Annotated in this window: 53 protein-coding genes and 2 riboswitches (1 of these 55 only partly in view); of the genes, 18 read left to right on the top strand and 35 right to left on the bottom strand. The window is 71.7% G+C overall.

Features of this window, described 5'->3' with window-relative positions; all coding sequences use genetic code 11:
• Window positions 1-121, top strand: partial view of an AraC family transcriptional regulator gene (locus ACIRS1_RS26340; RefSeq protein ID WP_402844103.1) — the 3' end only. 683 nt of this gene lie to the left of the window's left edge; only the last 121 of its 804 coding nucleotides appear in the window; the start codon falls outside the window, past its left edge; its stop codon occupies window positions 119-121.
• On the opposite strand, the gene ACIRS1_RS26335 is transcribed toward ACIRS1_RS26340, so the two are convergent.
• The 8 genes from ACIRS1_RS26335 to ACIRS1_RS26300 form a co-directional block, all read right to left on the bottom strand.
• Entirely contained in the window at window positions 81-557 is a 477-nt protein-coding gene (locus ACIRS1_RS26335) for a hypothetical protein (protein ID WP_402844101.1), read from the bottom strand. The two genes, ACIRS1_RS26340 and ACIRS1_RS26335, sit on opposite strands and share 41 nt — an antisense overlap.
• Before the next feature lie 74 nt (window positions 558-631).
• A complete protein-coding gene (locus ACIRS1_RS26330) occupies window positions 632-868 on the bottom strand; it encodes a DUF397 domain-containing protein (RefSeq protein WP_402844098.1) in 237 nt (78 codons plus the stop codon).
• Window positions 869-955: 87 nt separating this feature from the next.
• The gene (locus ACIRS1_RS26325; protein ID WP_402844095.1) at window positions 956-1,198 is read right to left on the bottom strand and encodes a hypothetical protein; all 243 of its coding nucleotides are present in this window, start codon (window positions 1,196-1,198) and stop codon (window positions 956-958) included.
• Window positions 1,199-1,437: 239 nt separating this feature from the next.
• On the bottom strand, window positions 1,438-1,965 hold the full coding sequence (locus tag ACIRS1_RS26320; RefSeq protein ID WP_402844093.1) for a DUF6879 family protein: 528 nt from the start codon (window positions 1,963-1,965) through the stop codon (window positions 1,438-1,440).
• A 143-nt stretch (window positions 1,966-2,108) separates the two neighbouring features.
• Window positions 2,109-2,954 (bottom strand): helix-turn-helix domain-containing protein, encoded by an 846-nt coding sequence (locus tag ACIRS1_RS26315; protein ID WP_402844090.1) that lies wholly within the window; start codon window positions 2,952-2,954, stop codon window positions 2,109-2,111.
• Window positions 2,951-3,454 (bottom strand): DUF6879 family protein, encoded by a 504-nt coding sequence (locus ACIRS1_RS26310; protein WP_402844087.1) that lies wholly within the window; start codon window positions 3,452-3,454, stop codon window positions 2,951-2,953. Before ACIRS1_RS26310 ends, ACIRS1_RS26315 begins: the two co-directional genes overlap by 4 nt.
• Window positions 3,455-3,788: 334 nt before the next feature.
• Window positions 3,789-4,061 (bottom strand): hypothetical protein, encoded by a 273-nt coding sequence (locus ACIRS1_RS26305; protein WP_402844085.1) that lies wholly within the window; start codon window positions 4,059-4,061, stop codon window positions 3,789-3,791.
• A complete protein-coding gene (locus tag ACIRS1_RS26300) occupies window positions 4,058-4,492 on the bottom strand; it encodes an ATP-binding protein (protein ID WP_402844082.1) in 435 nt (144 codons plus the stop codon). Before ACIRS1_RS26300 ends, ACIRS1_RS26305 begins: the two co-directional genes overlap by 4 nt.
• A 216-nt stretch (window positions 4,493-4,708) precedes the next feature.
• Here ACIRS1_RS26300 and ACIRS1_RS26295 point away from each other — a divergent pair, with 216 nt between their 5' ends.
• Both ACIRS1_RS26295 and ACIRS1_RS26290 read left to right on the top strand, forming a co-directional pair.
• The gene (locus tag ACIRS1_RS26295; protein ID WP_402844080.1) at window positions 4,709-5,560 is read left to right on the top strand and encodes a helix-turn-helix domain-containing protein; all 852 of its coding nucleotides are present in this window, start codon (window positions 4,709-4,711) and stop codon (window positions 5,558-5,560) included.
• A gap of 25 nt (window positions 5,561-5,585) precedes the next feature.
• Window positions 5,586-5,774 (top strand): DUF397 domain-containing protein, encoded by a 189-nt coding sequence (locus ACIRS1_RS26290; RefSeq protein WP_402844078.1) that lies wholly within the window; start codon window positions 5,586-5,588, stop codon window positions 5,772-5,774.
• 73 nt (window positions 5,775-5,847) lie between these two features.
• Here ACIRS1_RS26290 and ACIRS1_RS26285 read toward each other — a convergent pair whose 3' ends face one another.
• From ACIRS1_RS26285 to ACIRS1_RS26265, 5 genes are all read right to left on the bottom strand, one after another.
• Window positions 5,848-6,864, bottom strand: coding sequence for a ribonucleotide-diphosphate reductase subunit beta (locus tag ACIRS1_RS26285; protein ID WP_360204383.1), 1,017 nt, complete (start codon window positions 6,862-6,864; stop codon window positions 5,848-5,850).
• Window positions 6,864-9,266, bottom strand: coding sequence for a ribonucleoside-diphosphate reductase subunit alpha (locus ACIRS1_RS26280; RefSeq protein WP_402844233.1), 2,403 nt, complete (start codon window positions 9,264-9,266; stop codon window positions 6,864-6,866). Before ACIRS1_RS26280 ends, ACIRS1_RS26285 begins: the two co-directional genes overlap by 1 nt.
• 188 nt (window positions 9,267-9,454) lie before the next feature.
• A riboswitch (cobalamin riboswitch) is annotated at window positions 9,455-9,619 on the bottom strand.
• Between the two features lie 41 nt (window positions 9,620-9,660).
• Window positions 9,661-11,709 carry a glycosyltransferase family 39 protein gene (locus ACIRS1_RS26275; protein WP_402844075.1) on the bottom strand — a complete coding sequence of 683 codons (2,049 nt, stop codon included), beginning with the start codon at window positions 11,707-11,709 and terminating at the stop codon, window positions 9,661-9,663.
• On the bottom strand, window positions 11,709-12,830 hold the full coding sequence (locus tag ACIRS1_RS26270) for a glycoside hydrolase family 26 protein (protein WP_402844230.1): 1,122 nt from the start codon (window positions 12,828-12,830) through the stop codon (window positions 11,709-11,711). Before ACIRS1_RS26270 ends, ACIRS1_RS26275 begins: the two co-directional genes overlap by 1 nt.
• Before the next feature lie 5 nt (window positions 12,831-12,835).
• Window positions 12,836-14,254, bottom strand: coding sequence for a glycosyltransferase family 2 protein (locus ACIRS1_RS26265; protein ID WP_402844227.1), 1,419 nt, complete (start codon window positions 14,252-14,254; stop codon window positions 12,836-12,838).
• Window positions 14,255-14,691: 437 nt separating this feature from the next.
• Between ACIRS1_RS26265 and ACIRS1_RS26260 the strand changes: the two genes are divergently transcribed.
• The 3 genes from ACIRS1_RS26260 (at window position 14,692) to ACIRS1_RS26250 (ending at window position 19,440) form a co-directional block, all read left to right on the top strand.
• Entirely contained in the window at window positions 14,692-15,915 is a 1,224-nt protein-coding gene (locus tag ACIRS1_RS26260) for a ricin-type beta-trefoil lectin domain protein (RefSeq protein WP_402844072.1), read from the top strand.
• Window positions 15,916-15,998: 83 nt separating this feature from the next.
• The gene (locus ACIRS1_RS26255) at window positions 15,999-17,417 is read left to right on the top strand and encodes a LamG-like jellyroll fold domain-containing protein (protein WP_402844069.1); all 1,419 of its coding nucleotides are present in this window, start codon (window positions 15,999-16,001) and stop codon (window positions 17,415-17,417) included.
• Window positions 17,418-17,571: 154 nt separating this feature from the next.
• Complete coding sequence (locus ACIRS1_RS26250; RefSeq protein WP_402844066.1) at window positions 17,572-19,440, top strand: hypothetical protein; 1,869 nt, start codon at window positions 17,572-17,574, stop codon at window positions 19,438-19,440.
• A 34-nt stretch (window positions 19,441-19,474) separates the two neighbouring features.
• Here ACIRS1_RS26250 and ACIRS1_RS26245 read toward each other — a convergent pair whose 3' ends face one another.
• Window positions 19,475-19,969 carry a GNAT family N-acetyltransferase gene (locus ACIRS1_RS26245; protein WP_402844064.1) on the bottom strand — a complete coding sequence of 165 codons (495 nt, stop codon included), beginning with the start codon at window positions 19,967-19,969 and terminating at the stop codon, window positions 19,475-19,477.
• A gap of 492 nt (window positions 19,970-20,461) precedes the next feature.
• Between ACIRS1_RS26245 and ACIRS1_RS26240 the strand changes: the two genes are divergently transcribed.
• On the top strand, window positions 20,462-21,424 hold the full coding sequence (locus ACIRS1_RS26240) for a helix-turn-helix domain-containing protein (protein ID WP_360204400.1): 963 nt from the start codon (window positions 20,462-20,464) through the stop codon (window positions 21,422-21,424).
• Window positions 21,425-21,491: 67 nt separating this feature from the next.
• Here ACIRS1_RS26240 and ACIRS1_RS26235 read toward each other — a convergent pair whose 3' ends face one another.
• From ACIRS1_RS26235 to ACIRS1_RS26220, 4 genes are all read right to left on the bottom strand, one after another.
• Entirely contained in the window at window positions 21,492-22,277 is a 786-nt protein-coding gene (locus ACIRS1_RS26235; protein ID WP_402844061.1) for a histidine phosphatase family protein, read from the bottom strand.
• A 155-nt stretch (window positions 22,278-22,432) separates the two neighbouring features.
• A complete protein-coding gene (gene mctP / locus ACIRS1_RS26230) occupies window positions 22,433-24,046 on the bottom strand; it encodes a monocarboxylate uptake permease MctP (RefSeq protein ID WP_402844058.1) in 1,614 nt (537 codons plus the stop codon).
• Window positions 24,043-24,309 carry a DUF3311 domain-containing protein gene (locus ACIRS1_RS26225; protein WP_402844055.1) on the bottom strand — a complete coding sequence of 89 codons (267 nt, stop codon included), beginning with the start codon at window positions 24,307-24,309 and terminating at the stop codon, window positions 24,043-24,045. The genes mctP and ACIRS1_RS26225 overlap by 4 nt, the downstream gene beginning before the upstream one ends.
• A gap of 313 nt (window positions 24,310-24,622) precedes the next feature.
• Window positions 24,623-25,414 (bottom strand): GntR family transcriptional regulator, encoded by a 792-nt coding sequence (locus ACIRS1_RS26220; RefSeq protein WP_360204409.1) that lies wholly within the window; start codon window positions 25,412-25,414, stop codon window positions 24,623-24,625.
• 337 nt (window positions 25,415-25,751) lie between these two features.
• On the opposite strand from ACIRS1_RS26220, the gene ACIRS1_RS26215 reads away from it, so the two are divergent.
• From ACIRS1_RS26215 to ACIRS1_RS26185, 7 genes are all read left to right on the top strand, one after another.
• Window positions 25,752-27,047 carry an extracellular solute-binding protein gene (locus ACIRS1_RS26215; RefSeq protein ID WP_360204412.1) on the top strand — a complete coding sequence of 432 codons (1,296 nt, stop codon included), beginning with the start codon at window positions 25,752-25,754 and terminating at the stop codon, window positions 27,045-27,047.
• Between the two features lie 90 nt (window positions 27,048-27,137).
• The gene (locus ACIRS1_RS26210) at window positions 27,138-28,163 is read left to right on the top strand and encodes a carbohydrate ABC transporter permease (protein WP_387907333.1); all 1,026 of its coding nucleotides are present in this window, start codon (window positions 27,138-27,140) and stop codon (window positions 28,161-28,163) included.
• Window positions 28,160-28,987, top strand: coding sequence for a carbohydrate ABC transporter permease (locus tag ACIRS1_RS26205; protein ID WP_396317219.1), 828 nt, complete (start codon window positions 28,160-28,162; stop codon window positions 28,985-28,987). Before ACIRS1_RS26210 ends, ACIRS1_RS26205 begins: the two co-directional genes overlap by 4 nt.
• Window positions 28,988-29,046: 59 nt before the next feature.
• Window positions 29,047-30,546, top strand: coding sequence for a glycoside hydrolase family 3 protein (locus ACIRS1_RS26200; protein ID WP_402844225.1), 1,500 nt, complete (start codon window positions 29,047-29,049; stop codon window positions 30,544-30,546).
• Window positions 30,547-30,977: 431 nt separating this feature from the next.
• On the top strand, window positions 30,978-32,273 hold the full coding sequence (locus tag ACIRS1_RS26195; protein WP_360204854.1) for an extracellular solute-binding protein: 1,296 nt from the start codon (window positions 30,978-30,980) through the stop codon (window positions 32,271-32,273).
• A gap of 195 nt (window positions 32,274-32,468) precedes the next feature.
• Entirely contained in the window at window positions 32,469-33,521 is a 1,053-nt protein-coding gene (locus ACIRS1_RS26190; protein ID WP_402844050.1) for an SIS domain-containing protein, read from the top strand.
• A 503-nt stretch (window positions 33,522-34,024) separates the two neighbouring features.
• A complete protein-coding gene (locus tag ACIRS1_RS26185; RefSeq protein ID WP_360204422.1) occupies window positions 34,025-35,545 on the top strand; it encodes a PAS domain-containing sensor histidine kinase in 1,521 nt (506 codons plus the stop codon).
• Between the two features lie 543 nt (window positions 35,546-36,088).
• Here ACIRS1_RS26185 and ACIRS1_RS26180 read toward each other — a convergent pair.
• Window positions 36,089-36,340: a WhiB family transcriptional regulator gene (locus ACIRS1_RS26180; protein WP_014138019.1), complete on the bottom strand. Its 252-nt coding sequence runs from the start codon at window positions 36,338-36,340 to the stop codon at window positions 36,089-36,091.
• 370 nt (window positions 36,341-36,710) lie between these two features.
• Window positions 36,711-37,682, bottom strand: a complete 972-nt coding sequence (locus ACIRS1_RS26175; protein WP_360204425.1) for a diacylglycerol kinase family protein — start codon at window positions 37,680-37,682, stop codon at window positions 36,711-36,713.
• Window positions 37,683-37,732: 50 nt separating this feature from the next.
• Between ACIRS1_RS26175 and ACIRS1_RS26170 the strand changes: the two genes are divergently transcribed.
• The gene (locus ACIRS1_RS26170; RefSeq protein WP_360204428.1) at window positions 37,733-38,161 is read left to right on the top strand and encodes a hypothetical protein; all 429 of its coding nucleotides are present in this window, start codon (window positions 37,733-37,735) and stop codon (window positions 38,159-38,161) included.
• Window positions 38,162-38,219: 58 nt separating this feature from the next.
• On the opposite strand, the gene ACIRS1_RS26165 is transcribed toward ACIRS1_RS26170, so the two are convergent.
• The 8 genes from ACIRS1_RS26165 to sodN all read right to left on the bottom strand — a co-directional run bounded on the left by ACIRS1_RS26165 (window position 38,220) and on the right by sodN (window position 44,651).
• Window positions 38,220-39,212 (bottom strand): RNA polymerase sigma factor SigF, encoded by a 993-nt coding sequence (locus ACIRS1_RS26165; RefSeq protein WP_360204431.1) that lies wholly within the window; start codon window positions 39,210-39,212, stop codon window positions 38,220-38,222.
• 157 nt (window positions 39,213-39,369) lie between these two features.
• Entirely contained in the window at window positions 39,370-39,780 is a 411-nt protein-coding gene (locus ACIRS1_RS26160) for an anti-sigma regulatory factor (protein ID WP_360204433.1), read from the bottom strand.
• Window positions 39,781-40,029: 249 nt separating this feature from the next.
• Window positions 40,030-40,506, bottom strand: coding sequence for a GNAT family N-acetyltransferase (locus ACIRS1_RS26155; RefSeq protein WP_360204436.1), 477 nt, complete (start codon window positions 40,504-40,506; stop codon window positions 40,030-40,032).
• A 10-nt stretch (window positions 40,507-40,516) separates the two neighbouring features.
• Window positions 40,517-40,900 carry a nuclear transport factor 2 family protein gene (locus tag ACIRS1_RS26150; RefSeq protein WP_402844043.1) on the bottom strand — a complete coding sequence of 128 codons (384 nt, stop codon included), beginning with the start codon at window positions 40,898-40,900 and terminating at the stop codon, window positions 40,517-40,519.
• Between the two features lie 99 nt (window positions 40,901-40,999).
• Window positions 41,000-41,992, bottom strand: a complete 993-nt coding sequence (locus ACIRS1_RS26145) for an ABC transporter substrate-binding protein (protein ID WP_402844041.1) — start codon at window positions 41,990-41,992, stop codon at window positions 41,000-41,002.
• An 8-nt stretch (window positions 41,993-42,000) separates the two neighbouring features.
• Entirely contained in the window at window positions 42,001-42,777 is a 777-nt protein-coding gene (locus tag ACIRS1_RS26140) for an ABC transporter ATP-binding protein (protein WP_402844038.1), read from the bottom strand.
• A complete protein-coding gene (locus ACIRS1_RS26135; protein WP_360204445.1) occupies window positions 42,777-43,841 on the bottom strand; it encodes an iron ABC transporter permease in 1,065 nt (354 codons plus the stop codon). Before ACIRS1_RS26135 ends, ACIRS1_RS26140 begins: the two co-directional genes overlap by 1 nt.
• A 176-nt stretch (window positions 43,842-44,017) precedes the next feature.
• A riboswitch (cobalamin riboswitch) is annotated at window positions 44,018-44,157 on the bottom strand.
• A 98-nt stretch (window positions 44,158-44,255) separates the two neighbouring features.
• Window positions 44,256-44,651 (bottom strand): superoxide dismutase, Ni, encoded by a 396-nt coding sequence (sodN, locus tag ACIRS1_RS26130; RefSeq protein WP_360204447.1) that lies wholly within the window; start codon window positions 44,649-44,651, stop codon window positions 44,256-44,258.
• 261 nt (window positions 44,652-44,912) lie between these two features.
• On the opposite strand from sodN, the gene sodX reads away from it, so the two are divergent.
• A complete protein-coding gene (gene sodX / locus ACIRS1_RS26125; protein ID WP_402844222.1) occupies window positions 44,913-45,293 on the top strand; it encodes a nickel-type superoxide dismutase maturation protease in 381 nt (126 codons plus the stop codon).
• On the opposite strand, the gene ACIRS1_RS26120 is transcribed toward sodX, so the two are convergent.
• From ACIRS1_RS26120 to ACIRS1_RS26100, 5 genes are all read right to left on the bottom strand, one after another.
• On the bottom strand, window positions 45,290-45,880 hold the full coding sequence (locus tag ACIRS1_RS26120) for a CGNR zinc finger domain-containing protein (RefSeq protein ID WP_402844035.1): 591 nt from the start codon (window positions 45,878-45,880) through the stop codon (window positions 45,290-45,292). The two genes, sodX and ACIRS1_RS26120, sit on opposite strands and share 4 nt — an antisense overlap.
• A 113-nt stretch (window positions 45,881-45,993) precedes the next feature.
• Window positions 45,994-46,746, bottom strand: a complete 753-nt coding sequence (locus ACIRS1_RS26115) for an amino acid ABC transporter ATP-binding protein (protein ID WP_360204856.1) — start codon at window positions 46,744-46,746, stop codon at window positions 45,994-45,996.
• A gap of 44 nt (window positions 46,747-46,790) precedes the next feature.
• Window positions 46,791-47,765 (bottom strand): amino acid ABC transporter permease, encoded by a 975-nt coding sequence (locus ACIRS1_RS26110; protein ID WP_360204454.1) that lies wholly within the window; start codon window positions 47,763-47,765, stop codon window positions 46,791-46,793.
• 34 nt (window positions 47,766-47,799) lie between these two features.
• Complete coding sequence (locus ACIRS1_RS26105) at window positions 47,800-48,735, bottom strand: ABC transporter substrate-binding protein (protein ID WP_402844032.1); 936 nt, start codon at window positions 48,733-48,735, stop codon at window positions 47,800-47,802.
• Between the two features lie 415 nt (window positions 48,736-49,150).
• Window positions 49,151-50,083: an ABC transporter substrate-binding protein gene (locus tag ACIRS1_RS26100; RefSeq protein ID WP_360204461.1), complete on the bottom strand. Its 933-nt coding sequence runs from the start codon at window positions 50,081-50,083 to the stop codon at window positions 49,151-49,153.
• Between the two features lie 579 nt (window positions 50,084-50,662).
• On the opposite strand from ACIRS1_RS26100, the gene ACIRS1_RS26095 reads away from it, so the two are divergent.
• Both ACIRS1_RS26095 and ACIRS1_RS26090 read left to right on the top strand, forming a co-directional pair.
• Window positions 50,663-51,859, top strand: coding sequence for an NADP-dependent malic enzyme (locus ACIRS1_RS26095; protein ID WP_360204464.1), 1,197 nt, complete (start codon window positions 50,663-50,665; stop codon window positions 51,857-51,859).
• A gap of 131 nt (window positions 51,860-51,990) precedes the next feature.
• The gene (locus ACIRS1_RS26090; RefSeq protein ID WP_360204467.1) at window positions 51,991-52,953 is read left to right on the top strand and encodes a zinc-binding dehydrogenase; all 963 of its coding nucleotides are present in this window, start codon (window positions 51,991-51,993) and stop codon (window positions 52,951-52,953) included.
• A gap of 152 nt (window positions 52,954-53,105) precedes the next feature.
• On the opposite strand, the gene ACIRS1_RS26085 is transcribed toward ACIRS1_RS26090, so the two are convergent.
• Entirely contained in the window at window positions 53,106-54,143 is a 1,038-nt protein-coding gene (locus tag ACIRS1_RS26085) for a helix-turn-helix transcriptional regulator (RefSeq protein ID WP_402844028.1), read from the bottom strand.
• A 1-nt stretch (window position 54,144) separates the two neighbouring features.
• The gene (locus ACIRS1_RS26080) at window positions 54,145-55,053 is read right to left on the bottom strand and encodes a DUF4097 family beta strand repeat-containing protein (RefSeq protein WP_402844025.1); all 909 of its coding nucleotides are present in this window, start codon (window positions 55,051-55,053) and stop codon (window positions 54,145-54,147) included.
• Window positions 55,054-55,272: the final 219 nt, after the last annotated feature.

Genomic DNA, 55,272 nt, shown 5'->3' with positions numbered 1-55,272 from the left:
GCCGCCCGGCGAGGTGGCGACCGCGGCGGGCTTCTACGACCAGTCGCACCTGACCAGGCACTTCAAGCGGGTCTGCGGCGTCACCCCGGGCCGGTACGCCCGGACGGCGCGGGGCGGCTGAGCGGCACCGCGGGGGCGCTGGCGGGCTTCGTTGCCGGCGCGGGCCGGCCGGTCGGGCAGGGGAGGTCCGGCCGGAGCCGGGGCGGGCAGACGATCACGTAGTGGCCCGACCAGCGGGTGTCGGAGATCCAGCGGGACCACAGCACGTCGCAGGCGCCGGCCAGTTGGGTCAGGGCGTACCGGCGTCGGGCGTCGAGCGGAAGCCAGGGATCGCCGCCGGGGGTGTGCTCGGTGTAGCGAGCGGTGAGCCAGTGTACGGCGGCTTCCGGGGTGTCCCAGGTGCCCCGGACCTGGGAGGCCGGGCGGCGCAGCCACCAGCCGGTCATCATCGGCGGGAGGTCCGAGGCGCCGAAGCGGATGATGTCGACCGGCCGCCGCTCGGCCTCTCTGGTCAACAGTCGGCCGTCACCGGCCCACTCGTAGCCGTGGAAGTGCAACGGTGCTTCTCCTCGGGGGTTTTGATCCCCTCCCGCCCGCGCGGGACCGCGGGCGGGAGGGGCTTTCAGGAGGCTCAGACGGACAGGCCGAACCGAGCCGGGTCGATCCCGGCGCCGGCGAGCTCCTCGGCGGTGAAGAGGAGGGGCGCGCGGTCGGGCCGCTTGCTGTCGCCGAGGGCGTAGACGCCGTGCTCGACCAGGCCGAGGGTCACGCACGACTCGCCGTCGTCACCCCCGCCCTGGTTGCCGCCGCACGCGCGGTTGAGCGTGAGCTGCGAGAGGTCGAGTTCGTAGAGGCTGCGATCGGTCATCGCCGACACCACCTTCCGGTGTGGTTCCGGGGCGCGCACGGAACGGCCCCGCCCCGCCCAGGAGTTGGGCGGAAGATTCGAGGGCGGTCAGCCCCAGAGGCTGATGCGCGTGGTGAGCTGGTCGACGGGCACCTGCCGCGGTGGGGCGTCCGGCGCGAACAGCGGCCGGACCAGGGCCCGGCCGTCCTGGGCGCCGACGATCTCGACGAGGCCCCCGGTGGTGAGGTCCTTCCGGACGGGGTTGTCGTCGACCCGCGCCATGAACTCCGCATGCGTCCGGTGGCGGTGGCGGCGGGCCTTGGTCGGCTGTGCAGAATTCCCGGCGGACATGGCGGACTCCCCGTGATTCGCGGATCGATTCGGTGAGCCACCAAGGTAGGGGCGGGTGTGGGTTGTTTCCGTGCGCTTTCCCGTTCCCGAAAGAATCCGCTCCGGGTTTCTGGCGGCAGTTCGGAGATCGGGTTGTGCGCGTAGGAAGTCGGTCAGGCCGACTTCCTACGCGAGCGGTGGGGAGCGGGTCGGCTATGCCTGCCGAAGTTCCCGCAGCTCCGCTCCGAGCTGTGTCCTTTTCACTCGCCGTGCTCTGCCCACCATTGCGTGAACGGGACGGAGTGCGCCATTGCGATGTCACGGTATGCCCTGAACTGGGCGATCTCGTCACCGGTGAGGAACTCGGCTCCGAGGTACTTCCCGTTGCCGTCATAGCTCATCTCGGCAACGGTCTCGTCATCGAAGAGCCAGAAATCCGTCGCCTCGGGTAGGGGGTTCGCCTGGGCCGTGGTGTCGAGGATGAAGAACTCCTCTCCGGCCGCCATGTTCCGGTGGTACCCCCAAGCGAGTTCGAACCGGAGGTACTCCGTGAGCGGGCGCGCCAGGACGTGCACCCGATACATGCGCCTACCGGATCGAGTGGCAGCGGACACGGTCTCGACCCAGGCGGCGGTCCTGAAGCTTTCTGGTTGACCCTCGCCTGCGAGGAACGCGCGGTACGCGTCGACCCCGCCGGACTGGCTGTAGTCGGCCAGCGTTTCCAGTGGGAACGCCTCTCGGTCGAACTCCGAGAACCAGTCCCCGAGGGTCCTAGATGAGGTTGTCAAGGATGGCCTTTCGAATGGGTCGGGCGGCGATTGTGCTCGAGTCATGTCTCTTCCGCAGCGCCAGTGAATCTTCTCCGGTGGCCCCTTGCGTTGAGCAAGGGGCCATGGGGAAAGGCGGCCTGGTGCGGCGTGGACGCGAGGCGCTACGGCGTATCTACGCTCTCTTGCAGGAACTCATCTCGGATTTCCTCAACCAGTGCTCGCATATCTTCTCCATGGAGCGCGGCAGCATCAAACCTAGAAAATGTCGAAAGGTAGAGGGTGACGTCTCTTGGGTCGCGAGTGGTGATCTCCGAATGGAATGTCTCCACAATGACCAGGCGGTCGTCGTGCATGCTGAAGCATGTCATCGGGAAGTCCGGCATCAGTCCGGACAGGGGAAGAACTCCGATAGTCACGTTAGGGAGCCTGGAAAGTGAGACCAAGCGATCCAACTGCGTCGCCATGACGGCGGGAGGGCAGATCCGCCACCTCAGCACGTGCTCGCAGATGACGAATCTAAACTCGCGGTGCCGGTCGTACAGAACGGACTGGCGTTCCAGTCGGGCTGAGATCGTCCTTGCCTTGGAGTCCGCCGGAAGCTCTGGGGGTAATGAGAATACGGCTGATACGTACTCGGCGCTCTGGAGCAGCCCGGGAATCAGTTGTCCCTGAAACAGACGGAGGAGCGTCGTCTGGGCTTCGATGGCCTTGATCGCATGCTGGTGCTTCCAGTGACCCGTGCGGCGGAGTTCCCGCCAGGCCGTTTCCTCGGTGGCCGCACCGCGGGCCGCCTCCAGGAACTCAGCCTTGGCCTCGTCCGATATGCCGAGCGCGGTCAGGATGAGGTCCACATCCTGCACGCTGGGCAAGGTCTTGCCGTTCTCGATCTTCGAAAGCTTGGCTGGAGACATGGAAGCCCTGCGGGCGATGGTCTCGGCTGTCTTGTCCGAGGCGATCCGCAACGCCCGCAGGGCCTTACCCAAGTCGTTGGGCCGCTCCCCGCTCAAGCCGCCGTGTACTCCCTGAAGGGCACCGCGTGCGCCACAGCGATGTCCCGGTACTGCTGGTACTCGGCCAGACGGTCATCCGACAGCAGCTCGGCGCCGATGAACTGCCCCGAGTCGGTGTAGTGCATCCGGTAGACCCGGGTGTCGTCGAACAGCCAGAAGTCGTGGTCGGGTAGACCCGTCGCCTCCTGCAGAGCCGTGTCGATGATGCCGATCGACTCGCCGGCCTTGATGTTTCCGGGGTAGGCCGCCAGCTCGTACCGGAGGTAGTCCGACAGGGGAGACCGGAGGACGTGCACCCGGGCCACCCGCTTGCCCAGATCCGTCATCGAGCGGACCCACGGGTTGTCGGCACAGTCGGGCGGCAGCCCTTTGCCCGCGAGGAAGTCGGCGAACTCCTCCCGTTCCTCGTCCACGTCGTAGACGGCCAGTGTTTCGAGTCGGAAGGCCGTTCGTTCGAAGGTCTCGAAGAGGCGGCCGAAGTCTTCACCCTTGAGCACGGAAGAATCCCTCCAGGACTGCAGCTGGGACCACGATCGCCGACTCGCCGTCCGGCAGACTCAGCTCCGCCAGGCGGTGAGGATCGGTGATCACGTATCCCTGGACCACGTAGTCCCCGTTCTCGGTGCCCCACAGAGTGGGGCAGTTCCCGTTCTTACAGGACCCGTCCCCGGCTAGCCAACGCAGCATCATATGCCTCCAGTCGCCAGTGGTTCGTGTCTTGGTAAATGTTCCCGACCCATCAGGCGGAGGGTCAAGGATGCGATCTTTCCAAGACGGGAAATCGGTTCGGCCGTCCCCGCCCGGCGTGGGAGCCGGGCGGGGACGGGGAGTTCAGGGCTGGTGGGTGGTGATGGTGATGGGGTGGGCGGTCCAGCGGGTCAGCTCGCCGACGTAGAGGGTGGTGCTCCACCGGCCGCCGCGGGCGAGGCAGTAGGCGACGCCCTCGCCGCCGCCCGGGCCGATGCAGAGCCGGACGAAGTCCCGGTGGGCCTCGCGGACGGGCAGCCCGCGCACCCGCTCCCACAGCACGGGCAGCGCGTGGTCGAGGCTCGGGAAGACGGTGGGCAGCATGATGCCGACGATTCCGGCCCGGACAGCACTCATGCGGCGGCCTGCTCGGGGGAGATCTGGCACCAGACGACCTTGCCGATCCCGCCCCGGCGCGGGCAGCAGCCCCAGCTCTGCGCCAACTCGTGGACGAGGAGCAGGCCGCGGCCGGCCTCCTCGGAGTCGGCGGCGTCGCGGAGTTCCGGCTTCTCGCTGTCGGCGTCGTGCACCTCGATGCGGAGGAGGCCGTCGGCGAGGGTGAAGCGGACCTGGATCAGGCGGTCCCGGGGCGTACGGGCGTGCTGGACGGCGTTGGTGACCAGCTCGCTGACCAGCAACTCCCCGGTGGGGAGCAGGTGTTCGCCGGAGGGCTGGGGGAGGAGGAACTCGCGGAGCTCCCGGCGCGCAGCGCGGGGCGACGTGCGGTGCCGGGGCAGCCAGCAGGTCTGCTCGGCGGGGGAGGGGGAGAGGGGAGCGGCTTCGGGCATGGCGGGGCCACCTCTGGAGTGTGCAGGTGAGAGCGGCTGAAGGGGCATGGGGATGCCCGTGGGTGAGTCCGCGGCGGTCACTCTGGGTGGCATGGCGGACTACAGCAAGTAGCATGTAGTGGAAATGAGTCCATGTGCAACTTGCCCGATGGAAATTTTCCAAGATCTTTTTCCAGGGCGTATGATCTGGACCTAACCGGTGTGATGGAGCATCAGATGAGCCAAGCGCGAACCACAGTGCGCCGTAGGCGATTGGCGGCTGCTTTGGTCAGGCTGCGAGAGGAAGCCGGCAAGTCGCCCGAAGCAGCGGCGGAGCGTATCGGTTGTCACCGTTCGAAGATCAGCCGGATAGAGAACGCGCGTCTGGGCATCTCGCTCGGCGAGCTGCGAGATCTGCTGACCTTCTACGGTGTGGAAGACCACGGCCGTGTCGAGGAGTTGGTCGCTCTTGCTCGTCGGGGCCGAGAGCCCGGGTGGGTGCAGCGGGCGAGCTTGGCTCGGCCGTCCTACTCGGACTTCATCGATTACGAGGAGACGGCTGACTACATCAGGTCGTTCGAGAACATGCTGATCTCTGGCCTGCTGCAGACTCCCGACTACGCTCGCGCGGTGATGCAGGCCAAACCGTCCGGGCTGGCCGCCGAACAAGTGGATGCCTTGGTGACTGCTCGGATGGAGCGACAGGAGGTGCTCACCAGGCCGAACCCGCCGCGCTTGTGCGTGATCGAGGGCGAATCGGCGTTGCGCGTTGAGGTGGGTGGCGCGAAGGTGATGGCTGGGCAACTCGACAAGCTGCTCGAGATGGCTGGGCATCCCTACGTGGAGCTCCAGGTCTTGCCGGACCGCGCCGGTGCCCATGCTGGTTTGATGGGCTCATTCGTGATGTTCAGTTTCCCGTCCCCGGACTACTCGGACGTCGTCTGCGTCGAGCACCGGACAGGGACGCTCTACATGGAGACTCCAGCCGAGATCGATGAGTACACATTGATCTTCGACTCGCTCCGCTCAATCGCCTTGAGTCCGGCTGACAGTCTCGACATGATCGCTCGGGTACGACAGGGGTTCTGAACTCCGGGCAAGAGATGGGTGAGTTATGACCGGCGAGTGGCACAAGAGCACCTACAGCGGGCAGGGCGGGAACTGCATCGAGGCACAGGCCAGGCCGATGACGACAGCGGTCCGGGACTCCAAGGACCCTGGTGGTCCCGTGCTGCTGTTTCCGGCTGAGGCCTGGGACTCGTTCCTCGTGGGGGTCAAGGCCGGGGAGTTTTCGGCCGACTGATCCAACAGAGAGGTGCCCCGCACGGGCTGTGGCCGTGCGGGGCACCTCTGTGTCTGTCTGCGACCGCTACCGCTTAGAAGTCGTCGTCGAAGGAGACCGAGCCCTCGACGGCGACCTGGTACGCCGACACCCGGCGCTCGAAGAAGTTGGTCAGCTCCTGGACGTTCTGCAGCTCCATGAAGCCGAACGGGTTGCTGGACCCGTAGCGGATCGGCAGGCCCAGGCGGGCGAGGCGCTGGTCCGCCACCGCCTGCAGGTACTCCCGCATCGAGGCGGTGTTCATGCCGGGCAGGCCGTCACCGCACAGGTCCTGGGCGAACTGGAGCTCGGCCTCGACGGCCTCCTCCAGCATCTCCGTGACCTGCTTCGCCATCTGCTCGTCGAAGAGGTCCGGCTCCTCCTCGCGCACGGTGTCCACCACCGAGAACGCGAAGTCCATGTGCATGGACTCGTCGCGGAACACCCAGTTGGTACCGGTCGCGAGACCGTGCAGCAGGCCCCGGCTCCGGAACCAGTACACGTACGCGAACGCGCCGTAGAAGAACAGCCCCTCGACGCACGCCGCGAAGCAGATCAGGTTGAGCAGGAACGCCCGCCTGTCCTCCTTGCTCTGCAGCGAGTCGATGTGGTCGACCGCGTTCATGTACTTGAAGCAGAACTGGGCCTTCTGGTGGATGGAGGGGATGTTCTCCACCGCGGCGAAGGCCGCGTTGCGGTCCTCCGGGTCCGGAAGGTACGTGTCCAGCAGCGTCAGGTAGAACTGGACGTGCACGGCCTCCTCGAACAGCTGACGGCTCAGGTAGAGCCGCGCCTCGGGGGAGTTGATGTGCTTGTACAGGCTCAGCACGACGTTGTTCGCGACGATCGAGTCACCGGTCGCGAAGAAGGCGACCAGCCGGCCGATCATGTGCCGCTCGCCCTCGCTCAGCTTGGCGAGGTCGGCGACGTCGGAGTGCAGGTCCACCTCCTCGACCGTCCAGGTGTTCTTGATCGCGTCCCGGTACCGGTCGTAGAACGACGGGTAGCGCATCGGGCGCAGGGTCAGCTCGAACCCGGGGTCGAGCAGCATCTTCTCGCGGTCGTCGGACATCACTGGCAGGCCTCGCAGGACTCGGGGTTCTCCAGGGAGCAGGCCAGCGCGGCCTCCTCCTCCGGCGTGAGGGTCGGCGTGTTCACCGGGACGGGCGCGGCGGCACGGGCGGTGCCGGAGGCGGCCTGGGCGATCCGGGTGGCCGGGCGCGAGCGCAGGTAGTAGGTGGTCTTCAGACCGACCTTCCACGCGTACGCGTACATCGAGCTGAGCTTGCCGATGGTCGGCGCGGCCATGAACAGGTTCAGCGACTGGCTCTGGTCGAGGTACGGCATGCGGGCCGCGGCCAGGTCGATCAGCGCGCGCTGCGGCAGCTCCCACGCGGTGCGGTACAGCGACCGCACCTCGGCGGGCAGCCAGCCGAGTTCCTGGACGGAGCCGTTGGCGTCGCGCAGGGCGTCGCGGGTCGTCTGGTCCCAGACGCCGAGCTCCTTGAGCTCGCGCACCAGGTACGGGTTGACCTGCAGGAACTCGCCGCTGAGCGTCTCGCGCTTGAACAGGTTGGACACCTGCGGCTCGATGCACTCGTACACGCCGGCGATCGAGGCGATGGTCGCGGTCGGGGCGATGGCCAGCAGCAGCGAGTTGCGCAGGCCGGTCTCGGCGATCCGGGCGCGCAGCGCGCTCCAGCGGTCGGCCCAGTGCGGCTGCACGTCGAAGTGGTCGATGTGCAGCTCGCCGCGGGCGGCGCGGGTCTCGCCGTACGCCTCGTGGCGGCCGAGCTGCTCGGCCAGGTCGGCGGAGCGCTCGTAGGCGGTGAGCATGATGCGCTCGGCGATCAGCGTGGACAGCCTCGCCGCCTCGGCCGAGTCGAAGTCGATCCGCAGCTTGAAGAAGACGTCCTGCAGGCCCATCACGCCGAGGCCGACCGGCCGCCAGCGGGAGTTGGAGGTGCCGGCCTCGACGGTCGGGTAGAAGTTGATGTCCACCACGCGGTCGAGGAAGGTGACGGCGGTGCGCACGGTGGCGTCCAGCCGCTCCCAGTCCATCGCGCCGAGCAGGTCCTCCGCCGACGCGCCCTCGGCGACGTGCGCGCCGAGGTTGACCGAGCCGAGGTTGCAGACGGCGGTCTCGGAGTCGTCCGTGACCTCCAGGATCTCGGTGCACAGGTTGGAGGAGTGCACCGTGCGGCCGGGCAGCGCGGTCTGGTTGGCGGCGCGGTTGGAGGCGTCCTTGAAGGTCATCCAGCCGTTGCCGGTCTGCGCCAGGGTGCGCATCATCCGGGCGTACAGGGTCTGCGCGGGGATGGTGCGGACGGCCTTGCCGGCCTGCTCGGCCTTGCGGTAGGCCTCGTCGAAGTCGGAGCCCCACAGGTCGACCAGCTCGGGGACGTCGGCGGGGGAGAACAGCGACCAGTCCTGGTTGGCGTTCACGCGGCGCATGAACTCGTCCGGGATCCAGTGCGCCAGGTTGAGGTTGTGGGTGCGGCGCGCCTCCTCGCCGGTGTTGTCGCGCAGCTCGAGGAACTCCTCGATGTCGGCGTGCCAGGTCTCCAGGTAGACGCAGGCGGCGCCCTTGCGACGGCCGCCCTGGTTGACCGCGGCGACGGAGGAGTCGAGGGTGCGCAGGAACGGGACGATGCCGTTGGACTTGCCGTTGGTGCCGCGGATCAGGCTGCCGCGGGAGCGGATGCGCGAGTACGACAGGCCGATGCCGCCGGCGTGCTTGGAGAGGCGGGCGATCTGCGCGTAGCGGCTGTAGATCGAGTCCAGGTTGTCCAGCGGCGAGTCGAGCAGGTAGCAGCTCGACATCTGCGGGTGGCGGGTGCCGGAGTTGAACAGGGTCGGCGAGGAGGTCAGGTACTCCAGCCGGCTCATCAGGCGGTACAGCTCGGCCACCTCGCGCACGGACTGCTCGGTGTCGCCGACCGCCAGGCCACAGGCGACGCGGAGCAGGAAGTGCTGCGGGGTCTCGACGACCTTGCGGGTGATCGGGTGGCGCAGCAGGTAGCGGGACTGCACGGTGCGCAGGCCGAAGTACTCGAAGCGGTCGTCGCCCTGCCGGTCGATCAGCGCGTCGAGCACGGCGGCGTGCTTGGCGACGAAGGCGGCGGTGGTGTCGCCGATCAGGCCCTCGGCGTGGCCGACGGCGATCGAGGCGGCGAACGAGGTCGCGCCCTGGCTGTCGGCCTCGTCGACGATCTCCAGTGCGAGCAGGCGGGCGGCCAGCTTCGAGTACTGGGGGTCCTCGGCGATCATCGACGCGGCGGCGTCCACGGCCAGCCCGCGCAGCTCGGCGAAGTCCGAGCCGGCATGGCGGCCGCGCAGCGCGGCGGCGGCGACATGGCCGGGGTCCACCTGGGGGAGATCGACACTACGGTCGGTGAGCAGCCGCAGCAGCGCGCCGCCGGGGTCGGAGACCGTCGGGGCGGCGGGGGCGGAACCGGAGCCCTGGGCGGGCAGGGTGGCTGAGGCAGCGGTGGTCAAGGCGCTCTCTCCTGGCGGCGATCGGCGGCGGTGATCGGGTCCGGGCCGAACGGGGCAGGGGAGCACGGCGCGTACGCAGGAGTGCGTCGCGCGACGGTGGCGTCCCCGGCCCGCCCGCGAGGCCCGGAAGGTACTGCTCGTGCTGGCGCGGCCTCTGCGGGAGGGCCGTGGCGCACACCGTCGGCAGGTACTCGGACTCGCGGGCGCGGCTTGTCGAGCCGCCCGCACACCGCTGCGGGGCAGTCCCGGACTCGCACCGGGTTCCCCTGCTTTGACAGCAGGAGTGAGCATACATCTAGTGGCGGCTGACTGCGGCGGCACCATATGTTGTGGCCGACGTGTCGTGGGCCACGGCGGGCCCGGTGGCCGTTCAGTGCTTCAGATAGACCTTGTAGGTGCTCGAATCGCCCGTCGGAGAGGTGAACTGGGCGATCAACCGGTAGTGCCCGCCGCTCGCCAGCGCCGTCGCCAGGACGCGGTCCGTGGCGGCCGGGGCGGTGCTGTCCAGGACCACGACGGTGAAGTAGCCGTCCTTGATCGCGGCCGCGCTGCCCTCGTCGCCGTGATGCTCGACACCCGCCGCGTCCCGGTAGTCCGTCCCGGAGCGGGCCGAGGTCCACTGCTCGGGCCGGCTGACGGCGCCGAGGTAGTACTCGGGCAGCCCGTCGACCTCGGTCAGGTAGTGGCCCTGCGGCGTGGCGTGCACCCGTAGGACGGCGAGCAGCCGACCGGAGTCGGGCCCGTTCTGGTAACGCAGCGCTGACTGCTCCAGACCGAGCGCGAGCAGGGCGACCCAGACCAGGATGCCCAGCTGCGGGTGGCGGAAGTGCGCGCCGACCAGCCGGGTGAGGCCGACCCCGGCGAGCGGGGCGGCGAGCAGCATCCCGAAGCCCAGGTGCCGGAACAGCGCCCCCGAGGTGCCCAGCGCCAGGTGGACCGCCGGGACCAGCAGGGCGGTGCAGGTCAGGGCGGTGCCCAGCAGAGCGCGCTGGGCGCGGGTGGTGGTGACGCCGTCGTTCTCCGGCGACTCGAGCAGCTGCTCGCGGCGGGCGTACGCGATCGTGCCGGCCACCGCGAGGACGGTGAACAGGCCGCCCCACTGGACGGTGTTCAGCAGGATCTCGCCGACCGGACGGGAACCCTGCCCGTGGGCCGGGGACCACCCGGCGACCTCGCCGAGCAGTCCGAACGGCAGCAGGGCGCCCACTGTGCCGGCGGCGAGCAGCAGGGCCCGCAGGGCGGCCGGGCCGAGCCGTCGTCGCGGCCAGGCGGTGGCCGCCGCCAGCGCGACCAGCGCGGGCAGCGTGAACACCGCGGAGTACGCGACGGCGCAGGCCAGGGCGGCGACCGGCGCGGCGAGCAGGACGAGGGCCACCGGGCGGCGCGCGGTGAACACCGTGACCCAGGCCGCCAGGGCGACCAGCAGGACGGCGAGCGCCTCGGGCGCGGCGTAGAAGCCGACGACGACGGTCGACTGCACCACCGCGTAGCCGGCGATCGAACAGATCGCCACCCGCTCGTTGAAGAGCCGGCGGGTCAGCGAGTACAGCAGCACCGTGGTGAGCAGGGCGAAGCAGAGGCTGAGCACCCGGGCGCCGAAGATGCCGTTGGCGTCGGCGGCGGCGCCGGCCAACGGCAGGTACAGCTGGGGCGTGCCGGGTATTCGCTCGGCCAGGTGGGTGGTCACGGGGGTGCCGTGCAGCAGGTGGTCGAGCTGCTGGCGGCCGGCCACCATGGCGGCGGCCTCGTCGGGGTGCGCGGCGGCGAGCAGGCGCAGCGAGAGCAGGGCCTGGATGACGAGGACGGCGGCGAGCACGCCGCGGGCGATCCAGCGGCGCCGGGGGCTGGGGGCCGGGTCCCAGCCGATCGCGGGGACCTGCGGGATGGTGTACGGCGCCAGCTCGACGGCCTGGTCGTCCACCGGGCCGGGGGCGCCGGTCGGGGCCACCTGCGGCGGCGCGTCGGACGCATCGGGTCCCGGAACGTCGGGCCCGGAAAGGTCGGGCCCGGGAACGGCCGGCCCGGACGGATCGGTCTCCGGGCGGCCGGGCCCGGGGACGCCGGACGCAGGGACCCCGGACGCAGGAACGCCGGGCCCGGCACCGTCGCCTCCCGCCGCACCCGGCCCGGGCGAGCGGTCGGCGCGGCGGAACAGGTCGGTCCCGGCCGCGGGCGCCGAGGGGGCGGCGTCCGCCGTGGTCGGCGGGTGCCCGCCGCCGTCACGGGTGTCCGCGTCGAGGGCGGCCCGTGCGGCCCGCAGGGCGTGGGCGGCCCGGGCGGCGCGCGCGGCCCGTGCGGCGGCCGGGGCGGGTACGGCCTCGTCCGGCACCGGTACGGGCAGGTGTGCGGGCACCGGCGCCTGTGCGGGCCCGGCGGCCGCGTCGTCCGGGGCGGGGGCGAACTCTGACTCTGCGCTCATCATGGGTTCCGGATGTCGAAGCCGAAGCGGGGGTCGGACACGCGCCGCCTGAAGGCCGCGAGGGTCTCCGGGACGGCCTCGACGCGCCAGTCGGCCCGTTTGACGATGTTGAACCAGACGAAGCCGAGGATGTCGTCGTGCGCCGCGACCCCGGAGAACAGCTGGTCGATGTCCGCGAGCTGGCGTTTGCCCTGTTCCGAGGCGGTCTCGCAGATGAAGAACGGCTTCTGGCTGAAGCCGCGGATCTCGGCCATGGTCGGCCCGTACAGGAGGTCGAAGTTCTTCGGCCCGGTGCGGGTGAAGTACCCGGTCATGCCGGCCCAGTCGACGTAGGCGTCGCCCGGGTAGTAGGGCGCGAGCCGGGTGTTGGGCGCCGGGTCGGTGATGTTCGGGTTCCAGACCCAGATGACGTTGGTCGCCCCGGCCCGGTCGAAGAGGTCGTGCACGTGCCGCCAGGCGGCCACGAACTCCTGGGCGCTGGCGGCCTGCCGGCCCCACGGGTACCAGTTGCCGTTCATCTCGTGCGCGATGCTGATCGCGATCGGCTGGTCGAGCTTGGCCACGGACTTGGCGACGCCCCGGACGTAGTCGTCGGTGTCGCCGGCGGCGATCGAGGCCAGCGAGTGGTTGTACGGCTCCCAGGCCATGTACGGCAGGGCCCCGGCCGCGTAGATGCGCTTGGCGCCCTGGGTGTCGAAGCCGCCCTCCCAGTGGGCGTAGAACTCCAGGACGTTGGGCTGCTTGCCGATCGTGGAGGTGTAGACGGGCAGCGCGTCCATCGTCTCGGGGACGCCGGGCAGTGCGGCGCCGAGGTACTTGTGGTCCGGCTTGAGCAGCGGTGTGACGTCGTACGGCACGCCGGCCGGGACGGCCTTCGGCCTGGCGGCGGCGCTCGGGGTGCCGGTGGCCGTGCCGGGGGCACCCGTGGCGCCCGGGGTGGCGGGGGCGGCGGCCGCGGGCTGGTCGGGCTCGACGGCCTCCTGCATCGCGAAGCCGGGGTCCTCGGGGCCGCAGGCGGCGGTGGCGAGCAGCAGCGCGCCGGCGAGCAGGGCGAGTGCCGGCCGCCGGCGGTACCGGTCCGGCCGTCGGGGGTGGCCGGGCCGTCGGGGGTGGGCGGGCATGGTGATCACACGGCTTCCGTCGGTCGCGGCTGGACGAGGACCCGGCCGACGATGGTGGCGTAGAACAGACCGGACGCGAGGACGAGCGTGAAGTTCAGCGGGCCCATCGTGAGCATCCGCCAGATGCCGAGGCCCACCCAGAGGACGGCCGTCCCGCCGCTCCAGACGATCATGCCGATCCAGAAGCGGCGGGTCTTGTTCCGCTTGGCGCCGGTGGAGCCGGTCGGCTGCCAGGCCATCCGGTTGCGCCGCAGGATGTCCCAGATGGCGAAGACGTGCGCCCAGCCGTACATCATCCGGGCGGCCCAGGCCTCCAGCCGGTACGGGTTGCGGTGCCAGAGCGGGAAGACGACCGTCGCGTAGAGCAGGCCGGGCAGCACCAGCAGGGTGTTCTGCCAGCGGATCAGGTCGGGTCTCGCCAGCAGCAGCACGATCGGGATGAGCGGGGAGACCAGGGTGAACAGTGCCGTGTGGATGTAGTAGAAGAACCCGGACAGGTAGCAGGCCCGGGTGACCGGCCGCAGTCTGGTCGTCCAGAACTTGCGGCTGCCCAGCAGGCTCATCGACCCGGTGCACCAGCGGTACTGTTGGTTGAAGAAGCCGCCGACGTTGTCCGGGCAGACGCCGGTCGCCAGGGCGACGGGCACGTACTGCAGGTCCCAGCCGAGCCGGCGCAGGTCGAAGCCGGTGTGCACGTCCTCGGAGTGCCCGATCAGCGTGGTGCCGCCGTTCTCCTCCAGGGCGGCCCGCCGGTAGACGGCGCAACTGCCCACGCAGATGGCGCCGTCGTTGCGCTGCCGGGACACCTGCACGGTGCGGTAGAACAGCTCCTGGACGGCGCCGGCGCCGCGCTCGATCCAGTTCTGGCTGTCCAGGATGCGGAAGAACTGCGGGGACTGGATGATGCCGAGGCGCGGGTTGGCCGCCATGTACGGGAGCATCTCGGTCAGCAGGTCCGGCCTGGGCGCGAAGTCGGCGTCCAGGATGAGGATGTACTCGCTGTCGGAGTTGCGGAAGCCGAACTGCAGGTTCCCGGCCTTCTTGAACCAGCCCAGCTTGTTGCGGGTGCCGTACACGAACTCGAAGTCGACGGCCATCTGGGCGAGTTGCGGGCTGTTGCTGTCGTCGAGCACGTAGGGCGTGACCTCGCCCGGGTACTGGTCGCGCAGCCGGGCGACGTGGGTCCAGGTGTTGTGCAGGACCTCGATCGGCTCGCCGGCCACCGGCAGGAAGACGTCCACGGTCGGGTACCGCTCCGGGGACCAGTCCCGCACCAGCGCGCGGTGCGCCGCGAGGTCGAAGGTCTCGTTGAAGCCGTGCACCCAGCGGGATATCAGGTAGTAGACGATCGTGAAGGCCAGCGGCGGCACGAACAGGAAGAACCACGGCGTCGCGCCGAGCAGGCCGACCTCACTGGCCACCATGCACGCGAAGCTGACCAGGGAGAAGCAGGTCAGGATCCACAGCCGGCTGCGGGCGTAGGAGTACTTCTCGGTGTTGTCCGGCGGCTGCGGCAGCAGGCCCCACTGGGTGCGGGCGGCCGGGTCCCGGCGCGCGCGGCGCCGCGATCCGGGTGCCTGGCGGCTGCCCGCGAGTCGGGTGCCCTCGGTGACAGTCACGTGGCTCTTCTCCCCCGGAGGCCGTAATCGATGTGAACCTGACCCGCCCGCCGGCCGTTGTCCGACGGGCCGAGCGGGGGACGGAGGGATCGTACGGGACCGGCCGCGCCGGGGCCGATCCCCCCTCGTCCGGCGGCCGTCCGGAACCGATTCCGGGTTCCGGTCGTGATCTGGACCGAGTGCGGGCGGAGCACATGTGTACGGTTTCCGCCCAGCGATCGAGGACGGTACGGGGAAGAGTGATGAGCATCGTGGACGGTATGGCCGGCCGGCCGGCGCGGGGGCTGCGGGCGGTCGTCGCGGTGTGCGCGGCCGCCGCACTCCTGGCCGGCTGCGGCGGCGGGGCCCGGGTGGCGGCGCAGCCGTCGGCCGGACCGCAGTCGTCCGCGCCCGCGCAGCCGGGCCTGTGCTCGACCGCGCAGCTCCCCTTCCCCAAGCTGCCGGTCGACGGCGGGACGAAGATCCTCGAACCCAACCCGTGGAACACCGCCGGGACGGTCTGTCTGGACGCCTCCGGGGACACCGGTTTCACGGTCACCCAGGTGCGCGACTTCGTCCCGCGCAACCCGCTGGCCCCGGGCGCCTACCCGAACATCTCCACCGCGCCCGGCGCGAGCGGACTGCCCGTCCCGGTCAGCGCGCTCGGCGACGCCACGGCCGACTGGGACGCCAACGGCCGGGTGAGCGGCTCCTTCAACCTGTCCTTCGACCTCTGGTACGGCTCCAGCCCGGACAACTGCCTGCCGGGGGAGAGCGCGGAGGTGATGGTCTGGCTGGACGCCACCGACAACGTCCGCCCGGCCGGCAGACAGGTGACGGACGCCCAGAGCATCGGCGACACCGCCTACAACGTGTTCGAGGCGCCGATCACCGGCCCGCACAGCGTCATCAGCTACGTGCGCACCGCCCCCACGCACACCACCCGCGGCCTCAACCTGCGGCTGTTCACGGCCGACGCGATGGCGCGGGGGTACGTGCCGAAGGGCTCCTACCTGTGCCGGGTGCAGGCCGGCTTCGAGATCTGGACCGGCGGCACCGGCCTGCGCAGCGAGTCCTTCGCCTTCCACAACCGGGTCGGCCTGCCGGCTGGCGAGATCCCGGCGGGGGCTCCCGGGACCTGCCTGCGGCACGGCGGCGGCGGGCCGGCGGGCAGCCCGGTGACCGTCGGGGCCTGCGGGGACCAGGCGGTGTCGACCAACTGGACGGTCGGCAACGACGGGTCGGTGCGCGGCGGGGCGGCCTGCCTGGTGCCGGGCGACCGCGGCGGCGTGACGATGGCCGAGTGCACCGGAGGGTCCGGGCAGCGCTGGGTGGCCGGGGCCGGCCAGCGCCTGCAGCACCAGGACTCGGGGCTGTGCCTGTCGACCGCGGGGGGCGTTCTCACGGACGGCACGACGGCCGCCCTCAGGCCCTGCGCCGACGCGGTGTCACAGCGCTGGCGGCTGCCGTACAACGGGCAGGCGTAGCGGTCGGCGCGGGGCCGGGTGACGGGCCGGGCCCGCGCACCCCCCATGGGCGGGAAGGGGCCGATGCCCTAGCATTCCCCACCATGAGCGATCGACCGGTACCGAGTGGCGAGCCGGGGCAGCCCGCCGGAACGCCACCGCAGCAGGCACCGGCCGGAGGGGCCCAGGCCCCCGGTCTGCCGCCGCAGTCCCCGAGTGGTGCGTTCGGCCCCGCCGACGGGTTCGGGCCGCCGGGTGGTGCGCCCCAGTACCAGCCGCAACCGCAGCCGCCGCAGGTGACGCCGCGTCCGTTCTCCCAGCCGGTGCCGCTGGTCCCGCAGCCGGGCCAGGCCGGCCCGCAGCCCGTGCAGCCGCAGGCGGTGCAGCCGGGGCCGGTCCAGCCGGGCCCGGTGGCGCCCGCCGCCGTCCAGCCGGGGCCGGCGGCCGCGCAGGCCGGTCCGCAGGCGGTGCAGCCGATACCCGTGCAGGCCGGCCCGCAGCCGGTTCAGCCGATACCCGTGCAGGCCGGCCCGGCCGGTCCGGCGTGGCCGCAGCAGACCGGCTTCCCGCCGGCGCAGCCGACCGTCGGCAGCACGCCGGACTGGGAGGCGCTGGCGGCGCGGAACGAGAAGGACGCCAAGCGCCGCCGCCGGGTCAAGCTGATCGGTGCGGTGACGGCCGTCGTGGTGGTGGCCGCGGCCGGCGCCGGGTACGTGCTGCTCACCAAGGGCTCCAAGGACGGCAACGGCCCGACGGCCTCCGGGCCGAGCACCGCCGCGGTGAGCACGTCGGCCTCCGCGCCGGCCTCCGGATCGGCCGCGCCGACCGCGTCGGCGAGCGGCCCGGTCAAGGGCATCGACAGCCCGCCGACCGTCGGCAGCCTCCCGGCGACCAAGGGCGCCGTCGCGCTGGGCCTGGGCTCCGACGCCAAGACGGGCTCGGCACCCGGCTACTCCGGGCAGGTCCTCAAGCTGCCCAGCGGCCAGAACTCCTTCGCCCAGAGCGCCTCCCAGGTCGTCGACGTCAGCAACAGCTTCACCGTCTCCGCCCGGGTCCTCGTCGACGTCCCGAACGGCAACCGCAGCGCGGTCAGCCAGGGTGACGGCCAGTACTACTCGTACTCGCTGGGCCGGGCCAACAACAACGGGCACGACCTCTGGTACTTCAAGGTCCAGGTGCCCGGCGGCGGTTCGGCGGTGGCCTGGTCCAAGGGCGACGCCACCGTCAACCAGTGGGTCGTGCTGACCGGGGTGTACGACGACCCCTCCGGCCAGATCACCCTGTACGTCAACGGCGCCCCACAGGCCTCCGCGAAGTCCCCCGGCGTGCCGCCCAGCGGCGCCAACACCCTGCAGATCGGGCGGCTGAGCTCCAACTCGCAGTGGAGCGACCCGTGGCACGGCGCCGTCGCCGACGTCCAGACCTGGGGTCAGACGCTGCCCGAGGCCGACATCGTCAAGGTCGTCGCCGGCCCGAGCTCGCCGCCGGCCACCCCGCCGGCGGCGGCCTGGCTCACCGGCTGAGCCCCCGGCCGCCGACCGCCGGGCCGAGCGGGCCCGGCACCGCCCGGCAGCCGCCCGGAACCGCCCCCGCGGCGGCGGCTGCCGCGCGCCCCGGAACACGCCGCGCCCCGCGCGCGGACCGGGCACGACAGTCCCAGACCGAGGAGCAGTACTGATGAGCGCGGACGGCCGCTGGCTCCGGCCCGAGTCCACCCGGCGGCCCGTCCTGGTGCCCGCGGGGGCCCGGCCGGCCCCGGGTGCCGGCCCGGCCGGGCGCGGGGCCGCCGCACCGGCGCAGCCGTCCCCGGCCGACCGCCGGCGCCGCAGGCCCGCCGCACCCCGGGTGCCGCACCCCCCGCGCCCCGCGCTGCGGGCGGACTGGCTGCCGTTGCTGGCCGTCCTGCTGGTCCAGGGCGCGCTGTCGTACCACCTGATCCTCAGCAACACCGCCTTCATCGACGAGGGCACCTACATCTACGCGGGCTACCAGGAGATCGCGAACCTGACGCACGGCACCCCGGTGGCGACGTACGAGACCTTCTTCTCCGGCTCCCCGCTGATCTACCCGGTCGTCGTCGCGCTGGCCGACATGGCCGGCGGGCTGACCGGCACCCGGCTGCTCAGCCTGGCCTTCATGCTCTCCGCCACCGTGGCCGTCCACCTGACCACCCGGCGGCTGCACGGCTCGCTCGCGGCCAGCGGCGCCGCGGCGGCCTTCGCCGCGCTCGGACCCACCCAGTTCCTGGGCGGGCTGGCCACCTACGACGCGATGGCCCTGGCGGTGCTCGCCTGGGCCGGCTACCTCGCGGTGCGCTCGGCCACCGGCGGCGGGTACCCGAGCCTGGTGGGCTCCGGCCTGCTGCTGGCGCTGGCCGGCTGCACCAAGTACGCGGCGCTGCTGTGGGTCCCGGTGGTGGTCGGGGCGGCGGTGCTGGCCGGCCCGGGCGGGTCGCTGCGCGCCTGGACGCGCTGGCGGCGGGGCGTGCTGGTCCTGTCCGCCTTCGTGGTGGCGGTCGCCGCGGCGGCCCTGCTGGCCGGTGAGCGCTACGTCGACGGCTTCAACCACACCACGCTGCAGCGAGCCCCGGGCCACGACGCCTACTCCTACGTGGCCGGGGAGGCCGCCCGGTGGGTCGGCCCGCTGCTGGTGGTCGCCCTGGTCGGAGTGGTGCTGCAGCTGGTGGTGGCGCGCCGGCGCGGCGGCGACGGCTGGCCGGCGTTCTGGCTGGCGGCGCTGCTGCTGGTGGCGGGGCTGCTCGCCCCGGTGAACCAGATCCGCATCCACACCTGGCTGTCGCTGCAGAAGCACGTCGACTTCGGCGCCTGGTTCGCCTGCATCGTGGTGGGCGCGGTGCTGGCCCGGGCGGTGCTCTGGCTGCGGCGGCGCCTCCACCTGGTGGCGGGGGTCGTGGCGGCCGCCCTGGTGGTCGGCCCGCTGGCCTGGGAGGGGGCGGCCCAGGGCCGGGAGATGTACGGCGAGTGGTCGAACTCGGAGTCCTTCGTCGCCGCGCTGGCGCCGTACATCGCCAAGGGCGACGCCCGGTACCTGGTGGAGAACTACAACGTCCCCGCGTACTACCTGCGCGAGCAGGCTGACTGGCAGCAGTGGCACGACCTGGTGGCGGTGTTCCGCCGGGACCCGGACACCGGCCAGCAGCAGTCCGGCGTGCCCGCCATCCAGGCCGGGATCACGGCGCACGAATGGCAGGTGGTGGTCCTGGACTTCACCCAGACCGGTGCCACCGACAAGGCGATCCAGCCCACCCTGAAGGCCGCCGGGTACCGGGTGGTCACCGTGGTGAAGAGCGGGGAGCACGGCCGGTACACGATCTACGTGGCGCCGGGGTACGACAAGCAGACCGGGGCGGACAAGAAGGCGGCGGACCCGAAGGCCGCCGACCCGAAGGCCACCGCCGATCCGAAGGCGGCGTCCGACAGGAAGCCGGCCGCGGACCCGAAGACCGCCGACCCGAAGACCGCCGACCCGAAGCCGAGTTCGGACCCGAAGCCGACGTCGACGCCGACGCCCGACAGGAAGGGGTGACCGGGCCGCCGGAGCCCCGCCGCGGCCGCGCCGCTCAGAAGGCTTTCGTGTAGACCATCAGGTCCATCCCCGGGTACGGGGCCCAGTCGCGTTCGGGGGTCCGGAGGAAGCCGGTGCGCTCGTAGACGCGGTGGGCGGCGGTCATCTCCGGGCGGGTGGAGAACGCCATGCCCGCCAGGCCGAGTTCACGGCTGCGGGCGAGGGCGGCGCGGACCAGGGCCTCGCCGACGCCCCGGCCACGGGCGGCCGCCGCGGTGGCGAGCATCCGGATCTCGCCCTCGCGCGGGGTGGCGATGTCCGCCCACTCGGTGCCGCCGACGGCGAAGGTCACGCAGCCGAGGACTCGCCCCCCGGCCAGGTCGACCGCGACGAGGAGCTCGGCCTCCCGGGCGCGCCGGGGGGCGTCGCGCAGCAGGTCGACGTAGCCGCTCTCGGGCGAGGTGTAGCCGTCGCCGACGAAGGCCTCGACGGTGATGCGGCCGGCGTCGTCGAGGTCCTCCGGGAGGGCCTGGCGGATGAGGATGTCCATCCGGCCAGTGTGCCGGAGCCGTGCGGGGTGGTGATCTCGGGGGTGGAACGGACCGGGAGGGTGGCCGGGTCCGCGGAGGGGCGCAGCGAGGCGGCCGGCATCGTGCCGTACAGCCGGTCCGCCCGGTGGTGGTCGGCCGGGTAGCCGCCCGGGCGGTGCCAGTTGTCGCGGCCGGTGGCGGCGCCGCGGGCGACGTCCCGGCCGATCAGCAGGCCGAGCAGGCCGAACCCGCCGACGGCCCCGGCCAGTCCCAGTGCGCTCGCGAGAGTGTCGGTGTCCATGGGGTCCACTCTGGTCGGGCCGTCCGGCGATCACGAGTGGCAGGAACGCCCGATTGCCTCGAAATCCTGCCACCGCCGTTTCCGGGCCCTCCGGCGGTGCGTCCCTCCGGCGGTGCGCCCCTCCCCGGTGCGCCCGGCCCTGCGCGCACCGGCCGTCCGGGGCCGGACCCGGCCTTCCCCGGGCGGTGCCCGTCGGGGCATCCTGGTCGGCATGCTGAAGAACGTGGTCGCGGTGGTGCTGGAGGAGATCCACCCCTTCGAACTCGGCGTCGCCTGCGAGGTCTTCGGCCTCGACCGCACCGCCGAGGGCCTGCCCGGGTACGACTTCGCGATCGCCGGGGTCCGCCCCGGGCCGCACGCGACCCACGCCGGCTTCGCGGTGGACGTCCCGCACGGCCCGGAACGGCTGGCCGGCGCGGACCTGGTGGTGGTCACCGCGTCGGCGATCCGCCGGGAGTACCCGGAGCCGCTGCTGGAGGGGCTCCGCTCGGTGGTCGAGTCCGGCGGCCGGGTGCTGTCGATCTGCAGCGGTGCCTTCGTGCTCGGAGCCGCCGGGCTGCTGGACGGCCGCCGCTCCACCACCCACTGGCGGTACAGCGAGGACCTGGCCCGGCGCTTCCCGCGGACCACGGTAGAACCGGACGTGCTGTACGTGGACGACGACCCGGTGATCACCTCCGCCGGGACGGCCGCCGGCATCGACGCCTGCCTGCACCTGGTGCGCAAGGCGCAGGGCGCCGAGGTGGCCCGGGGGATCGCCCGCCGGATGGTGGTGGCACCGCACCGGGAGGGCGGCCAGGCCCAGTTCGTCTGCCGGCCGCTGCCCGGGGGCGACGGGGACTCGCTGGCCCCGCTGCTCGACTGGATGCGCCACCACCTGGAGCGGGACTGCACCGTCGAACAGCTGGCCGCCCGGGCCCACATGTCCCCGCGCACCTTCGCCCGCCGCTTCCAGCAGGAGACCGGCACCACCCCGCACCGCTGGCTGACCGGGCAGCGGGTGCTGCTCGCCCAGCGGCTGCTGGAGTCCACCACCGAGCCGGTGGACGCGATCGCCGTGCGCTGCGGCTTCGGCAACGCGGCCACCCTGCGGCACCACTTCGCGCGCCGGCTGGGCACCACGCCGCTCGCCTACCGGCGCTGCTTCGCCGGGCCGGGGGAGTGGGAGGACTGACCTCCCGCGGGCCCCGGCCCCGGCCCCGGCCCCGGCCCCGGCCCCGGCCCGCGATCCGGGCGGCCGGTCAGTCGGCGGCCAGGTGGTCGACGGTGTTCCAGCGGTCCGGGCGCAGCCGCCCGTCCTGGGCGCGCCAGAGGCTGGTGGAGCAGTTGTGCACCGGCCCGAGGGCGGTGAGCTGGTCCTCGGTGAGCCGGTCCACCGCGTAGCGCAGCATCAGCACCGTGCAGTCGTGCGCGACCAGCAGGACGGGCCGTCCGGCGTCCTCCTCGCAGACGTCCCGCAGCAGGCTGCGCACCCGCAGCGCGACGTCGGCCCAGGACTCGCCGCCGGGCGGGCGGTAGTACAGCTCGCCCATCTTGCGCCGGCGGGCGGCCTCCTCGGGGTGCTTGGCCTCGATCGCGGCCCGCGGCAGCATCTCCAGGACGCCGAGCTCGCGGTCGCGCAGCCGCTCGTCGTAGCGCACGGGGAGCGCGACCGGGACGGCGCCGAGGCCGGCGGCCTGGGCGAGCGCGATCCGGGCGGTCTCGGTGGTGCGCACGTACGGCGAGCACCAGACGCTGCGCGGGCGGTCGGCGCTGGGCAGGGCGGCCCACCAGCGGCCGAGCGCCTGTGCCTGCTGCTGGCCGTGCAGCGACAGGGGGATGTCGGCGTCCCGGCAGCTGATCGGGACGCTGAGCGCTCCGGCGGCCTCGGCGAGCTGGAACTCGACGTTGGCGGTGGACTCGCCGTGCCGGGTGGCGATCAGCACGGACGGCAGCCGGGTGGCCGCCGCGGGGCGGTGGGCGGAGAGGTGGTGCGGGCTCTGGGCTGACTGGTGCTGGCCGTTGAGGGTGGTGCCGAGTTCTGCCATGGCGGCGTGCTCCCCGTGGGTCGATCAGTTGCCGGCCGGTTGCCGGTCCGGTCTGGTGGTGCCCTGCGAAGGCGGCTGTTCATACATATGATCGCGCCGCCTTCTCCAGTGTTCACGGAGAGGGCGGCGCGGTCACAGGGCGCGTGCGGCGCGAATCAGTGCGCCGCTACGGGCTCCGGCGCGTTCCTCAGCTCGTCGTCGCCGGCCTCGGCGCCGTAGTCCGAGGGACTGGTCTCGTCCGGGCCCACGGGCGCCTTGACGGCCCGCAGCACCAGGGTGAGCGCCACCGCGACGGCCAGGTTCAGCGCGAAGGCGGTCAGCCCGATGTAGCCGATCTCGCCGATGCCGGGGATCTCGGCCGCGTTGCCGCCGAAGTGCTTGGTGGCCGGGCTGGCGATCCCGTACGCCTTCCAGGTGCCGTAGGCCATGCCGGCCGCCCAGCCGGCGAACAGCGCCCAGTGGTGGAACCACCGGGTGAAGAGGCCTCCGACGATGGCCACGAAGGTCTGCAGGATCCACAGGCCGCCGAGCAGCTGCAGGTTGATCGCCGCCTGCTTGTCCATGCCGAGGACGAACACCAGGGCGCCGACCTTCACCAGCAGCGAGACCAGCTTGGCGATCCGGGTCTCGTCCGCCGGGGTGGCGGTGGGCTTCAGCCACTCCTTGTAGACGTTGCGGGTGAACAGGTTGGCCGAGGCGATGGACATGATGGCGGCCGGCACCAGGGCGCCGATCCCGATCGCGGCGAAGGCCACGCCGGTGAACCAGTCCGGGAACATGTCGGCGAACAGCTGCGGCACCGAGAGCTGGGAGTTGAACTTCTTGTCGCCCTTGCCGACGCCGGCCGCGATCGCCATGAAGCCGAGCAGCGCCAGCAGGCCCAGCATCAGCGAGTACGCGGGCATGATCGCCATGTTGCGCCGCACGGTGTTGCGGGACTTGGACGCCAGTACGCCCGTCACCGAGTGCGGGTACATGAACAGCGCCATCGCCGAGCCCAGCGCCAGCGTCGCGTACGTCCACTGCTTGTTGTCCGGGACGGTCAGCGAGCCGGCCGCCTTGGGGGCGCTGAACTTCTGCGCCGCGGCGTCGAAGATGTGCCCGTAGCCGCCGAGCCGGATCGGGATGTAGATCACCGCGACGATGATCACGATGTAGATCAGGGCGTCCTTGACGAAGGCGATCAGCGCCGGGGCGCGCAGCCCGGACGAGTAGGTGTAGGCGGCCAGCACGCCGAAGGCGATGAACAGCGGCAGGTCCTTGACGAACCAGTTGGCGTTCTCGCCGCCGCCGACGCCCAGCACGTCGAGCACCGCCTGGATGCCGACGAGCTGCAGCGCGATGTACGGCATGGTGGCCAGGATGCCGGTCAGCGCGACGACCAGGGACAGCGGCCGGGAGCCGTACCGGCCGCGCACGAAGTCGGCCGGGGTGACGTACCCGTGCACCCGGGAGACCGACCAGAGCCGGGGCAGGAAGAGGAAGACCAGCGGGTAGGCGATGATCGTGTACGGCACCGCGAAGAAGCCCGCCGCGCCGGTCGCGTAGACCGCGGCGGGGACGGCGACGAAGGTGTAGGCGGTGTAGAGGTCCCCGCCGAGCAGGAACCAGGTGACCCAGGTCCCGAAGCTGCGGCCGCCCAGGCCCCACTCGTCCAGGTGCGCCGCGTCGTCGGCCCGGCGCCAGCGCGAGGCGAGGAAGCCCATCACGGTGACCAGGGCGAAGAACAGCACGAAGACCACGAGGGCCGTCACGTTGACGTCCTTCATCGCGCGCCACCCGCCTTCCGCACGGCCTTGCGGGCCTTCTCGTCCCGGTTGATCAGCAGGTACGCCGCGACGGTGAACACCGCCGAGACCGGCACCCAGAGCAGCTGGTACCAGTAGAAGAACGGCACCCCGCCGACGCCCGGGTCGGTCTTGTCGTAGGAGGACACCCAGAGCATCGCGACGATCGGCACGAGCAGGGCGAGCGCGGCCAGCACCCGTTCGGGCGTCACGGCCGGCACCGGGGCACCGGGTGGCTCGGGCATGACAGGTTCGGTGGCATCGAGGTCAGACGGCATCTTCGGCTCCGCTCCGGAGGGTTCTCCCCGTCGGCGCCGCAGCCCCGGGGACGCCGCACACCCCCGTGAGCCCGCCGAGCAGCACCATCGGTGATCAGCAGTCAGTACGGCTGCGCAATCTAGAGCATGACGTGATCCATGTCACCGGGGTTGCCGGAACTTCCCGCCATCCGGACGGCGCGAACCCGCATTCGGCCGGAAACGGGCAGTCGGAAGCGCGAAAGGGCACCGGCGCGCGGGTCGCGCGCGCCGGTGCCCGTGGTGCGAAGGGGGAGCGCGGTTACTCCGGGCGCTTCAGGCGGGTGATGAACTTGTACCGGTCGCCGCGGTAGATCGAGCGGACCCACTCCACCGGGGCGCCGTCGGCGTCGAAGGAGTGCCGGGAGAGCTGGAGCATCGGCAGGCCGAGGTCGGAGCCGAGCAGGCCGGCCTCGCGCGGGTCGGCCAGGGTGGTCTCGATGGTCTCCTCGGCCTCGGCCACGGTGACCCCGTAGACCTCGCGCAGCGCCGCGTACAGCGAGTTGTGCTTGGCGAGGTTGCGGCGCAGCGCGGGGAAGCGCTTGGCGGAGAGGTGGGCGACCTCGATGGCCATCGGGTCGCCGTTGGCCAGGCGCAGGCGCTCGATCCGCAGCACCCGGCCGCCGGGCTTGATGTCCAGCAGCGGGGCGAGCCGGTCGTCGGCGGTGATGTAGCCGATCTCGATCAGCCGCGAGGTGGGCTCCAGGCCCTGGGCCCGCATGTCCTCGGTGTAGGAGGTGAGCTGGAGGGCCTGGGCGACCTTGGGCTTGGCGACGAAGGTGCCCTTGCCCTGGATGCGCTCCAGGCGGCCCTCGACGACCAGCTCCTGCAGGGCCTGGCGGACGGTGGTGCGCGAGGTGTCGAACTGGGCGGCCAGCGCGCGCTCCGGCGGGACGGGGGTGCCGGCCGGCTGGGTCTCGGTGAGCTGGAGGAGGTGGCGCTTCAGTCCGTAGTACTTGGGGACGCGCGCGGTCGGGTCGGTGCCGGCGTGCGCCGGGAGGTTCTTCACCTCGGGGTCGTTGACCTGGGCGGTGGATCCCCCGTCGCTGCTCATCGGACCTGTTCTCCCGCTTCTCGCGGGGCCTTTGCGGGCCCCGCCACATAGTTAACGGGTCACATCGTTGCATGTATGGCTACGGAACGAATACCTCATCACGCGATGAACGATGTGCGGTGTCGGCTTGATAACGGGTGGTCCGGATCGGTCGGAAGGCCGTTGACAGGCCCATTGGTCTAGGCCAAGCTCCAGGCATCTGGTCTACACCACTAGGCCGGACACTACGAATCCCCCCACCCGTTCGAAGGGGTCCGCGGCACCTTTCCCCCCGCTTTGTGTGGGTCTGCCGCTGCCGCCCGACGGGGGTAACCCAGGCATCCCTCAGGAGGATGGCGTGAAGCGTCAGCTCATCGCGGCGGTCGGCGTCGCAGCAATGGTCGTCGGCCTGGCGGCTTGTGGCTCGGACGGCAAGAAGGGCGGCGACAGCGCCGGTTCGAGCTCGTCGGCCGCGGCGGGTGCCAAGAACTACAGCGGCAAGACGCTGAAGGTGTGGCTGATGACCGGCTCCGCCCCGAAGGGCTGGACCGACGCGGTCAAGACCGAGTTCGAGACCACCTACCCGGGCTCCAAGGTCGACTTCCAGATCCAGGAGTGGGACGGGATCGGCCAGAAGATCACCGCCGCGCTGTCCGAGGGCTCGGTCGACGTCCTCGAGCTCGGCAACACCCAGACCGCGGGCTACGCGGCCTCGGGCGGTCTGCTCGACCTCACCAAGGACAAGGCCGCCCTGGGCGGGGCCGACTGGGCCGCCAACCAGAACGAGGCCGCCGTCCTCGAGGGCAAGCAGTACGCCGCCCCGTGGTGGGTCTCCAACCGCGTGGTCGCCTACAACAAGGACCTGTGGGCCAAGGCCGGCCTCTCCGCCGCCCCGAAGACCCTGGACGAGTTCTACGCCGACCTGGACAAGCTGAAGGCCACCGACGGCGTCGCCGACCCGATCTACCTGCCCGGCCAGGAGTGGTACACCTACTTCGGCCTGCTCACCGGTGAGGGCGGCAAGATCGCAAAGAAGGACGGCGACAAGTGGGTCGGCGGCCTGTCGTCCCCCGAGGCGCAGAAGGCCTTCGAGACCTACAAGAAGCTGCAGGGCTACTCGGTCTCCGGTCCGAAGGACAAGGACGAGGCCACCCCGCAGCAGAAGGACGTCTTCGGCAAGGGCAACGTCGGCGCCATGATCGCCCTCGGCTGGGAGCTCCCCGCCGAGAAGGACATGCCCAAGGACAAGATCGGCTTCTTCCCGCTCCCGGGCAAGACCGCCGACAAGCCCTCCGGCGTCTTCCTCGGCGGCTCGAACCTGGCGGTCGCCAACGCCAGCAAGAACTCCGACATGGCCAAGGACTTCCTGAAGGTCGCCCTTAACGACAAGAACGAGGGCCTGGTCGCCGCGGCCGGGAACATCCCGAACAAGGCCTCGCTGAACGGCCAGATCACCGGTGACTTCGCGAAGGCCGCCCAGACGGCCGCCGCGGTCGGCGCCATCACCCCGAACACCCCGAACTGGGCCAGCGTCGAGGACAAGCCGAACCCGATCAAGGAGTTCCTGACCGCCGTGCTGCAGGGCGGCGACTACGCGGCCACGGCCAAGAAGTACGACGACGAGATCGCCAAGCGGCTCAACCAGAAGCAGTAAGCACTGAGCGGCGTCGCTCACCGGCCCCCGGCGGGGGGCCGGTGGGCGGCGCCTGTCCGTCGTGGTTCGGGTTGTGAGGAAGTGAGAACGATGGCTGTGCATTCGGAGCGGGTGCAGACACGGTCCCCGGAGCCAGGGACGACCGCCGTGGCCGGGATCGGGACAGGTGCCGCGGGCGCCGGCGGCGGCACCCCGCGGAAGGGTGCCAGACCCGCGGACGGACCGGGGCTCGGTGCGCGCCTGGCGCCGTACCTGTTGCTGCTGCCGGCCACCGTGGCGACCCTCGCCCTGCTGGGCTGGCCGCTGCTCAAGACGGTCCTGCTGTCGTTCCAGAACCTCAACCGGCGCCAGCTGGTCCAGCACCTCACCGAGTGGAACGGCTTCGACAACTACAAGGAGCAGCTGACCGACCCGGACTTCTGGGCGGTCACCGGGCGCACCGTCGCCTTCACCCTGGTGAACGTCGTCCTGATCATGGGCGGCGGCACCCTGATCGGCCTGCTGCTCAACCGCCTCGGCAAGCGGATGCGGCTGGTCCTGTCGATCGGGCTGCTGATGGCCTGGGCGATGCCCGTGGTCGCCGCGACCACCGTCTACACCTGGCTGTTCGACCAGCAGTGGGGCGTCGTCAACTGGTTCCTGGACAAGCTCGGCTGGCACTCGATGGCCGACTACAACTGGATGAGCGACCAGTACTCGACCTTCTTCGTGGTCATCCTGCTGATCGTCTGGCAGTCCATCCCGTTCGTGGCGTTCAACATGTACGCCGGCCTGACGACCATCCCCAAGGAGCTCTACGAGGCCGCCCGGATGGACGGCGCCGGCCCGTTCAAGATCTTCGGTTCGGTGGTCTTCCCGAGCCTGAAGCCGTTCTTCCTGGCCACGACCTTCCTCGAGGTCATCTGGGTGTTCAAGGCCTTCACCCAGGTGTACGCGATCAACGGCGGCGGCCCCGAGAACCTGACCCGGACGCTGCCCGTGCACGCCTTCCTGGAGGGTTCCTCCGGCCAGCACTACGGGGTCGGCTCCGCGATCGCGGTGCTCACCATCCTGATGCTGGGCGTGCTGATGGCGTACTACTTCCGGATCATGATCAAGCAGGAGGACGAGCTGTGAGGCGCTCGCTCATCGGACGTACCTGGCCGAACGTGATCGCGGTCGTCCTCTTCGTCTTCTTCATCTTCCCGGTCTACTGGATGGTCGCGACGGCCTTCAAGCAGGACCGCGACATCATCAGCAAGACCCCGGTCTTCATCCCGTTCGACGGGACCCTCGACCACTTCACCACGGCGGTCGACGCGCCCAACTTCTGGACGTACGTGGGCAACAGCTTCATCGCGACGGTCGGCGCGGTGCTGATGTCGCTGGTGATCGCGACGCTCGCGGCCTTCGCCATCGCCCGGATGAGGTTCCGCGGCCGCAAGGCCTTCGTGCTGGTCGTGATGGTCGCGCAGATGGCGCCGTGGGAGGTCATGACCATCGCGGTCTACATGATCTCGCGCGACAACGAGATGCTGAACAGCCTCGTCCCGCTCACCGTCTTCTACATGATGATGGTGCTGCCCTTCACCATCTGGACGCTGCGCAGCTTCATCGCCGCGGTGCCGAAGGAGCTGGAGGAGTCCGCCATGGTGGACGGCTGCACCCGCTCCCAGGCCTTCGTGAAGGTGATCTTCCCGCTGCTGGCCCCCGGTCTGATGTCGACCTCGCTGTTCGGCTTCATCACCGCGTGGAACGAGTTCCCGCTCGTCCTGATCCTCAACAAGGAGGAGGGCAAGACCCTCCCGCTCTGGCTCTCCTCCTTCAAGACGGCGTTCGGCAACGACTGGGGCGCCACGATGGCCGCGTCGACGATGTTCGCCATCCCCGTGCTGATCCTGTTCGTCTTCCTGCAGCGCAAGGCGGTCGGCGGACTGACCGACGGCGCCGTGAAGGGCTGAGAAACGTGAGCATCCTCGTCCCCGCCGTCCCGGACAGCGACCAGCTGCACCGCGACGCCATGACCGTCCTGCAGCCCGGCTTCGTCGGCACCGAGCCGCCGAAGTGGGTGCGCCGCCACCTCGCCGCCGGGCTCGGCTCGGTGGCCCTGTTCGACCGCAACGTGGTCGACCTCGACCAGCTCGCCGCGCTCACCTCGGCGCTGCGGGCGGAGAACCCCGACCTCCTCATCGCCATCGACGAGGAGAGCGGGGACGTCACCCGCCTGGAGGCCGGCTCCGGCTCCTCGTGGCCCGGCAACCTCGCGCTCGGCGCGATCGACGACCCGGCGCTGACCCGGGACGTCGCCCGCGAGCTCGGCCGGGCGCTGGCCGCGGCCGGCGTCAACTACAACTGGGCGCCCACCGCGGACGTCAACTCCAACCCGCGCAACCCGGTGATCGGCGTCCGCTCCTTCGGCGCCGACCCGGAGCTGTGCGCCCGGCACACCGCCGCCTGGGTGGAGGGCCTGCAGTCGGCCGGCGTGGCCGCCTGCTCCAAGCACTTCCCCGGCCACGGCGACACCGCGGTCGACTCGCACCACGGCCTGCCGGTCATCGACGTCGACCTGGACGTGCTGCGGGCCCGTGACCTGATCCCGTTCCAGGCGGCGATCGCGGCCGGCACCAAGGCCGTGATGACCGCGCACATCATGATCCCGGCGCTCGACCCCGAGCTGCCGGCCACCCTGAGCCCGACCGTGCTGCGCGACCTGCTGCGCGCGGCCCCGGCCGACGGCGGCCTCGGCTACCAGGGCCTGATCGTCAGCGACGCCATCGAGATGGGCGCCATCGCCGACACCTTCGGGATGGGCCGGGGCACCGTGCTGGCGCTGGCGGCCGGTGCGGACGCGATCTGCGTCGGCGGCGGGCTGGCCGACGAGGAGACCGTGCTGATGCTGCGCGACGCCATCGTGGCGGGCGTGCGGTCCGGCGCGCTGGCCGAGGACCGGCTGGCGGACGCCGCCGCCCGGGTCCGCGCGCTGGGCACCTGGGGCCGGATCTCGGCTCAGGGCGAGCGGCCGGAGCCGGACCTCGCGGTGGGCCTGCGGGCCGCCCGCCGGGCGCTGAAGGTGGTCCGCGCGCCGGGCCGCGAGGTGCTGCCGGTGACGGAACGGCCGTTCGTGGCCTCGTTCTCGGACGAGCCGAACATCGCGGTCGGCGACGTCACCCCGTGGGGCGTGGCCGGCATGCTGGCCGACCGCTTCCCCGGTACCCGCACCCGGGAGGTCTCGGCCGTCGACGCCGCCCCCGGGCGGCTGGACGCGCTGGTCGCCGAGCTGGTGGCGGGCGCCGAGGGCCGCCGGCTGGTGCTGGTGGTCCGGGACGCGCACCGGCACGGCTGGATGTCCGCCGCGCTGGGCCGCCTGGTCGCGGCCCGGCCGGACGCCATGGTGGTCGAGATGGGGCTGCCGCAGTCCGAGCCGGTCGGTGCGCTGCACGTCGCCACCCACGGCGCCGCCCGAGTGTGCGGGCTGGCGGCCGTCGAGGTGCTCACCGGGCAGCCGGGAGCGATCGGCTGAGAACGCGTCAGGACGTCACCCGGCCGTGCCGGGGGCGTCCGCCCACGGGCCCGTCATGCGCATGTCGCATGGCGGGCCCGTCCCGTTTCCCCCTGCTTCCACCTGTGGACTCCCCGGGTGACGGTGTTCCCTCAAGCAGGCCTTAAATCCGCCTTAAGTCCCACTTAGGGTGACGGCCCGGCGACTGATCGCCACGCGGTACAACGGCTCTGCAACGGCCTTGGCGGAAGGGCCATTTGGCCGTTGACACCGCCATTGGTCTAGGCCAGAGTCCAGTCATCCGGTTCGAATTTCAACCTCACCGGATGTGGTATCGGCCCTCCCCGAAGCTCCTCGCCCTGCCCGGATCCTCCGCTGCGGGCGCCATCACGCTGCCGGCGGGCAACACGGCTCTAACACCCTCGGAGGATGGCGTGACGAAGCGTCAGCTCATGTCCACGTTCGGCATCATGGCACTGGCGGTCGGGCTGACGGCCTGCTCCTCGTCCGGTTCCCCGTCGGCGGACGGCGAGGGCGCCTCCACCGGCGCGAAGACCGCGAGCGGCACCGTCACCGTCTGGCTGATGGACGACGCCCAGAAGAACTGGCCGGACCTCGTCCAGCGGGTCAACGACGAGTTCGCGGCGCGGTACCCGAACGTCACCCTCAAGCTCTCGTACCAGGGCTGGGCGGACAAGGTCTCGAAGTTCGACAAGGCGCTCGCCGACGGCAGCGCCCCCGACGTCGTCGAACTGGGCAACACCGAGACCATGAAGTACGTGCTCTCCGGCGCCCTGGCGGCCGTCGACCGGACCACCTTCGACAACTCCGACAGCTGGATCAAGGCGCTCGCCAACACCTGCACCTACCAGGACAAGCTCTGGTGCGTGCCGTACTACGCCGGCGCCCGGGTCGCCATCTACAACTCCGCCGCCTTCCAGCAGGCCACCGGCAGCGCGGAGTTCCCCAAGACCGAGACCGAGCTGACGGCCGCGCTGGACAAGGTCGCCGACCGGAACAAGGCCGACCGGACCTTCTCCCCGCTCTACCTGCCCGGCCCGTACTGGTACGCCGCGATGAGCTACGTGGCGGCGTTCGGCGGCAGCATCGCCAAGTTCGACAGCTCCGGCAACTGGCACGGCACCCTGCACGACGCCAAGTCCCAGCAGGGCATCAGCCACTTCATCGACCTGGTCCGCAAGTACAACAAGGGCGACCTGTCGGTGAACGAGCAGAACCAGTTCGAGTCGATGGCCCGCGGGCACGCGGCGTCCTTCTACGGCAACGGCTTCGAGTCGGCCAGCGTGTTCGCGCCGGTCACCGGCGACCCGAGCCTCAAGGACGCGGTCAAGGTGGCCACCATGCCCGGCCCGGACGGCAAGCCGCTGCCCACTTTCATCGGCGGCTCGGACCTCGCGGTCACCGCCAAGTCCGCGCAGGTCGCGCTCGCCACCGACTGGGTGCGGATGTTCACCAGCACCAAGTCCCAGCAGGCGCTGGCCGACAAGGACATCCTGCCGAACAACCTCACCCAGCTGAACCCGCTGAAGAACAAGCCCACCACCGCGGCCGCGGCCAACGCGGTGCCGGACGCCTGGTTCACGCCGCTGGCCCCGGGGTGGGGCGCGGTCGAGAAGCAGAAGATCCTGCCCGACATGCTGACCTCGATCCTCAAGGGCAAGTCGGTGGACCAGGCCACCAAGGACGCCGACGCCGCGATCGACCAGCTGATCAACAACCCCTCCTGACGCCCCGGCCGCCGTCCGGGCGCCCCTCCACCCGCCCCGGGGGAGGGGCGCTCGCGCGTGCCCGGCGGGGGCGGCCACCGTAGGATTGCCGCAGGAATCACCACCGCAGCGAGTGTGCGGACTCGCCGCCGTAGAGGGTCCCCGTCGGGCGACTGCCCGGTCGGGGTCGAACCATCTCATCGGAGGCACATCCAGATGTCCGACACGCAGACTGTCCCCGGCCGGATCATGGCGGCGGAGATGGCCGAGCAGCCGGCCGTCCTCCAGCGCATCCTCGACGAGGGCGCCCCGAAGATCCGCGAGATCGCGGCCGAGATCGCCGCCCGCAACCCGCGCTTCGTCCTGCTGACCGCGCGCGGCACGTCCGACAACGCGGCCCTGTACGCCAAGTACCTGATCGAGATCCTGCTCGGCAAGCCGGCCGGCCTCACCTCGATGTCCACCACCACCGCGTACGGTGCCCGGCCCGACCTCACCGACGTGCTGGTGATCACCGTCAGCCAGTCCGGCGGCTCGCCGGACCTGGTGGCCTCCACCAAGGCCGCCCGCGAGGCCGGCGCGATCACGCTGGCGGTCACCAACAACGCCGCCTCGCCGCTCGCCGAGGTGTCCGAGTTCCACATCGACGTGCTGGCCGGCCCGGAGAAGGCGCTGCCCGCCACCAAGACCTACACCGCCGAGCTGCTGGCGCTCTACCTGCTGGTCGAGGGGCTGCGCGGCGGCGACTCCTCGGCCGCCGAGGAGCTGCCCGCGCTGGCCGCCGGCGTGCTGGCCCGGCAGGCCGAGGTGAAGGCGCTGGCCGAGCGCTACCGCTTCGCCCAGCGCCTGGTCATCACCTCGCGCGGCTACGGCTACCCGACCGCCCGCGAGGCGGCGCTGAAGCTGATGGAGACCACCTACATCCCGGCCTCCCCGTTCTCCGGAGCCGACCTGCTGCACGGCCCGCTGGCCATGGTGGACAACGTCTCGCCGGTCATCGCGATCGTCCCGGACGGCAAGGGCGGCGAGGCCCTGCAGCCGGTGCTGGACCGCCTGCGCGGCCGCGGCGCGGACCTCGTCGTGATCGGCCAGCGGCCGCAGGTGGACGCCGCCTCCGCGGGTTTCGCGCTGCCCTCCGGGGTGCCGGAGGAGGTCCAGCCGATCCTGGAGATCCTGCCGCTGCAGCTGCTGGCGTACGAGGTCACCATCGCCCGCGGCCAGGACCCGGACGCCCCGCGCGCCCTGGCCAAGGTCACCGAGACGCACTGACCGGCGCCGGCCGGCACCGGCCGTACTGACCGGCGCCGAACGGCTCGGGCCCCGTCCACAGCCTGTGGACGGGGCCCGAGCCGTTCGAGCGGCGGAGCGGGGCTCCGGCGGGGGAGTCCCGCTCCGCCGCACCCGGGGGCGGCCGGAAAGCACTACGGGCCACGGCGCCGACACGGGACCCTCAACCCGTGCGGCACCGCAGCCCGGAGCTGTCGTCGGTCGCCGGGGTCGATCGAGAACTGTGCGGGGTCCTCGCTCGGCGGCGTCCGACCGAGGAAAGGCCTCGCGCGGTCAGGGCAGTTGCGCGGTGGGCCTCTCCTTGGTGCTCATTCATTGTGGACTAGACCAATCTCGGTTGTCCAGGCCTCCCCGAAAATTGGTCTGGACAACTCGGGTCGACCGGTTCCGCCGCAGGCCGGCCGCGCGACACGGCCCCGGTCCGCCCCCGGTCCGCCTCCCGGTCCGCCGCGCCCAGCCCGCACCCGCGGCGATACGCTCGCCATGTGCCCTCGCTGAACGAACTCGTCCGCCGCCACACCACCCTCACCGGGGCCGACGTGGAATGGCTCCACATGCTGGTCTCGGAGTGGCAGCTGCTCTCCGACCTCTCCTTCGCCGACCTCGTCCTGTGGATCCCCACCTGGGACGGCATCCGCTACGTCTCGGTGGCGCAGATGCGGCCCAACACCGGGCCCACCTCCTACCAGGACGACATGGTCGGCCACCTCGTCCCGCGCGGCCGCCGCCCGCTCCTGGACGCCGCCTTCGACGAGGGCCGGATCGTGCGCGAGGGCGACCCCGAGTGGCGCGAGGAGGTGCCGGTGAGGGTGGAGTCCATCCCGGTCCGGCGCGAGGGCAAGGTGCTCGGGGTGATCGCCCGCAACACCAACCTGCTCACCGTCCGCACCCCCAGCCGGCTGGAGCTCACCTACCTCCAGAGCGCCTCCGACCTGGCCCAGATGATCGCGGCCGGCGCCTTCCCGTTCCCCGGCATCGAGCAGGCCGACATGGACGCCGCGCCGCGGGTCGGCGACGGCCTGATCCGCCTGGACGCGGACGGCATCGTCACCTACGCCAGCCCCAACGCCCTCTCCGCCTACCACCGCCTGGGGCTGACCACCGACCTCGTCGGCAGCCATCTCGGCCGGGCCACCGCCGACCTCGTCCCGCCCTCCCGGGCGGCCGTGCACGAGGCGCTGGTGAAGCTGGCGAGCGGCTGGGCGCCGCGGCAGACCGAGGTGGAGGCGCAGGGCGGAGTGGTGACGGTGCGGGCGATCCCGCTCAAGCCGAAGGGCACCCTCACCGGATCGCTGGTGCTCTGTCGGGACGTCACCGAGCTGCGGCGCCGCGACCGCGAGCTGATGACCAAGGACGCCACCATCCGGGAGATCCACCACCGGGTGAAGAACAACCTGCAGACCGTCGCGGCGCTGCTGCGCCTGCAGTCCCGCCGGATGGAGTCGGAGGCCGGCCGGGCCGCGCTGGACGAGGCGGTGCGCCGGGTCGGCTCGATCGCGATCGTGCACGAGACGCTCTCCCAGGCGCTGGACGAGCAGGTGGCCTTCGACGAGATCGCCGACCGGGTGCTGGCGATGGCGATGGAGCTGTCCCAGGACGGACGGGTCGCCACCCGCCGCAGCGGCAGCTTCGGCATCCTGTCCGCGGAGGTCGCCACCCCGTTGTCGATGGTGCTGACCGAGCTGCTGCAGAACGCGCTGGAGCACGCCTTCGGCCCGACCGCCTCCGGGAACCTGGAGGTGAGCGCACTGCGCGGACGGGCCCCGGCGACGGGGATGGGCTGGTCGGACAGCTGGAACGGCGGCGCCCGGCCGGAGGAGTACCTGCTGATCACCGTGCAGGACGACGGCCGCGGCATGCCCGAGGGGTTCGACCCGAAGACGGCAGGCAACCTCGGCCTGCAGATCGTCCGCACGCTGGCGACCGGTGAGCTGGGCGGCACCTTCGACATGGTGGCCGGACCGAACGGCGGCACCAAGGTGATCCTGGAGATCCCGGTCCGCTGACCGGCCGTCCCGACCTCCGCGTTCCGGCTGCCGCGTTCCGGCTGCCGCGTCCGGCCGGTGCACTCCGGCCGGTGCACTCCGGCCGGCGCACCCGGGCCGATGTGCTCCGGCCGGCGGGTTCAGGCCGCCACGGGTCGGTGCGTCGGGGAGTGCGGCGGGGGCGCGCATCCGGCCCGGGCGCCGGGTCCGCACCCCACGCGCCCCGGGACGGCGCACCCGTCCGGGTGCGGAAACAGAAACGAGGCCCTGTCGACCGGGGGGGGTGGGTCGACAGGGCCTCTCAACCCGTTCCGGCCGTCGGGGGGAGTCGGCCGGAACGGGGGCTCTGGGTAGCGACACCTCGCCGGTGCGTTGCACACGGTGAGCGCCACAGCTCCACAATATTGCTCTAAGTGAACAGTATCAAGTGTCTGGGGCGGTCCGGTGTCGCGGGACCTCGCGAGGCAAGGTCCTTTGTGCGGAAGGCTTCACCAGGAGGTGCAGGGAAGCCTTTGATCATGTGTCGATCGGTGCTGCGGTTACCGCTGGTACTACGGCGTGTGATCAGGCGGTGCGGGCGCGGTTGCGGGCGGCACGGCGCTTCATCGCGCGACGCTCGTCCTCGCTCATGCCGCCCCAGACGCCGGCGTCCTGGCCGGTCTCAAGAGCCCACTGCAGGCACTGCTCCATGACCGGACAGCGGCGGCACACGGCCTTGGCTTCCTCGATCTGCAGCAGAGCAGGACCGGTGTTCCCGATCGGGAAGAACAGCTCCGGGTCCTCTTCGCGGCAGACAGCGCGGTGGCGCCAGTCCATGGTCGTCCAACTCCTCCTGCCGGCGGGGGTCACCCGATCGGCATAATCGATGGCTTGTGAATGTGAACGCTTTCACGAATCCCGCAACAGCAAAAGAGACCAAAGGCCCGCCGGGGCCCGGGTGGTCTGTGCTGGGGAGGGATTCGGCGATTCGAGGGACGCCCCGCGGTCGACACCCGCCAGGATCTGAGGTTGCCGTCGCTGCGATGTGTCCCGAACGCCATGTAGAGGTTCGCAAACCTCGGGCCCGGATACAACCCCCTTCAGGGAGGAATTTTTGATTCTTCGGTGTCGCCTAGCTCACAGCCAGTACTTCTATGGAGTGAAGGGGGCTTGTGCGTTCGAGAAGAAGGGTGAACCCCCCTTCCAGTCACACAATCACACGCAGTGCCCGCCGAACGCCTGTGAAACTGACGCGCCTCCTGTCTCCAAGATGGTCGCCGTCGACCTGGAACGGGGCGGGTTCCTCTGAAACCAAGGTGAAGTGTCTGACGTCGTGATAGGAGACGACGTGCTTGCCGGTGGGGCCCACCGGCGGTGCGCCGTCGCTCGAAGGCGCGTACGACCGCAGGATCTGACGGATCGTTCGAGCCGTACCGAACGCCGTCATCCGGGTGATGCCGAAGACGTCGAGATCCGTGTCGAAGGAGGCGAGCGGTGAGGGGTACACCGGTCGGTTGCCCAGGAACGTCCACGGGGAGGTGTTGCTGACTATGGCCAGCACCAGGCCCGGCACGCCCTGGTGGCCCGGGAGTTCCAGGGTCACCGGGCCGGAACGGCGCTGCTCACGCTGGGTGACGTAGTGCCGGAGCGCCTGCCCGACGTAGAGCGCGTGGGTGGACTTGCGCCCCGCCCTGCGCTGCTCCTCCACCCGGCCGACCACCCCCGCGTCGAAGCCGAGGCCGGCGGTGAAGGTGAACCAGCGGTCCGGCAGCCCTTCGGTCATCGCCTTGCCCAGCCCGATCGGCCGCTCGCTGCCCTGGTCCAGCGCGTTCAGCAGGGCGCCGGTGGCCTCCACCGGGTCGTTCGGCAGCCCCAGTGCCCGGGCGAACACGTTGGTCGAACCGCCCGGCACCACGGCCAGTCGCGGGACCTTCTCGCCCGGGCCGTGCGCCAGCAGCCCGTTCACCACCTCGTTGACGGTGCCGTCACCGCCGAGCGCGACCACCAGGTCGACCGTGCCGTCCTCCGTCGCCTCGCGGGCCAGGTCGCGCGCGTGGCCCCGGTACTGCGTCTCCGCGACCTCCAGCTTGAGGTCGCTGCGCAGCGCGTGGATCAGCACGTCCCTGGTCCGGCCACTGGTGGTGGTGGCCTTGTGGTTCACGACCAGGAGAGCGCGCATGGGGAAAGCCTACGGGTCGGTACGGGCCGACCGGCGGCTACCCTGCTGGAGTGACCGCAGAATCCTCCGCACCCGTACCCTCGGCGGGCCCGGCCCGCCCCGCGCCGCTGACCGTGGGCGCCGCCATCACCGCCCTGGAGGGCGCCGCGCTGGCCGTCGTCGGCGTCTGGGACATGGTCTCGGCGCTGTCCGGGCAGTCCAAGCAGCTGGCCCTGAACGAGTTCGGCGGCCTGGTCATCGTGCTGCTCGGGGTGCTGCCGATACTGGCCGCCCGGGCGCTGCTCAAGGAGCGCCGCTGGGGCCGGAGCCCCGCGGTGCTGACCAACTCGATCTGCCTGCCGGTCGGCTACTACATGCTGCAGAGCGGTGGCGCGATGATCGCCGTCGGCGTGCTGGTGGGTCTGCTCGGTCTGGTCGGCATCGGCTCGCTGCTGAACCCGAAGGCGACGGCGGCCCTGTACGCGCCGCACGAGGGCTGAGCGTCAGGGCCGTCACGGCCGTCGGGGGGTCGGCCGCCGTCTCCGGCGGCCGACCGTCCTACTCCTCCACGAGGAGCTTCTCCCGCAGCTGCGCCAGGGTCCGGGCCAGCAGCCGGGACACGTGCATCTGGGAGATCCCCACCTCGGCGGCGATCTGCGACTGCGTCATGTTCCGGAAGAACCGCAGCACCAGGATCTTCTGCTCCCGGGGCGGCAGTTGGGCCAGCAGCGGCTTGAGCGACTCGCGGTACTCGACGCCCTCCAGGGCCTCGTCGGTGGCGCCCAGGGTGTCCGCCACGGCCGGCGACTCGTCGTCGCTGTCCGGGACGTCCAGGGACAGCGTGGAGTACGCGTTGGCGGACTCCAGACCCTCCAGGACGTCCTCCTCGGAGATGCCCAGGTGCTCGGCGAGCTCGTGCACCGTGGGGGAGCGGCCGTGCCGCTGGGAGAGCTCGCTGGTCGCCGTGGTGAGCGACAGCCGCAGCTCCTGCAGCCGGCGCGGCACCCGGACCGCCCAGCCCTTGTCGCGGAAGTGCCGCTTGATCTCGCCGACGATGGTCGGCGTCGCGTAGGTGGAGAACTCGACCCCGCGCTCGTGGTCGAAGCGGTCCACCGACTTGATCAGGCCGATGGTGGCGACCTGGGTGAGGTCGTCCAGCGGCTCGCCCCGGTTGCGGAACCGCCGGGCCAGGTGCTCGACCAGCGGGATGTGCATCCGCACCAGCTGGTTGCGCAGCTCGACGCGCTCCGGGGAGCCCTCGGGCAGCGCCGACAGCCGGACGAACAGCGCGCGGGCCGCCTCCCGGTCCGGCGCGCCCGTGCGGTGCGGGCCCTGGGTGGGCACCGCGCCCCGCAGGTCCCCCGCCTCGTCCGCCGGCTCGGGCGGGGTCGGCGAGGCGGGCGTCGGATCAGACGTCGGCTCGGTCGGGTGGCTCATCCGGTGGGCGTCCTTCGGGTGCGCATCGTCGTTGGCGGCGAGGCCGGGAACGCTCGCCTGGGTCGGTACGGCAGGGCCCGCCGTCGCGAGGCCGGTACGGTCCAGATCACTCACGGCCATTCCCCCGTTCCGTTCCGGGAGCACCGGGGCCCGTTGGCCCCGGCATCTTCTCGTTGGTCGTACCGCTGGGGGGCGGTACCGGGCGCCGCCCGCCCGGCCCCGGATCGGGGGCGGACGGACGGCCCTTCGCGCGGTGCTGCTCGACGCCCGTCTAGTGGGCGGCGGGGCCGCCGCGCTTCTTGTGCAGGCTGATCGACACGGTCTTGTCCTCGGCGACCGAGGAGTCCACCTCGCCGGCCAGTGCGGAGAGCACCGTCCAGGCGAAGGTGTCGCGTTCGGGCGCCTTGCCGTCCGTGGTCGGGGCGGCGACCGTCACCTTCAGCGAGTCGCCGACCAGCCGGAACTCGCAGGACAGGACGGAACCGGGCACCGCCTGCTGGAGCAGGATGGCGCAGGCCTCGTCGACCGCGATCCGAAGATCCTCGATCTCGTCGAGGGTGAAGTCGAGCCGCGCCGCCAGGCCGGCCGTCGCTGTTCGCAGGACCGAGAGGTAGGCCCCTGCCGCGGGCAGCCGGACCTCCACGAAGTCCTGCACTCCGGGCTCGCCGTCGATCTGGGACACCCTCACCTCCTGGGTGACGCGCTGTGCTTCCGGGCCGGTGGCCGCGGCACTGTCTGTTGCTTGGCTCAACTGCTTCGCCCCAACTGTCCAGAGGGGTGGTGCGGTACGTACCGGTCATACCCCTCGCAGGGCGGCCGGACGCCGCGTATCCGCCTGAGACCTTACCGCTTTCCGCACGCCGTCCGGGGCTCGGGAGTCACTCATGGTAAGCCATCGCGACGCAGGGTGGCAGGGGTTCGGGCGGACCGTTCAGCGGCTCCCGGCGGCGGTGAGCGCCTCGCCGGTGAGCCGGAAGATGCTCCAGTCGTCCATCGGGACGGCGCCGAGCGACTTGTAGAAGTTGATCGAGGGCTCGTTCCAGTCGAGGACCGACCACTCCATCCGCGCATAGCCGCGCTCGACGGCGATCCGCGCCAGCTCCAGCAGCAGGGCCTTGCCGTGGCCGCCGCCGCGGGCCTCCGGGCGGACGTAGAGGTCCTCCAGGTAGATCCCGTGGGTGCCGCGCCAGGTCGAGAAGTTGAGGAACCAGACGGCGAAGCCGACCGGCTCGCCGGTGGCCTCGTCCTCGGCGACCAGGCCGAAGAGCGCGGGACTGGCACCGAACAGAGCGTCGTGCAGCTGCTCCTCGGTGGCCACCGCCGCGTGCGGTTCCTTCTCGTACTCGGCGAGTTCGCGGACCATGGCGTGGATGACGGGGACGTCGGTGGCGACGGCGGTGCGGATCATGCCGACGAGCCTACTGGGCGGGCCCGGTCTCGTCCCAGGCCTGGATCGAGGTCTGGTCGACGATCCTGCCGTCCCGCAGGTCGGCCATGGAGGCCATCAGCACCCGCACGCCGTCGGGGTAGCGGCAGGACTCCATGAAGGCGACGTGCTCGCCCTGGACCACCACCTGTTCGAGGGTGTGGGTGGGCTCGCGGCTGTAGACCTCGTTCAGCATGGCGGCGATCTCGTCCCGCCCGTGCATCACCAGGGGGTGGCTGGGCTGGGTCTTGCGGTCGACCACGCGCAGTTCCGCGTCGTCCGCGTACAGGGCCAGCAGGGCCGCGGGGTCGCTGCGCTCGATGCCCTCGCGCAGCGCACGGGTGTCGAAGGCGGACGGCGCCGCCATGGTGGTCATGATCTCGCTCCTCCGGTCGGGTCCGTCGGCTCGCACCTCCGAGCGTACGCCCGGCGGGCCGGGCCGGCGGGCCCGCCGGGGGAGCGGGATCCGGGCCGGTCAGCGGGCGGGGACGGTGCGCAGGTAGGCGGCCAGTGCGGTGATCGCGGCCGGGTTGCGCGGGCTCTCCACCAGGTCGACGTAGTCCAGGACGAAGATCCGGTCGTTCCGGACCGCCGAGACGCCGGCGAGCGGCGGGAAGGACTTCAGGAAGGCGCGCTTGGCCTCGGCGCCGGTCTCCCCGTAGTTGTTGATCACGATCACCTCGGGGTCGCGCTCGACGACGCTCTCCCATCCGACGGTGGTCCAGCTGTCGGCGAGGTCGCCCGTCACGTTGGTCCCGCCGGCCCTGGCGATGATCTCCTGGGGCGCGGCGAACCTTCCGGCGGTGTACGGCTTGTCCTTCCCGCTGTCGTACAGGAAGACGGACGGCCGGTGCGCGGGCTCCGGGACGGCGGCCACCTGCGCCCGGAAGTCGGCGATCAGCCGGTCGGCGCGGTCCCGGACGTCGAAGACCTCGCCCAGGTTGGCCAGGTCGGTGTAGAGCGCGTCCAGCGGGGACATCACCCCGCGCTCGGGGCCCCGGCCGCTGCGGCAGGACTCGCTGAGCACGTACGAGCCGATGCCGAGGTCCTTCAGCGCCTGCGGGGTGAAGCCGCTCCCCTCGTCGAAGCCGTAGTGCCAGCCCGCGAAGACCAGGTCGGCCCGGGCGTCCAGCACGATCTCCTTGGTGATCTCCTTCCTGGAGAGCCACGCGGTCCGCTGGTAGCCGTCCTTCCAGGCGACCTGGTCGACCCGGCCCTTGTCGTCGGGCATCACGTAGCCGGCCATCCGGTCGGCGAGGCCGAGGGCGAGCATCAGCTCGGTGATGCCGACGTCGTTGGTGACCGCCCGGGCGGGCTTGCGGTCGAAGGTGAGCGCGGTGCCGCAGTTCTGCACGGTCACCGGGTAGTGGGCGGAGCCGGCGGTGGCGTCGCCGGGGGCGATCTCCGCGCCGCAGGCGGTGAGTCCGAGGGCGAGCAGGGCGGCGGAGGCAACGGCCTTGGTGCGCAAGCGGGTTCCTAGCGGGTGGGGTGGACACGGTCGAAGAGCAGATGGAGGGCGCCGGTCACCGGGTGCCGGACGGGGGTGGCCCGGACGCCGAACACCTCGGCCAGCAGGTCGGGCCGGAGCACCTCGGCGGGCGGCCCGGAGGCGACGATCCGGCCGGCCCGCAGCACGTACAGCAGGTCGCAGTGGCCGGCCGCCAGGTTGAGGTCGTGCAGGGCGGTGAGCACCGTAGGCCCGGCCTCCCGGACCAGCGCCAGCACGTCCAACTGGTGGGCGATGTCCAGATGGTTGGTGGGTTCGTCGAGCACCAGCAGCCGCGGGTCCTGGACCAGTGCGCGGGCGATCAGCACCCGCTGCTTCTCGCCGCCGGACAGGCTCGGGAAGCCCCGTCCGGCCAGGTGCTCGGCGCCGACCCGGCGCAGCGCCCGGGCGCAGCGCGCGCGGTCGTCCGGGCCCGGCCCGCCCAGCCCGCTCCGGTGCGGCAGCCGGCCCATCGCGACCACCTCGGCGACGGTGAAGTCGAACTCGGCGGAGTGCTCCTGCGGCAGCGCGGCCACCCGCCGGGCGGCCTCGCGGGCGGGGAGCGCGTGCAGCTCGGCGCCGTCCAGCAGGACGGCCCCGGCGGCGGGCCGCAGCGCCCGGTAGACGCAGCGCAGCAGGGTCGACTTGCCGCTGCCGTTCGGCCCGACCAGACCGACCACCTGTCCGGCGGCGGCCTCCAGCACGACGTCGTGGACCAGCCGGGCACCGGCCAGGTCGACCGAGACCCGGTCGAGGGAGAGGTCCATCAGCGCCCCCCGAGGGCGTGGCCGCGGCGGCGCATCAGGAACAGGAAGCAGGGCACGCCGAGCACCGCGGTGCCGACCCCGACGGGCAGTTCGGCGGGCGCCAGCAGGGTCCGCGAGACGATGTCCACCCAGACCAGCAGCAGCGCACCCGCCACCGGCGCGACCAGCAGCACCCGGCGGTGGCCGGCCCCGACCAGCATCCGGGCCAGGTGCGGGACCATCAGCCCGACGAAGCCGATCGCCCCGCTGACCGCGACCACCGTGCCGGTGACGGCGGCGGTCACCACGAACAGCTCGCGGCGCAGCCGGTCCGGGTCCACGCCGAGCGAGGCGGCCGTCTCGTCACCCATGGCGAGCGCGTCCAGCCGGCCCGCGGAGCAGTGCAGGTGGACCAGGCCGGCGAGCACGGTGGCGGCGACGATCGGGACGGAGCCCCAGGTGGCGCCGCCGAGGTTGCCGAGCAGCCACATCATGGCGTCCCGGGCGGCCTCGCCGCGGGCGGCGGCGAAGACCATCAGCGCGGTGGCGGCGGAGAAGCCGTAGGAGAGCGCGGTGCCGGTGAGCACCAGGCGCAGCGGGGTGAGTCCGTGGGCGGTCCGGGCGGCCAGGTAGACCAGCACCATGGCGAGCAGCGCGGTGCCGAAGGCGGAGGCCGAGATCGCCCACACCCCGAGCGAGGCGAAGGCGCCCAGCAGCAGGACGGCGTTGGCGCCGACGGCCGCGCCGGAGGAGATCCCGAGCACGAACGGATCGGCCAGCGCGTTGCGCACCAGGGCCTGCACGGCGACCCCGGTGGCGGCGAGCCCGGCGCCGACCACCGCGGCCAGCACGGTGCGCGGCAGCCGGATCTCCCAGACGATGGCGTACGCGGCGGCCTCGTCGGCCTCCAGTCGACCGCCCGTCAGCCCGGCGGCGAGCAGCCGCAGCACCCGGGCCGGGCCGAGGCCGGCGGCGCCCAGCGCGACCCCGCAGACCAGCGAGAGCAGCAGGGCGACGGCCAGGCCGAGGGCGAGGGGCGGGGCGGGTATCCGCCGGGCGGGCGGCGCGGCCGCGGCGCCGCTCACGTGCCGGCCCCGCCGGGCCGCACACGGGCGTGGGCCCGCGCGCACCTGTTGACGGTCCGTTCGCTGCGCTCGTTCACCGGGGTTGTGCGCCTTGCCTCGGGCCGCGGGCGCGCGGGGGCGGGCGCCGGGCGGGCGCGGGCCCGTGCGGCGCCGTCCCCTCGCAGTCCACGGCGAGTTGTCGGGAGGTCAGCGGCCGGGGGCGATCGGGCTGGCGCGGCCGTGCGGGCCGCGCTCACCGTTGCGGGTCAGCGCCGGACTCACACCGGACTTCCCCCTCGGACGCCCTGGCAGCATAACAGCCACTCAGGCTAGGCAACCCTTACCGGGGTGGGTCCCGGCCGGGTCGGCCGTGGACGCACGACCGCCCCCGTCCGGCGGTGCGGACGGGGGCGGTCGGGTGGCGACGCGTCAGGCTCAGGCCTGCTTGGTCTCCCAGAAGATCTTGTCGACCTCGGCGATCAGGTCCAGCAGGGCCTGGCCGGTGGCCGGGTCGGTGGACGCCTTGGCGGCCGAGGCGGCCTTCAGGGTGTCGTTGATCAGCGCGTGCAGCTGCGGGTACTTCTCGAAGTGCGGGGCCTTGAAGTAGTCGCTCCACAGCACCGAGATGTGGTGCTTGACGGCCTCGGCGCGCTGCTCCTTGATGATGACGGCGCGGGCGCGGAAGTGCGGGTCCTCGTTGGCCTGGTACTTCTCCTGGGTGGCCTTGACCGACTCGGCCTCGATCCGGGCCTGCGCCGGGTCGTACACGCCGCAGGGCAGGTCGCAGTGGGCGTGGGCGGTGGCGCGCGGTGCAAACAGACGAGAGAACATGGGAGTCCTTCCTTAGATCGTCTTCCCGCGCCCGAGATTACCCTTCCGCCCTGCGGGTTTCGCGATCGGGCGGTGGGCCTAGGGCAAAAGGCGGACCCGGAACCGGGGTAATCCGGACATCGAACGGGGTGACGATCCGTACGGCAGACTGGGACCGTTCGGTCGGGAGGAGGAGTCGTGGCGCGGAGCGCGGAAGCCGGGGGCGGCGCCCGGGGCGGCGGCGCGCTGCCGTTCGGGCTGGTCGACGTGGCCGGGCCCTCGATGGTCCCGACCCTGCGCGAGGGCGACCAGCTGCTGGTGCGCTACGGCGCGCCGATCCGCCCGGGCGCGGTGGTGCTCTTCCGGCACCCCTTCCAGCAGGACCTGCTGGTGGTCAAGCGGGCCGCCGAGCGCCGCCCGGCGGGCTGGTGGCTGCTGTCCGACAACCGGCCGGTGGACAGCGACAGCCGCAGCTACGGCCCGGTGCCGGACGAGCTGGTGCTCGGCCGGGTGCTGCTGCGGTTGCGCCCGCGCCCGGCCTGGCTGGCGCCCGGCCGCCGGCTGGAGCGGCTGCTGCTCGGCGGCCGGCTGGCCGCCGTCCCGGGCCTGGCCCGCCGGCTGGGCCTCTGGGTGGAGGACGTCCGCCCGCCGCAGCCGCGCTAGGGCCTGTTGCCCGGCGCCGCGGCCTCCGCCTCCTGGCGCTTGCGGGCCCGGTAGGCGGCGACGTTGGCGCGGGTCGCGCAGCGGTCCGAGCAGTAGCGGCGGGAGCGGTTGGTCGAGGTGTCCAGGTAGGCGTTGCGGCAGGGGGCGGCCTGGCAGATGCCGAGCCGGTCGGCGCCCAGCTCGGTCAGGTGCACGGCCAGGCCCATGCAGGCGACGGCGCTGAAGTGCGCGGTGGCGGTCGGCGAGTTGTCGGCGAGGTGCAGGTGCCAGCGGGGCCGGCCGGCGTCGTCCAGGTAGTCGTGCCCGGAGACCAGCGGGCTGACGGGGTACTCCATCAGCAGGCTGTTCAGCAGGTCGACGCCCCGGACCTCGTCGTTCTCGGCGGCGGCCTCGAAGACCCCGCGCAGTCTGGTCCGCACCGCCCGCAGCCGGGGCAGGTCGGACTCGTCGGCCAGCGCGGCGGCCCGCGAGGAGTCGGAGAACAGCTCGCGCACGGCCTCGACGGAGGTCAGCGAGTCGGTTCCGCGCTCGGGCTCCTCGGTGTTCACCAGCCGGACGGCGAGGTCGGCGTACGAGGCGAGCTCCACGGCGGTCCTTCCAGAAGTGTCGGTAACGGGCTGACTGCTTCCAGCCTATTACCCGAGTGGGGAAAACGTCGGCGCCCGGCAGGAGCAGCCTGCCGGGCGCCGACGGCACGGATCTACAGGACCTTGGAGAGGAAGGCCCTGGTGCGTTCGTGCTGCGGGTCGGTGAGCACGTCGCGGGGGGTCCCGGACTCGACGACGACGCCGCCGTCCATGAACACCAGCGCGTCGCCGACCTCGCGGGCGAAGCCCATCTCGTGGGTGACGACGATCATCGTCATCCCCTCCTCGGCCAGCCCGCGCATGACGTCCAGCACCTCGCCGACCAGCTCCGGGTCGAGCGCGGAGGTGGGCTCGTCGAAGAGCATCAGCTTCGGTTTCATGGCAAGTGCGCGGGCGATCGCCACGCGCTGCTGCTGGCCGCCGGAGAGCTGCGACGGGTAGTTCTTCGCCTTGTCGGACAGGCCGACCCGCTCCAGCAGGGCCATCCCGCGCTCGCGGGCGTCGGCCTTGGACTCGCCCTTCACCTGGACCGGCGCCTCGATGACGTTCTCTATGGCGGTCATGTGCGGGAACAGGTTGAAGCGCTGGAACACCATGCCGATGTCGCGCCGCTTGAGCGCGACCTCGCGGTCCTTGAGCTCGTAGAGCTTGTCGCCCTTGCGCCGGTAGCCGACCAGCTCGCCGTCGACGGACAGCAGTCCGCCGTTGATCTTCTCCAGGTGGTTGATGCACCGGAGGAAGGTCGACTTGCCGGAGCCCGACGGGCCGATGAGGCAGAACACCTCGCGGGGCTTGACCTCCAGGTCGATGCCCTTGAGCACCTCGACCAGGCCGTACGACTTGCGCACGCCCTCGGCCTTGACCATCGGCTCGCCCGGTGCGGCGTCCTGCGGCTGCTTGGTCAGATCGGTCATGCGTGACCACCTCCCTCGAGCCCCGGGACGACGTCGTGCTCGGTCTTCGGCGCGGGCTTGCCGCGGAAGAGGCCGCGCACGCGCTGGAGCGGGGTCGGCGGCAGCGTCCTGCTGGTACCCCGAGCGTAGTACCGCTCGACGTAGTACTGCCCGACGGTCAGCACGGAGGTCAGGAAGAGGTACCAGAGGCTGACGGTGATCAGCAGCGGGATGGTCTGGAAGGTGCGCGAGTAGATGTTCTGCCCGGCGCGGAACAGCTCCTCCAGCGCGATGACGCTGACCAGCGAGGTGGTCTTGAGCATCGAGATGGTCTCGTTGCCGGTCGGCGGGATGATCACCCGCATGGCCTGCGGCAGGACGATCCGGCGCATGGTCGCGAACCGGCTCATGCCGAGCGCGTGGGCCGCCTCGGTCTGCCCCTCGTCCACCGACTGGATGCCGCCGCGGACGATCTCCGCCATGTACGCGGCCTCGTTGAGGCCGAGGCCGAGCAGCGCCGCGGTGAAGACCGGGATCAGCGTGTTGGTCGACTCGGACCAGAACTCCGGGCCGAACGGGATGCCGATCGACAGCTTGGGCCAGAGCGCGCCCATGAAGTTCCAGAAGACCAGCTGGACCAGGACGGGGGTGCCGCGGAAGACCCAGATGTAGAACCACGCGGTGCCGGACAGCAGGGGGTTCGGCGACAGCCGCATCACCGCGAGGATGATGCCGCCGGCGACGCCCATCACCATGGACAGCGCGGTCAGTTCGAGGGTGACGCCCAGGCCGTGCAGGATGCTGGAGTCGAAGAGGTAGGTGTTGACGACGTCCCACTGGAAGGCGGGATTGAAGATCAGGGCGTGGAGCATCATGGCCGCGAGGACCGCGACGACGACGGCTCCGGCCCACCGGCCGGGGTGGCGGACCGGGACGGCCTTGAAGGTTTCGGGCCGTCCCGGGTGCGCCGTCCCCTGATCGGAATGGTTCACAGTGGCCTCAGGGGGGTGGGGAACTGGCGGAGGGTCAGCTGGTGGCGCCGTTGATCTGGGACTGGGTGATCGCGCCCGCCTGGACGCCCCACTTCTCGAGGATCTGCTTGTAGGTGCCGTCGTCCATCAGCGACTGGACGGCGCCCTGGACGGGCTTGGCGAGCGCGGAGCCCTTGGTCAGGACGATGCCGTACGGGGCCTTGCCCTCGACGGTGCCGAGCTGCTCCAGCTGGCCGTTGGTCTGCTTGATGGCGTAGTCGACGACCGGGGAGTCGGCCAGCATGACCTGGTCGCGGCCGGAGACCACGGCCTGGGTCACGTCGGTCTGCAGGTCGAACTTGTCGCCGTCGTTGGGCACCGGGGGCTTGCCGGCCTTGACGCACGCCGGGTTGATGACGTCCTTGATCTGGTCGGCCTGGGTGGTGCCGGTCTGGACGGCGACCTTCTTGCCGCAGAGGTCGTTGGCGTCGATCTTGTCCGGGTTGCCCTTCTTGACCGCCGCGCTGGTGCCCGCCGAGAAGTAGGTCACCATGTCGACGGTGGCCTCACGGTCCTTGTTGTCCGTGAAGGAGCTCATGCCCAGCTGGAACTTGTTGGCCTGGATGCCCGGGATGATCGCGGTGAACGGGGAGTTCTGGACCTCGACCTGGAGACCGAGCTTCTGGCCGATGGCGTTGGCCAGGTCGACGTCCATGCCGATGACCTTGCCCGAGGCGTCCTGGAACTCGTTGGGCGCGTAGGAGGCGTCGGCCGCGACGACGATCTTGCCCGAGGACTTCACGTCGGCCGGCAGCTGGGAGACCAGGGCGGGGTCGGCGGTGACCGCCTTGACCGAGGCGGACGCGTTGGCGCCGCTGCTGCCGGCCGAGGAGGACGAGCCGCTGCTGCCGCAGCCGGTCAGGACGAGGGAGACGGTGGCGGCAACCGCGCCGGCGGCGAGGAGCCGGGTGCGCTGGGTACGGGCGGTCATGAGGGGGATCTCCTCCTGAGGGAGAGGTCGGGCGGAGCGCGCCGCGGGGGCGGCACACCTGGGCAGCAGGCCGTACGGCGCTGTACGGGTGTATGTCGCTGTACGTCGTCGTACGTGCAGGGCCGGGTCGTGCAGTGCCCGGGCGGGGGGTACCGCCCGGGGTGGTACGAAGAACTGCATCCGCCACCCTCCGCCGAGGTGGACGTTGACCGAACCGCCTCGACCAGTGGCCGGCTCGATCCGAGATGGGGGGAATCCTGCCATCTGAGGACGGTCAGGTGGCCCTCATTCAGATCAAAATCGGATAACGAGGGCTCACACCGTCCGCTATTCGGACCGATTCCGGGCCCCTGTCACCCTGCGTATAAGTATGCAGATCCCCCTGCTTCTGGCCCGGAGGCCCGCCGCCCGAGGCTCAGATGCCGCCGTTGACCACCGCGTTCTGCGCCGCGCCGGCGCTGACGTTCCACTTCCCGAGGATCTTGTCGTAGTCGCCGCTGCGGATCAGCTGGTCGACGGCCTTGGCCATCACGTCCCGCAACGCGGTGTCGTCCTTGCGCAGCGCGATCCCGTACGGGTTGGAGGTGGACTGCCCGCCGGTCACCTCGAAGCGGTTGCCGCCGTCGGTGGTCTTCGCCGCGTAGGCCGCCACCGGGAAGTCGTTCACGCCGGCCGCGGCCGCGCCGGAGGCCACCTCGGCCAGCGCCTTGGCGTCGCTGTCGAACTTGCGGGTGGTGAGCTGGCGCCCGGTCCGGGCGCAGACGGCCACCTGGCGGGTGATGATCTCGTCCTGCGTGGTGCCCTGCTGCAGCGCGACCGTCCGGCCGCACAGGTCGTCCAGGTTCCGGATCCCCTTCGGGTTGCCCTTCGGGACGATGATCGAGGTGCCCGCGATGAAGTAGTCCACGAAGTCGACGCCGGGGTTGACCTGCTTGCCGTTGTCGTCCAGGCCCTCGCGGCGCTTGCGGATGTCGCTGATCGCGGACATCGCCATGTCGAACTGCTTGGCCTGCAGTCCGGGCACCAGCTTGTCGAACGGGGTGTCGACGATCTCGATCCGCACGTCCAGGATCTTGCCGAGCGCGTTGGCTATGTCCGGGTCGAGGCCGTCCGGCTTGCCGTCCGAGCCGCGGAACTCGACCGGGGCGTAGTTGACGTCCATGCCGATCCGCAGCACCCCGGCGGAGCGCTGCGCCTTCGGCAGCTTGCCGCGGATGTCCTGGACCGGATCGCTCGCCGCGGCGGCCTGCCCGCCGTCGTCGCAGCCGGTCAGCAGCAGGGCTCCGGCGGTGGCCAGTGCGACGCAGGCGGCGACCTGGCGGCGGCGGGGGAGGGGGAGGTGGTGCATGAGGGGGCTCCTGTGGGAGTGACGTGCGGCCGCCACGGTGACTCGTGGGTGTACGCGAAATGGCGGACAAGCGATCCTGCCATCCCGCCCTGCCGGGCCCGGCGGCGGGTGTGTCAGAATTCGGTACCGGGTGACCCCCGAACGCTCGAACCAGACCGCCGAGTCCCGACAGGCTCGGGGTGTCCGGGAACGGAAGTCACGACGTGGCTCCGTATCCGGGACACCGGCTCCCCTTCGCGTCTGCGTTCACTCCTGCGGGTGCGCGTGCGCCATCGCCGTTGCCGCCGCCGGAGCCCGTCGCTTCCGACGCCGGGCCCCTGTGACGCGACAGCTCGGCGATGAACTGCACGTGACGAGGACGAAAAGGCATAGGTGCGATGCCTTTGTCCGACCTACGCTCGGCCGCAAGCACAACGCGGACAGACAAGACCCATAAACCCTCATCCGAGGGCGCCGCCCGACGCAGCGCCCCGACCCACCCCCCGGGTCCGCTTCGGCGTACCCGGTTTCCGGTTTCCGGAGGGGTCGTCCCGCCCGTCGGCCGCGCACCCTCGCCAGAACAATGACGAAGAGGTCATCGTGGCAGCGGAGATCATCAGCAGCAGCACCCAGGACACCGACGATCCGGTCGACGCGGTCTTCGCGCTCCACCGCGGCGGCAAGATGGAGATCCGGGCGACCGTCCCGGTGCGCGACGCGGACGACCTGTCCCTCGCCTACACCCCCGGTGTCGCCCGCGTCTGCACGGCCATCGCCGAGCAGCCGGAGCTGGTCAACGACTACACCTGGAAGTCCAACACCGTCGCCGTGGTCACCGACGGCACCGCGGTGCTGGGTCTGGGCGACATCGGCCCGGAGGCCTCCCTGCCCGTGATGGAGGGCAAGGCCATCCTGTTCAAGCAGTTCGGCGGCGTGGACGCGGTGCCGATCGCGCTCGCCTGCACCGAGGTCGACGAGATCGTCGAGACCGTGGTCCGGCTGGCGCCCTCCTTCGGCGGCGTCAACCTGGAGGACATCTCCGCCCCCCGCTGCTTCGAGATCGAGCGCCGCCTCCAGGACGCCCTGGACATCCCGATCTTCCATGACGACCAGCACGGCACCGCCATCGTCACCACCGCCGCCCTGTGGAACGCGGCCAAGGTGACCGGCCGCGAGATCGGCTCGCTGCGGGCCGTCATCTCCGGCGCGGGCGCGGCCGGCATCGCGATCGCGAAGATGCTGGTCGCGGCCGGCATCGGCGACGTCGCGGTCTGCGACCGCAAGGGCGTGGTGTACGAGGGCCGCGGCGACCTCACCGACGTCAAGGCCGAGATCGCCGAGCAGACCAACCGCACCGGGCAGAAGGGCTCGCTGGCCGACGCGCTGGCCGGCGCCGACGTGTTCATCGGCGTCTCCGGCGGCACCGTGCCGGAGGAGGTCGTCGCGACCATGGCCGAGGGCGCGTTCGTCTTCGCGATGGCCAACCCCAACCCGGAGATCCACCCCGAGGTGGCCCACAAGTACGCGGCGGTCGTCGCCACCGGGCGCAGCGACTTCCCGAACCAGATCAACAACGTGCTGGCCTTCCCCGGCATCTTCGCCGGCGCCCTGCAGGTGCGGGCCAGCCGGATCACCGAGGGCATGAAGCTGGCCGCCGCCAAGGCGCTGGCCGGTGTCGTCGCCGACGAGCTGACCCCGCAGAAGGTCATCCCGTCGCCGTTCGACGAGCGGGTCGCCCCGGCGGTCACCAAGGCCGTCGCCGAGGCCGCCCGCGCCGAGGGCGTGGCCCGGATCTGACGCGGCCGGGGGAGCGCACCGGTCCGCCGGGAGCGCTCCCCCGCCTCTTCGGGCGGGGCCGCCGAAGCCGGGACGCGCGTCACACCCGTGCGTGGTTCCCGGCCCCGGCCGTCGCCGCTATCGTCCGGGACATGTTTGCTGCCTACGCCGCACGTATCGACGCCGCCGACCCGCTGAGCGGACTGGAGTTGGGCGAACTCCCCGAGCCGCAGGCCCGCCCCGGCTGGAGCGTGGTCACGGTCAGGGCCGCCAGCCTGAACCACCACGACCTGTGGTCGCTGCGCGGCGTCGGCCTGCCCGCCGAGAAGCTGCCGATGATCCTCGGGTGCGACGCCGCCGGCGTCGACGAGCACGGCAACGAGGTGGTCCTGCACTCGGTGATCGGCCAGTCCGGCCACGGGGTGGGCCCCGACGAGCCCCGGTCCATCCTGACCGAGCGCTACCAGGGCACCTTCGCCCAGAAGGTGGCCGTCCCCACCTGGAACCTGCTGCCCAAGCCCGCCGGGCTGACCTTCGAGCAGGCCGCCTGCCTGCCCACCGCCTGGCTGACGGCGTACCGCATGCTGTTCACCAACGCCGGGGTCCGCCCGGGCGACACCGTCCTGGTGCAGGGCGCCGGCGGCGGGGTCTCGACCGCGCTGATCGCCCTCGGCAAGGCCGCGGGGCTGCGGGTCTGGGTCACCGGCCGGGACGAGGCCAAGCGCGGGCGCGCCGTGGAGCTCGGGGCCGACGCCGCCTTCGAGAGCGGCGCCCGGCTGCCCGAGCGGGTGGACGCGGTGATGGAGACGGTCGGCGCGGCGACCTGGTCGCACTCGGTGAAGTCGCTGCGGCCGGGCGGCACCATCGTCATCTCGGGTGCCACCTCCGGCGCCAACCCGAGCGCCACCGAGCTGAACCGGATCTTCTTCCTGGAGCTCAAGGTGGTCGGCTCGACGATGGGCACCAAGGAGGAGCTGGCCGGGCTGCTCTCGCTCTGCGCCACCACCGGCGTCCGGCCGGTGATCGACTCGGTGTTGCCGCTGGCCGAGGCCCGGGACGGCTTCGCGCGGCTCGCCAAGGGCGACGTCTTCGGCAAGATCGTGCTGACGCCCTGACGCCCTGACGCCCTGACGCCCAGACTGGCCGGCCCACCGGCCCACCGGCCCACCGGCCGCCCGGCGTCCTGGCGGCCCGGACACGGCCCGGCCCGGCGCCCTCGGGAAGAGGGGCCGGGCCCGGGTCCGTCCGCGGCGGCCGAGCGGCCGGCTCAGCCGAGCAGCCGCTTCAGCCGCTCGCCGGCCGTGCCCAGCACCGAGCTCGCCTCGGCCAGCGCGTCGCCGTCCACGCCGCCGTCCCGGGCCGCGTCGCGGACCTGGTCGCGGAAGCGGTCGAGCAGTCGCTCCAGCTCGCGGGCCGGGTCGCCAGCCGGGTCGGTGCGCGCCCAGGACGGCAGGTCCTCGGGGGCGGTCGGAGCGGCGTCCTCGTCCAGGTCGATCCGGGTGACGGTGACCCGCTCGGCCGACTCGTCGGCCGGGTGGCCCCAGCGGGCCGCGTCGGCCAGCCCGGACAGGCCCTTGGTCAGCTCGGACAGGCCCTCGGCCAGGCCGGTGGGCCAGTCGCCCTTGGCGGCGTGCTCGCGCACCTGCTGCTCGACCCGGCGCTTGATCCGCAGCGCCTCCTGCTGCGCGGCCGTCCGGGCGGCCTTGGACTGCTCGCGCAGCCGGCGGGCCTCCGCCTCCGCGGCCTTCGCCTTGGCCTTGGCGGCCTTCTCCTGCTCCCGGGCGCGCTTGGCCTGGTCCTTGGCCTGCCGCTTGAACTGGGCGAACTCCTCCTTGGCGCGCTGCCAGGCCTCGTTGTCGCCCCAGGGCCCGGCCCACGGGTCCCCGCCGTCGGTCTTCTCGGAGCGGTCCGGCCGGGGCGCCTGCTTGGCGGCCTGCCAGAGCTCCTCGCGCAGGTCCTTGGCGCTGTCCCGGACGTCCTCGCGGATCGCGCCGGCGGCGAGCTGGGCCACCGAGTCGCGGATCTCCAGCTCCAGTTCGTCCAGCTCGCCCTGGCGGGCCTCCAGCTCGGCGCGTCCCGCGTCGCTCAGCCGGTAGACCTTGCGGCCGCCCTCGGTGCTGTGGGCGACCAGGCCCTCCTGCTCCAGCTTGGCGAGCCGCGGGTAGACCGTCCCGGCGGAGGGGGCGTACAGGCCCTGGAAGCGCTCCTCCAGCAGGCGGATCACCTCGTAGCCGTGCCGGGGCGCCTCGTCCAGCAGCTTCAGCAGGTACAACCGGAGCCGGCCGTGGCCGAACACGGGGGTCATCTCAGGCCTCCTTGGTGAGGTCGGGCTTGCCGGGGCCGGCCGGGAGCTCCTTGGTGACGGCCGGCGCGTCGTCCTCCGGGTCGGGGCGGCGCAGCACGGTGACGGCACCGGAGACGGTGGTGACGGCGAGGCTGCCGCGGCCGTCGCCGAGCTGGCCGGACAGCCGCTTGGCGCCCCAGGTGCTGCTCACCTTGAGGCCGTCGAAGGTGCTGGAGAGGTCGCCGCTGGTGGAGCCGGCCTCGACCTTGGCGTCGGCCAGCGAGGGGATCCGGATCGCGACCGGGCCGGAGACGGTGGTGACCTTGACGTCGGCCGGGTTGGCGACGTCCAGGTCCAGGGTGACGGCACCGGTGACCGAGTTGGCCTGCACCCGCTCGGCCGTGCCGGCGACGACGGTGAGCTGCCCGGAGACGGTGTTGACCTTGAGCTGGCCGGCCACCGACTGGGCGTCCACGTCGCCGGTGACGGTGTTGGCGTCGGTGCGGCCGGTCAGCCCGGCGAGGGTGGTGTCGCCGCTGGCGCTCTGCACCGAGACGTGCCCGGTGATCCCGGAGACGGTGACGCCGGCCGAGACGGTGCCGACCTTGACCTCGGCCTCGGCCGGGACGGTGAGGGTGACGCCGGCGATCCGCTTGCGCTTGAAGGAGCTGAAGAGGCCCTTGACCGCGTCGACGCTCTTCAGCCGCTCGCCGAACTCGCTCCAGCTGTTGATGTCCTGGTAGGTGACGGTGAGGACGCCGTCCACCAGCGTCACGTGCAGCGGCTCGCCCTGGAGCTCGGTGACCTCCAGGCGGGCCGGGCCCTCGGCGGCCACCACGTTCACCGTGCCGTCGATGATCCGCACGTGCAGCGCGCGGACCGCCTCGTCGAGGGTGATCCTCTCGGGTCCGTCGACCGTCCACTGGCTCATCTCTGCCGCCTCCCGTCGTGGATCGCGATGTATCGCGTTCTCTTCTAAAGACGATATATCGCGTTGCGGGGAAGTCAAGGGCGTCCGACCCCGGTCCCGCCCCCGAGACGACCCGGAGCCGCCCCCTAGATGAATGATGCGAAGGGTTAGTGGTCGTAGGCGGTCAGCGAGCGCATGACGGGCTGACCAGTGTGGTCGTTGTGCCAGATTGCGCAGGTC

The sequence above is a fragment of the Kitasatospora sp. NPDC101176 genome (assembly GCF_044768035.1).
GTDB lineage: Bacteria > Actinomycetota > Actinomycetes > Streptomycetales > Streptomycetaceae > Kitasatospora.
The sequence above is the reverse complement of the archived record's forward strand: the minus strand, read 5'-3'. Positions and strand labels throughout refer to the sequence as shown.

What these genes read in the sequence shown, in the direction of transcription:
- ACIRS1_RS26330 (WP_402844098.1), bottom strand. Translation starts at nt 868, where the DNA reads ATGACCGATCGCAGCCTCTACGAACTCGACCTCTCGCAGCTCACGCTC.
- ACIRS1_RS26325 (WP_402844095.1), bottom strand. Translation starts at nt 1,198, where the DNA reads ATGTCCGCCGGGAATTCTGCACAGCCGACCAAGGCCCGCCGCCACCGC.
- ACIRS1_RS26305 (WP_402844085.1), bottom strand. Translation starts at nt 4,061, where the DNA reads ATGAGTGCTGTCCGGGCCGGAATCGTCGGCATCATGCTGCCCACCGTC.
- ACIRS1_RS26300 (WP_402844082.1), bottom strand. Translation starts at nt 4,492, where the DNA reads ATGCCCGAAGCCGCTCCCCTCTCCCCCTCCCCCGCCGAGCAGACCTGC.
- ACIRS1_RS26295 (WP_402844080.1), top strand. Translation starts at nt 4,709, where the DNA reads ATGAGCCAAGCGCGAACCACAGTGCGCCGTAGGCGATTGGCGGCTGCT.
- ACIRS1_RS26290 (WP_402844078.1), top strand. Translation starts at nt 5,586, where the DNA reads ATGACCGGCGAGTGGCACAAGAGCACCTACAGCGGGCAGGGCGGGAAC.
- ACIRS1_RS26285 (WP_360204383.1), bottom strand. Translation starts at nt 6,864, where the DNA reads ATGTCCGACGACCGCGAGAAGATGCTGCTCGACCCCGGGTTCGAGCTG.
- ACIRS1_RS26275 (WP_402844075.1), bottom strand. Translation starts at nt 11,709, where the DNA reads ATGAGCGCAGAGTCAGAGTTCGCCCCCGCCCCGGACGACGCGGCCGCC.
- ACIRS1_RS26270 (WP_402844230.1), bottom strand. Translation starts at nt 12,830, where the DNA reads ATGCCCGCCCACCCCCGACGGCCCGGCCACCCCCGACGGCCGGACCGG.
- ACIRS1_RS26265 (WP_402844227.1), bottom strand. Translation starts at nt 14,254, where the DNA reads ATGGTGGCCAGTGAGGTCGGCCTGCTCGGCGCGACGCCGTGGTTCTTC.
- ACIRS1_RS26260 (WP_402844072.1), top strand. Translation starts at nt 14,692, where the DNA reads ATGAGCATCGTGGACGGTATGGCCGGCCGGCCGGCGCGGGGGCTGCGG.
- ACIRS1_RS26255 (WP_402844069.1), top strand. Translation starts at nt 15,999, where the DNA reads ATGAGCGATCGACCGGTACCGAGTGGCGAGCCGGGGCAGCCCGCCGGA.
- ACIRS1_RS26250 (WP_402844066.1), top strand. Translation starts at nt 17,572, where the DNA reads ATGAGCGCGGACGGCCGCTGGCTCCGGCCCGAGTCCACCCGGCGGCCC.
- ACIRS1_RS26245 (WP_402844064.1), bottom strand. Translation starts at nt 19,969, where the DNA reads ATGGACATCCTCATCCGCCAGGCCCTCCCGGAGGACCTCGACGACGCC.
- ACIRS1_RS26240 (WP_360204400.1), top strand. Translation starts at nt 20,462, where the DNA reads ATGCTGAAGAACGTGGTCGCGGTGGTGCTGGAGGAGATCCACCCCTTC.
- ACIRS1_RS26235 (WP_402844061.1), bottom strand. Translation starts at nt 22,277, where the DNA reads ATGGCAGAACTCGGCACCACCCTCAACGGCCAGCACCAGTCAGCCCAG.
- mctP (WP_402844058.1), bottom strand. Translation starts at nt 24,046, where the DNA reads ATGAAGGACGTCAACGTGACGGCCCTCGTGGTCTTCGTGCTGTTCTTC.
- ACIRS1_RS26225 (WP_402844055.1), bottom strand. Translation starts at nt 24,309, where the DNA reads ATGCCCGAGCCACCCGGTGCCCCGGTGCCGGCCGTGACGCCCGAACGG.
- ACIRS1_RS26220 (WP_360204409.1), bottom strand. Translation starts at nt 25,414, where the DNA reads ATGAGCAGCGACGGGGGATCCACCGCCCAGGTCAACGACCCCGAGGTG.
- ACIRS1_RS26210 (WP_387907333.1), top strand. Translation starts at nt 27,138, where the DNA reads ATGGCTGTGCATTCGGAGCGGGTGCAGACACGGTCCCCGGAGCCAGGG.
- ACIRS1_RS26200 (WP_402844225.1), top strand. Translation starts at nt 29,047, where the DNA reads ATGACCGTCCTGCAGCCCGGCTTCGTCGGCACCGAGCCGCCGAAGTGG.
- ACIRS1_RS26195 (WP_360204854.1), top strand. Translation starts at nt 30,978, where the DNA reads ATGTCCACGTTCGGCATCATGGCACTGGCGGTCGGGCTGACGGCCTGC.
- ACIRS1_RS26190 (WP_402844050.1), top strand. Translation starts at nt 32,469, where the DNA reads ATGTCCGACACGCAGACTGTCCCCGGCCGGATCATGGCGGCGGAGATG.
- ACIRS1_RS26180 (WP_014138019.1), bottom strand. Translation starts at nt 36,340, where the DNA reads ATGGACTGGCGCCACCGCGCTGTCTGCCGCGAAGAGGACCCGGAGCTG.
- ACIRS1_RS26175 (WP_360204425.1), bottom strand. Translation starts at nt 37,682, where the DNA reads ATGCGCGCTCTCCTGGTCGTGAACCACAAGGCCACCACCACCAGTGGC.
- ACIRS1_RS26155 (WP_360204436.1), bottom strand. Translation starts at nt 40,506, where the DNA reads ATGATCCGCACCGCCGTCGCCACCGACGTCCCCGTCATCCACGCCATG.
- ACIRS1_RS26150 (WP_402844043.1), bottom strand. Translation starts at nt 40,900, where the DNA reads ATGACCACCATGGCGGCGCCGTCCGCCTTCGACACCCGTGCGCTGCGC.
- ACIRS1_RS26140 (WP_402844038.1), bottom strand. Translation starts at nt 42,777, where the DNA reads ATGGACCTCTCCCTCGACCGGGTCTCGGTCGACCTGGCCGGTGCCCGG.
- sodN (WP_360204447.1), bottom strand. Translation starts at nt 44,651, where the DNA reads ATGTTCTCTCGTCTGTTTGCACCGCGCGCCACCGCCCACGCCCACTGC.
- sodX (WP_402844222.1), top strand. Translation starts at nt 44,913, where the DNA reads ATGGTCCCGACCCTGCGCGAGGGCGACCAGCTGCTGGTGCGCTACGGC.
- ACIRS1_RS26115 (WP_360204856.1), bottom strand. Translation starts at nt 46,746, where the DNA reads ATGGTCAAGGCCGAGGGCGTGCGCAAGTCGTACGGCCTGGTCGAGGTG.
- ACIRS1_RS26105 (WP_402844032.1), bottom strand. Translation starts at nt 48,735, where the DNA reads ATGACCGCCCGTACCCAGCGCACCCGGCTCCTCGCCGCCGGCGCGGTT.
- ACIRS1_RS26100 (WP_360204461.1), bottom strand. Translation starts at nt 50,083, where the DNA reads ATGCACCACCTCCCCCTCCCCCGCCGCCGCCAGGTCGCCGCCTGCGTC.
- ACIRS1_RS26090 (WP_360204467.1), top strand. Translation starts at nt 51,991, where the DNA reads ATGTTTGCTGCCTACGCCGCACGTATCGACGCCGCCGACCCGCTGAGC.
- ACIRS1_RS26085 (WP_402844028.1), bottom strand. Translation starts at nt 54,143, where the DNA reads ATGACCCCCGTGTTCGGCCACGGCCGGCTCCGGTTGTACCTGCTGAAG.
- ACIRS1_RS26080 (WP_402844025.1), bottom strand. Translation starts at nt 55,053, where the DNA reads ATGAGCCAGTGGACGGTCGACGGACCCGAGAGGATCACCCTCGACGAG.